The organism is Pseudonocardia sp. CA-107938, from assembly GCF_050936315.1.
Taxonomy (GTDB): domain Bacteria; phylum Actinomycetota; class Actinomycetes; order Mycobacteriales; family Pseudonocardiaceae; genus Pseudonocardia.
Map to the genome: position 1 here is coordinate 2,831,380 of NZ_JBNJNA010000001.1, position 55,391 is coordinate 2,886,770.

Here is a 55,391-nt window from a genome sequence, read left to right on the forward strand (position 1 = left end):
CAGTCGGTGATGACGTGCGTCCGTCGCGGGTGCAGCAGCGCGGTGACGGTGTCGAGGTGGGCGATCGGGGTGACCTGGTCGTCGTCGCCCCACACCAGCAGTGTCGGGATGCCCAAGGTGCCGGTCCGGTGGAAGAGTTCCTGCCGCCGGTGCAGCGGGAAGTCCTGCAGGGTCTGGAAGAACGCGTAGAGGGAGCCCTCGAAGCGGTAGGCGTCACGGACCATCGCGACCAGCTGCGCGGAGCGTCCGGGATCACGGACGTTGTGCCCGAGGTGCCCCTCCAGCAGGCCGCGACCGAAGCGTCGCGCGATGAACCCGCCCACCAGGTCGCTGCGCAACAGCTGCATCGGCAGCGGACGTTCGTCCAGGCCGGCGGGCCCGACGATCGCGAGGGTGGCCACGGACTCGGCGCACCGGCCGGCGTAGGCCATCGCGACCAGTGCCCCCATCGAGGTGCCGACCAGGTGCCGCGACGGAGGGAGGTCCAGCGCCGAGCTCAGGTCGGCCAGCTGCCGGACGAACAGCGCCTCGTCGTAGCTGCCCTGGATGCGGTCGGAGTAGCCGCGGCCGTAGGCGCTGTAGGCCAGCGTGCGCAGCCCGCGTCCGTGCAGCCGGGCGGCGAGGTCGTCCCAGTAGAACAGCGGGATCGTGAGGCCGCCGACCAGCACGGCCAGTTCGCCGTCGGCTGGGCCGGCCAGCTCGTAGTGCGTCACACCGTCGGAGAGGGTGATGAAACTGCCGCGCAGGGTGCCTCGCGTTTCCGCATCGAGCCTGCGGTCCTCGTCGGCCGCGACGAAGTACCTCATCGCCGGTCCTCCGTCCGCGTGGGCAGGAACTCCGCGATGGCCGCGGCCACCCACTCCGGGTCCTCCTCCGGGAGCAGGTGGCCGCCGTCGGGGTGCACGCGTTCCTGGGCGCCGCGGATGTCGCGGGCGAAGTGCTGCCCGTCCATGGCGGCGCTGCGCAGTACCAGCGTCGGGGCCGTGATCTGCGGGATCTCGGCGCTGCGGTCCGGCTGGTCGGTATTGGCGAAGTCGACGAACGCCGACCGGTTCCCCGGTCGGCTGGACAACGCGTGCACCCGGTCGACCATGGCGTCGTCCACGATCGTCGAGTTCGGGCCGACCGCGTCGCGCAGCCCGCGCTCGGTGGCGCGGCGGGGGAGCCGGCGCCGCAGCAGCGGGCGCAGCAGCGGGTGCCTCGCCAACCGCAAACCGGCGGGCAGCGCCTTGTCCGGGTAGCCGGTGGCGTTGACCAGTACCAGCGCGTCCACCCGGTCCGGGACGTCCAGGGCCAGGTTCCAGGCGATGTTGCCGCCCAGCGAGTTCCCGACCACCGCGGCGTGCGGCACCTGCAGCGCGGTCAGGAAGCGGGCGATCGTCGCCGCGTAGGTCGGGACGCGGTAGTCGCGGTCGGGCCGCGGTCCGGTGCGCCCGAAGCCTGGCAGGTCCGGGCAGATCACGTCGTAGGACGCCGCCAGCTGCGCCGCCACCTCCGCGAACCCCTCCAGCGACGAACCGCTGCCGTGCAGCAGCACGACCGACGGACCGTGACCCGCGCGGGTGTAGTGCACGCGCAGGCCGTCCACCGCGGCGGACCGTGCAGGCTGGGTGCTCATAATGGATACAGTGTTGCCGATATTGAAGGGGGTGTCAACGTGTGGTCATACTCGTGGCTGTGACCCGCTCCTCCTCGCCGTCCGTCCGGCGGTCCCGTGGCCGCCCGGCCCTCCCCCTGGACCGGATCCTCGACACGGCGCTGGAGCTCGTCCGAGAGGAGGGCGCCGAGGCGCTGTCGATGCGGAGCCTCGCGCAGCGGCTCGGGTCCGGTACGGCCACGCTCTACCGCCACTTCGCCAATCGAGCGACGTTGATCAGCCACGTGGTCGATCGCATCTTCGCCGAGGTCGAGCTCGACCCCCGCGCACTGGCGGAGACGGGCTGGGACCAGGCCTGCCGGACGGTCGCCCAGGCGATGTTCGCCACGCTGGGCAAGCACCGCGAGGTCGCACCCCTGCTGATCGAGCAGACGCCGACCGGACCGAACGCGATGGTGCTGCGCGAGCGCTGCCTGGCCGTCCTGCTCGACGGCGGATTCCCACCGGCCCTCGCGGCGCGCGCCTACGCGACCCTCGCGCGCTTCGTCCTGGGCTTCGCCATCCAGCTCTCCGGACCCGGCGACGACGCCGATCGCGAGCGGGTGTCGACCCACTTCCACGGTCTGTCGCCGGCCGAGTTCCCGGCGACGCTCGCGGTCGCGGACTCGTTGCCGATCCCGCTCGAGGACGAGTTCGCCTTCGGGCTGGAGCTGATCATCGACGGGCTGCGCGGACTGCGGGTCGACTGAGGCTCGACGAGGAGCTGCTCAGGGTCGCTGCGCGGCCTGCGCGGAGAGCTGCCGATCCACCACCCGTCGCACCACGCGGCGACGCACCTTGTCCAGCGTTCCGGGCAGGCGGAGTCGCCGGGCGAACTCGTTGCCGGATCGCCGGAGCTCGTCCTTGATCGTCGGGAGGTCCACTCCGACCAGCTCGTGGTCGCGCTTGCGCCACTGCCCGGCCACCATGACGGCCTCGATGTTGGCGGTGTTCGCGTTCAGTGCGCTGGCGACGGCGTCGTGCGGGGGCCACAGGTTGAGCATCCGGGCATCGACGACGACCAGGTCGGCCTCCATGCCGGCCTCGATGCGTCCCACCCGATCGGCGAGCCCCAGCGCTCGCGCCCCTTCGACCGTGGCCCAGGACAGGGCGTCCTCGGCGGTCAGCGCCACCTCGCCGGCGCCCAGCCCGGTGCGGGTCAGCGCGTCGTCGTGCTGGATGCCGCGCTGCACCGCCAGCAGCAGGCGCGCGGCGATCAGCACCTCTCCTGAGGTGACCATCTCGGTGTCGGTGCCCAACGACGGCGCCGAGCCGGCCGCGATCACCCGCTCGGCGAGCCGGGTGGTGTGCCCCTGGCCCAGCTCGTTCTCCGGGGTGCAGGTGAAGGTGGCGCCGGCGGCGACCAGCGTGTCGACCAGGTCTTGCGGCAGGCCCGTGCCGTGCACGATGTTGGTCGACGGGCTCCACAGGCCCGCATCGGTCACCGCGCGCCAGCCCGGTCCCGGCGGTCCGGCGCTCTGGTGCATCGACGCCAGCAGTCCACGGTCGGCGGCAGCGCGCAGGTCGGCGACCACGACCTCGGGCCTGGACTGCTGCGGCCCCTTGATCGCCATGCCCAGCGACAGCAGCGGGTCGGTGGCGATCAGGCCCGCACTGAGGCGATCGATCTCGGCGACGTCGTGGGAACGGTCGCGCAGGCCGTGCGGGGTGCCGTGCAGGAACACCGCGCGGATGCCGGCCCGGGTCAACGCGTCGACGCCGGCGTCCGCGTGCTCGCTGGTGACGCAGTTGTGCGACCAGTCCGCGATCGTCGTCACCCCGGCGGCGAGCTGGGTGACCGCGCCCGCCAACGTGGCGATGTGGATGTCTCCTGGCCGGAAGTGGCGGGCGATCTCGCCGTGCGCCATCGCGAGGTACTGGGGCAGCGTCCAGTCCGCGCCGAGGTACCGCATCGACGTCTGCCAGGTGTGCAGGTGCGCGTTGATCAGACCCGGGATGACCACGCGCCCGGTGAGGTCGACGACCTCCGCGCCGTGGGGTTCCAGATCCTCGCCGACCGCCACGATCCGGGTGCCGTCGACGAGGACGTCGGCGCGCTCGCTGTCCGGGCGCTGCGGTGACATCGACACGACCTGCCCACCCTGCAGCAATGTGCGACTCATCGATCCTCGCTCTTCGACGTCCGGCGAGAGGGTGGACCACGACCGTGAGGGTGCACCCGCGATTAACGGTCACAATGTAGCCGAAATATGAGAGTGGGCCAACAGCGGGCCAGGTCGGGGCCGCCACGTCGACGACCCCGACCTGGCCGCGGCCCTCAGGCCGTCAGGACGAAGTCCGTCCAGGTCCGCCCGTCCACCGGCTCCGTGTCGACCCACAGCGCGGTGACGCAGTGCGGGCAGACGTAGGCGACGGTGGCGAGGGCCGGATCGACGGTCACGCGGTCGCCGAGATCGGCGTGGTCGAGCACGACGCGGCCGGCGATCGACTCCCACCCGCGCTCGAGCGTGCCGAGCCCCTCCCCGCAGTGCCGGCAGGACGCGTGCGTGCCCTCGGGCGAGCGCCGGGTGACCAGCGCCGAGCCCCAGATGCCCGTGGGTTCGCCGCCGGGTCCGGCGTCGGCCGGCCCGGTCGGTGCCGTCATCCGGGCGCGTCGCGCTTCGCGGACGGCGGCCCGGCGGGTGGTGGTCGCCGCCTCGTCGACCTCGACGCCGGTGGCGCCGTGCCGGACGACGACGCCGTAGAGCCGGTGCGCCGCTTCCTCGGTGACCGCGCCGGTCTCGACGTCGGTGGCGACGCGGGCCGGCTCGCGCAGCAGGGGATCGCCGTAGCCGCCGCCGTTCTGGACGGTGCACTCGAACACGTCGCCGTGCCCGATCCGGGCCGCGGGGGAGACACCGGGCAGCACCTGGTGCTGCCCGGCGAGCTCGGTGAGCGCGCCCACGGGGCGTCCCGCGCCGAGGTGCTCGAGCACGGCGGAGTCGCTGACCCGCTCGAACCGCGCGCACGAGCCGGGCAGCCCGCCGAACAGGCCGGTCCGGTTGGGCAGCGCGACGCCGTGCGTGCCCAGGACGCCGACGACCTCGGCGGTGTCGATGGGGGTGAGCGCGAACTGGATGCCGTTGCCGCCGCGGAACGTGCCGGCGCCGCCGGAGTCGGGCACCTGACGCCGCCACAGGTACAGCAGCGGGTGGCGCATCTCCTGCTGCTCGACGTCGGAGACGCCCCCGGCGAGGATCACCATCGATCCACCGGTGTCGACGCCGTCGCGGAAGGAGAACGCGGGCCCGCCCCACAGCAGCGAGTCCATGTACATCGACGCGAACGGCTCGCCGTGCTGGTCGATGCCGCCGAACTGGTTGAGCTGCCACGACCCGTCCGACGGGCCGAACGCGTGGTCCTGGTACTTCTCGCTGAACGACAGCATCTTGGCGATCGCGCCGCCTGCCGAGCAGGTGGCGGTCCAGTTGGCGCCGGCGGCGCCGCCGGAGACCGGCATCGGTTCCACGGCGGTGACGCACAGCCCGTCCGGTGCGACGACCTCCACCGGGCGCATGAGCCCGTGGTTCCAGGCGATGTCGGAGCCGAACGTGCAGAGCATGAGCGTGGCGACCGCGCCGAGCAGCCCGCCGCGGGTGGTCATGCCGTAGGCGGGGGACTGCGGGCTCGACTCGGAGAAGTCGAAGACGATGCGGTCGTCGGTCTTCGTCATCCGGCAGGGGACCTGCAGGAGCTCGACCCCGCCGTCGCCGTTCCCGGCCGGCCGGTCCAGGTAGGAGGTGTGCTCGTAGACGCCGTCGGGCAGCTCGCGCAGCATCGCGCGGAGCTCGGCCTCGGAGTTGTCGAGCGTGCGCTCCATGGTGGCGCGCACCTGCGCGGCGCCGTAGCGGTCGCACAGCTCGTGGAAGCGCGCCTCGGCCACCCGCAGCCCGGCCAGGAACGCGCGGAAGTCGTTGGCGACCGTGTCGTGCACGCGCGAGTTGAGGACGATGGTGTCCCACAGCTCCTGGTTGAGCACGTCCTTGCGGACGATGCGGCCCGGCGGGATGCGGATGCCCTCCTGGAACACGTCGGTGGCCGTGGTGCACCAGCTGCCGGGGTCCATGCCGCCGAGGTCCACCTGGTGGGCCATGCAGCCCAGCCACGCGACGATCTCGCCGTCGCGGAACACCGGCTTGCAGAACTGCACGTCGTTCTGGTGCATGGCCGCGAGGTAGGGGTCGTTGATGATGAAGACGTCGCCGGGCTCGATGTCGGTGTAGCGGTCGAGGAAGACCTCGATCGCCATGGCACCGGTGTAGATGGGGGTCAGCAGGTAGGTGCCGATGATCGCCATCTCGCCCGCGGCGGTGTAGATGCCGAAGTTGTAGTCGGTGGCGTGCACGACGGGCGAGCCGGACACGTGCTCGACGGTGGTGGCGCCCTCGGTGTTGATCGACCAGAGCTTGTGCCGGATGACCTCGAAGGTCACCGGGTCGACGGCGGTGGGTGCAGGGGTGGATGCAGCGCTCATCGTCGCCTCCTCAGCGGTTCCGGATGATGACGTCGCCGAAGGCGTCGACCTCGGCGTCCTGCTCGGGTCCGATCACGACCGTGGTGTCGCGCAGCTCGACGATCGCGAGCCCCTCCAGGCGCAGGCCGTCGTGCAGGTGTTCGGCGCGGTAGACCTGGGCGTCGCGCCACTGCCCTCCGGAGAACACCCGCCGCGTGCCGGGCTCGCCACCGCCCTCCCCGAGAGCGCCGGTGTCGAAGTCGGCCCGCGGGACGGGACTGGACGCGACCACCCGGAACGTCGTGATCTCGACGCCGCCCTCCAGGAAGGCCGCGCCCTTGCCGAAGCGGCCCTCGTAGATCTCGACGAACCGCTCGACCATGGCGTTCACGCCGGCGGCGGTGATCTCGCCGGTGGTCTCGTCCACGTCCAGCGCGACCGTCAGGACGTGGATCTGCGCGCGGAAGCGGATCTCCACCGACCGTGCGACGCTGATCGAGTCCTCGGCGGCGCCGGCCCGGACGAGGTCGCGGCGGGCCTTGGCGGCGAGCGCGTCGAACGTGGCGGTCAGCTCCGCCGGGGGGAGCGCGACGGCGTGGTCGGTGGTGCCGGGCGGGGTCTGCATCGGCTTGGACAGCTCCTCGACCATCGTCAGGTCGGAGCAGCCGATGCCGAACGCCGAGTGCACCGACGCCGTGATGGGCACGACGATCTGCGGGCAGCCCAGCTCGGCGCCGTAGGAGAACGCGTGCAGCGGGCCGGCGCCCCCGTAGGCGAACAGCGTGAAGTCGGCAGGGTCGTAGCCCTGCTCGACCGTGACCTGGCGGACCAGGTCGGCCATCCGCGCGTCGACGATCGTCTTGATGCCCTCCGCGGCCTGCTCGACCGTCAGACCGGTGGGGTGGGCGACGTGCTCGTCGATGGCCGCGCGCGCCTTGTCGACATCGAGGACGAGCCGGCCGCCGAGGAAGTTGTCGGGGTTCAGGTAGCCGAGCACGAGGTCGGCGTCGGCGACCGTGGGCAGGGTGCCGCCCCGGCCGTAGCAGGCCGGACCCGGACGGGCGCCCGCGGACTCCGGGCCGACCTGCAGCACCCCGTTGCGGACCGCGGCGATCGAGCCCGCGCCGGCGCCGATCGCGCGCACCGCGACCGACGGCAGGGCCAGCTCGTCGCGGCCGATGAGGGTGGTGTTGGACATGACCGGCCGGCCGTCGAGCACCAGGCCGACGTCGAAGCTGGTGCCGCCCATGTCGGTCGTGACGACGTTGCGGTAGCCGCTGCGGGCGCCGAGGAACTGGGAGGCCACCACCCCGCCGACCGGGCCGGACATGACCGTCGCCGCGGCACGCCGCTCGACCTCGGCGAACGTCGCGAGGCCGCCGTTGGACTGCATGAGCAGCGGGTCCGTGCGCAGGCCGGCCGCGGTGAGCGTGGACTCGAACGAGTCGAGCGAGGTCTGCAGCACCGGGCGCAGGCTGGCGTTGACGGCTGTGGTCAGGGTGCGCTCGTACTCCCCGATGCGCGGCAGGAACGCGCTCGACAGCGTCACCGACGCGCCCGGCACCAGCTCCTCGATGATCTCCGCGACCCGCCGTTCATGGGTGTCGTTGGCGAACGACCACAGCAGCGAGACGGCGTAGACCTCCGCGCCGGCGGCCTGCAGGGCGGCCACCGCCCGGCGCACGTCGTCCTCGTCGAGCGGGCAGACCACGCGGCCGGCGTAGTCGATGCGCTCGGTGATCTCGGCGGTGAGCCGGCGCGGCACCGCGGTGGGCTGCTTGACCAGCGTGCGGAACCGCTTGACGTCCTCCTCGTCCAGGCCGGTGCTCTTGAACCCGCGCATCACGCCGAGGGTGTCGCCGAACCCGCGCGTCTGGATCAGCCCGACCCGCCGGTTGCGTCCTTCCAGCATCGCGTTGGTCGCGACGGTGGTGCCGTGCGCGAAGACCTCGACGTCGGCGAGCAGCTGCGCCAGTTCGACGTCGCGTTCGTCGGCGGCCAGCACCAGCGTGTCGAGCACGCCCTGCGCCGGGTTGTCCGGCACCGTCGAGGACTTGTAGCGGCCGACCCGGCCGCTGTCGTCGATCACCACGGTGTCGGTGAAGGTGCCGCCGATGTCGGAGGCGACGTAGTAGGTGGGCATCCGGCTGTCACTCCTCTGTGGCGCTGGCTGCTGTCTGGTGGAGGGCGGACGTCAGGAGACGTCCTCGGCCTCTCCTTGCGTCCCGGCCTTCGCGGTGCGGAGCTCGGCGATCGTGGCCTCGATGTGGGCACGGGCGAGCCGCTCCGCCGCCGGGCCGTCACCCGCCTCGATGGCGTCGGCGATCGCGACGTGCTCGCCGATGGCGCGCGACGCGGTCTCCGGCCGGACGAGCGCGACCGGCGCGAACACCTGCGCCGTCATGCGGATGATGGTGTTCTGCCCGATCACGAAGTCGTTGCCCGACAGGTGCGCGATGTGCTCGTGGAAGTCCACGTTCGACTGGGTGTAGTCCCGCGCTTCCCAGGGCTCGATGGTGGTCTGCTGGACCCGGATGGTCTGGCGCAGGTGCCGCATCCCCGACGCGTCGATCCGCTCCGCGGCGAGCCTCGCGGCGAGCCCGTCGACCACGGCCCGCAGCTCGTACGCGGCGAGCAGGGTGGGCAGGTCGCCGGTGACGACCCGGGCACCCTGCCCGGCCTCCACCCGCAGCAGCCCCTCCTGTTCGAGGATGCGCAGCGCCTCGCGCAACGGTGTGCGGCTCACCCCCAGCTCGGCGGACAGGTGCTCCTGGCGCAGCCATGACCCGGTCGGGTAGCGGTGGGTGTAGATGCGTTCGCGGACGACCGAGGCGATCTCCTCGACGAGCGGGATCGAAGCGGACGGGGTCGTCCGCTCACGTCGGCTGGGCATCGGTGCCGTCCTTCCCCGAGGCGGAACGCGACGGGTGAGATTGGATACAACGCGGTAGAGCGTGGCCGAAGGTGGGACTCCCGTCAATCCCCCGATGCAATGTCCATCTTGGCGATTGTGTTTCTGCAGGTCATCGGTCGTTCCAGACGTCCGTCTTGACCAGGTCCATCGGCGAGGCCCATCCTCTGGCACCCCGTACTGGTCCGACCAACGCGCTCGGCAGCGGTGTTTCGGGCGCCGCCGACCGGGGTCTGCGTGAGCCTCGGGGCTCGTGCTGCGCCGTTAGCGGGCACGGGACTGCCTGGTCGGACCAGATCCCCCGATCCGGGACCTCTGATGATCTGGTTGATCCATGCCCCGCTGGTCTGTCCAACGATAGATGCTGGTCGCGCCGCATTGTCGCAGGACATCCACGCCACTCTTGACGACGGCGAGGCGATGCGCGACGATCCTCCGCGTTGTATCCAACGGCTGCGATCGTGCCACGGATGGCTGAGGTCGCAGCTCGGTGCTCGCGTCGGGATCCATCCATCAGTCCTGGATCCAGATGCACGAGGCTCGTCTCGGCGACCGTGCTCGTTTCGTCGGCGATCACCCCGATCGTGGGGCCGCGACGGTCGCAGAGCCCGCGGGTGGCGCTTGGGGGAGCTGCCCGTGGCACATCGGTCCGACCGATCCACCCCGCGGAGCGCACCGCGCGCTTCCTCAGTGCGACCAACGGAGGTTCGCATGCCGTCGAAGACAAGACTGCTGGGCATCCTGGCCGTTGCGGCCGCCATCGTCGCCGGCTGCTCCAGCTCCCCGTCACAGCCGGCGAGCAGCGGCAGCGGTCAGGCCGGCAAGAAGTACTCGGTCGTCCTGTCCAACAACTACATGGGCAACGAGTGGCGCCCGCAGATGGAGAACGCCGCCAAGGCGGTCGCGGAGTCGCCCGAGTACTCCGGCGTCGTCGACCTGCAGATCCGCAACGTCGACATCCAGCCGAGCCTGCAGATCGCCTCCTTGCAGGCGATCATCCGGCAGAAGCCGGACGCGATCCTGGTGGACGCGGCCTCTCCCACGGCGCTCAACCCCACGCTCGAGCAGGCCTGCGCCGCCGGCATCAAGGTCATCGCGTTCGACCAGGTCGCCGACACGCCGTGCGCCTACAAGCTGCCCCAGGACTACGCGGCGGAGGCGGCCGACATGGTCAACTGGCTCGGCACGGTCCTGCACGGCAAGGGCAACATCCTGATGGACACCGGCCTGCCCGGCATCCCGATCTCGACGACGTTCGTCGACGTCTGGAAGAAGACGCTCGCCGAGAAGTACCCCGACATCAAGGTCGTCGGCACCTACTCCAGCCAGTACGCGCCCGGCCCGGAGCTGCAGGGCGTCTCGCAGCAGCTGGCCGCCAACACCCGGATCGACGGCATCCTGTCCGGCGGCTACATCTCCAGCCAGATCGCCGCGTTCCAGAAGGCCGGACGCACGCCGGTGCCGGCAACGGGTCTCGACGTCAACGGCAACATGCAGGAGTGCGAGCGGCTCCAGCTGCCGTGCTTCTACATCGGGGCGCCCTCGTTCGTCGGCGGCATGGCCGTCGAGCACGCGGTGAAGGTCCTCACGGGCCAGGACGTGCCGAAGAGCCAGGTGTACTGGAGCACCAACTACGTCTCGACCGCGGGCAACGTCGAGTTCGCGCACCAGCAGCAGGTCGAGGTGATCAAGGAGGGCACCTCGTACTTCGCGAACGGGGACGCCTCGCTGGTCACGCCACTCACCTACGGGCCGGCGGCCCTGACGGCCGCGGCCGTGCTCGGGCGGTGATCCACGGCGGCCGGGGGAGTGCGGGGGTCGAGAGGGGTCCCGCACTCCCGGCCGATCCTGCACCCTCGGCCGGTGAGCTCGTCGTCAGCGGGTTGACCAAGGCGTACGGCAACAACCCCGTCCTGAACGGGGTCGACCTGACGGTGCGACCGGGCAGCGTGCACGCACTCCTCGGCGAGAACGGCGCCGGGAAGTCGACGCTTATCAAGATCCTGGGCGGGGTGACGGCCGCCGACGCGGGCGACGTCGTCCTGGCGGGACGGCGCATGCCCCTCGGCTCCGTGACGGCCGCGCAGCGCTGCGGGGTGCGCGTGGTCTTCCAGGAGCTGAGCACGATCGCCCACCTCACCGTCGCCGAGAACCTCCTCTACCGGGCCGAGCCGCATCGGTTCGGGCTGGTCGACGCGCGCCGGCTGCGTCGACGTGCCCAGGAGCTGCTCGAGCAGTTCGGGATGACCCGCCTCGACCCGGCGCGGCGGGTGACGGATCTCGACCTCGCCGAGCGGCAGCTCCTCGAGGTCGTGAAGGCGCTCGCCGCGCATCCCCGCGTCCTGATCCTGGACGAGGCCACGTCGGCGCTGTCGAGCACCGACAGCGACTGGGTCCTCGACCAAGGACGGCGGGCCGCGGCGCGCGGGGCCGCCGTCCTGCTGATCACCCACCGGCTCGGCGAGGTCCGCGACACCGCTGACCGGCTCACCGTCCTGCGGTCCGGGCGGAACGTGCTCGAGGGCAGCCCCGGCGAGCTCGACGACGACACCGTCATCACCGAGATGCTCGGCCGCCGCGTCGAGCGGTTGTTCCCGGCCCGGCAGGCCCCGACGGCCGACATCGTCGTGGAGGTCCGCGGCGGATCATCCGGTGACCGGCTCGGACCGCTGGACTTCACCGTGCGAGCCGGTGAGGTGCTCGGGCTGGGCGGCCTGCAGGGGCAGGGCCAGGGCGAGGTGCTGCGGGCACTGGCCGGCGCGGCCCGCTGGACCGCGGGCGAGGTGACGGTGCGTGGACGCCCGCACCATCCGCGGACGCCCGCGGAGGCGATCGCGGCGGGCATCACCTACGTGCCGGAGGACCGGCAGCGCGAGGGTCTGCTGCTGTCGCGGACCGTGCTGGTGAACTCCAGCCTCGGCAGCCTGTGGGCGCTGGTGCGGCACGGTTTGCTCGACCGCAGACGGGAACGCTCACGGGCGGCGCAGGTCAGCGCGCAGACCGGGGTCCCGCCGGACAAGCTGACGGCACCGGTGTCGGCGTTGAGCGGCGGCAACCAGCAGAAGGTCGTGCTGGCCAGGGCGCTGTACCGGGAGCCGGCGGTGCTGTTGCTGCACGACTGCACCCGGGGCGTGGACGTGGGCACGAAGGCCGAGATCTTCCGGCTCGTGTCCGAGCTCGCAGCGCAGGGGACGAGCGTCGTCTTCTTCTCCAGCGACCTCGGCGAGCTCGCGCACTTCTGCGACCGCGTCGTCGTGATGGCCGAGGGGCGGGTGCGCGGCTGCCTCGACGCGCAGCGGGGCGAGCTCTCCGAGGAAGCGATCCTGCGCCTCGCGCTGACCCGCGACACGCGGGAGGAGGTGCGGACGCCATGACGCAGGTGCACGTCGCGCCGGCGGCCGAGCACGTCCCGGCGAGTCGCTCACGCACCCTGCCGTGGGACTCCCTCGCCGCGGCCGCGATCTTCGTGGTGCTGGCGGCGGTCGATGTCGTGCTCCAACCCGGCCTGCTCGACGTCGTCCAGGTCGGGCTGCTCCTGCAGACAGGGCTGCCGCTGATCCTGGTCGCGGCCGCGCAGACGATCGTCGTGCTCATCCGCGGGCTCGACCTGTCCGTCGGCGGCGTCCTCGCCGTGGCGTCGGTGGTCACCGCCTCCGCCGCGGGCGGCGGCGCAGGCTGGGCCGGGCTGGCGCTCCTCGCCGGAGCGGTGCTCGGCCTGCTCAACGGCGTGCTGGTCGGGGTGGTCGGCATGCAGCCGTTCATCGTCACGCTCGCCACCTGGGCCATCTTCGACGGGATCGCGTTGAAGATCATGTCCACCGACGGTGGCGCGCCCCCGGATGCCGTGGTGGCGCTCGCGACCGGCCAGACCGTCGGCCTCCCGCACTCGATCCTGATCGTCGCGGGGCTCGTCGCCGGCTGGGTGCTGCTGCGCCGCTCCCGCTTCGGCCATCGGATGATCGCCGTCGGCACCGACGCCGAACGTGCGCGGCTCAACGGGACACCGGTCCGCGCCGTGGTGATCACCGCGTTCGTGATCTCCGGCCTGCTCGCCGCCCTCGCCGGCCTGCTCTCGGCAGGCGTCACCGCCAGCGGCAGCCCGACGATCGGCGACCGCTACATCCTCACGTCGGTCGCCGCCGTCGTGATCGGCGGAACCAGCCTGCTCGGCGGCCGCGGCGGCATCGGCCTGACCGTCCTCGCGGCCCTGTCCCTCACGGTGATCAACGACATCGTCGCCGCCGTCAACGCCGACGTCTGGGTCTCCACGGCGGCCTCGTCGGGACTGTTGCTGCTCCTCGTGGTGACGCGGGGCCTGATCCTCCGGCTGACCGAAGGGCGACGGACATGAGCGGTCTCCGCACGGCTGTCCGCGGTGGACAGAACACCCTAGCCGCGGCGGCGTTCGCCCTGGTCCTCTTCGTCGTCGGCACCATCCACACGTCCGGGTTCGCTGCGCCGGACAACATCCGCCAGCTCCTCGTGTTCGCGAGCTTCATCGGCTTCGCCGCGCTCGGCCAGACCCTCGTCGTGCTGGGCGGTGGGCTGGACCTGTCCGTGCCGTGGGTCATCTCGTTCGGCGGTGTCCAGCTCGCCGCCTGGTGCGCCGACGGGATGGACCAGGGTCTCGCCATGGCGCTCTGCGTGGGTGCCGGCCTGCTCATCGGCCTGGTCAACGGGGTCGGCGTCACGGTCCTCGGGGTCGCGCCCATCGTGATGACCCTGGGCGTCGGTGGACTGGTCCAGGCCTACCTGCTGGCGATCGGGCTGCTCAAGGCGACCGGCAACGCCGTCCCGTCGGTCGCCTCCGCGGTCGCGAACGGGGCGGTGGGACCCGTCCCGGTCGTGGCGCTGGTGTGGCTGGCGGTCGCGGCGGTCGCGGGGCTCGTGCTGTCCCGCACCCGGTTCGGTCGCAGCCTGTACGCCACCGGCGAGAACGACGTCGTCGCCTTCCTCGCCGGGATCAACACCGGCCGGGTGCGCCTGACCACCTACGCCGTCTCCGGCGCGGCATCGGCCTTCGCCGGCGTCATCATCTCCGGCTACATCGGCAAGGCGTACCTCGAGATCGGGCAGCCGTACCTGTTCGCGTCGATCGCCGCGCTGGTGGTGGGCGGCGCGTCGATCCTCGGGGGCCGCGGCACCTACCTCGGGACGATGGTCGGGGCGATCGCGCTGACCCTGCTCAACGCGCTGCTGCCCCTGTTCAACCTCGATCCGGCCACGCTGTCGATCGCCTACGGCGTCGTGATCCTGGTCGGGGTGTGGCTCTCGACGGCGACCTCGTCCGTCGCCACCCGTCATGCACCGACGTGACGACCCGCGAGCTCCGACCGGGCGATCCCCGGTCGGTGGGAAGGAGTGATCATCCATGAGCACGATCGCCGTCGTCGGGACCGGCGCGATGGGTTCGGTCTACGCCGGGCTGCTCGCCGCCGCCGGCAACGAGGTGTGGGCCGTCGACACCTGGACCGAGCACATCGACGCCATCCGCCGGAAGGGTCTGCGCGTCGAGGGCGCGAGCGGTGACCGCGTCACGCACCCGCACGCGACCACCGACCCGACCGAGGCCGGCGTGTGCGACCTCGTCGTCATCGCGACCAAGGCCCGCGACGTCGTCGCGGCAGCCACGTCGGCGAAACCGCTGGTCGGGGACGACACCGTCGTGCTGACCATCCAGAACGGGTTGGGCAGCGCCGAGCGCATCGCCGGCGTCCTCGGCACCCGCGGGGTGGCCGTCGGCATCGTCGGCGGGTTCGGCGCGTCGATCCCCGAACCCGGCCACGTGCGCCACGAGGGCTGGGAGATGCTGCACATGGGCGAGCTGCGCGGGCCGGTCACGCCGCGCCTGGAGGCCGTCGCCGCGACCTGGACCGAAGCCGGGTTCACCGTCTCCACGTACGACGACATCGAGCTCATGGTGTGGGAGAAGTTCATCTGCAACGTGTGCTTCTCGGGGACCTGCGCCGTGACCGGGCTGACGATCGGCGAGGTCATGGACGAGCCGGAGGCCTGGTCGATCGCGGCAGGCTGCGCGACGGAGGCGTGGGAGGTCGGGCGGGCCGTCGGGGTGCCGCTGACCATCGAGGACCCGGTGGCCTACGTCCGCGCGTTCGGCTCCCGGATCCCCGACGCCCGCCCGTCGATGCTGCTGGACGTCCTGGCGGGCCGACCGACCGAGATCGACGTCATCAACGGTGCGGTGCCGGTGCAGGCCGCCCGCGCACGCCTGCGAGCCCCGATGAACGAGGTCGTGTCCGCCCTCGTCCGCCGGCTCGACGCGCGTGCGCTCGCACAGGTCTGACACGAAGGGAGAGACGGATGGACATCCCGACCACCACGCACTCGCTCGCCGGCGTCCGGGTCGTCGACGCGGCGTCGCTCGCCGCAGGACCGCTGGTCGCCACCTGGCTGGGCGAGCTCGGGGCCGAGGTCGTCAAGATCGAGCAGCCCGACGGCGGTGACGCGCTGCGGCAGTGGGGCGCCCAGAAGGACGGCGTCGGGCTCATGTGGAAGAGCCTGGGCCGCAACAAGAAGTCGGTCACCCTCAACCTGCGGACCGAGCGGGGGCGGGAGATCCTGCGCGACCTCGCCCGCGGCGCCGACGTCCTGATCATGAACATGCGCCCGTCGACGATGACGCGGTGGGGGATCGACTACGCGTCCATGTCGGCCGTCAACAGCGGGCTGGTGATGCTGCACGTCACCGGGTTCGGCGCCGGTGGACCGAAGTCGGACCACCCCGGGTTCGGCACCCTCGGTGAGGCCATGAGCGGGTTCGCGCACATGACCGGCGAACCGGACGGTCCGCCGACGCTGCCGTCGTTCATGCTCGGCGACGGCGTCGCCGCGCTCAACGCCACCTACGCGGTGCTCGCGGCGCTCTACCACCGCGACGTGCACGGCGCGCCCGGGCAGCTGATCGACATCAACCTGATCGAGCCGCTCGCGCGGCTGCTGGAGCAGCCCGTCCTCACCTACGACCAGTTCGGGACGATCCCCACGCGGTCGGGGAACCGCTGGGACATCTCGGCGCCGCGCAACACCTACCGCACCAAGGACGACCGGTGGCTGGCCATGTCGGGCAGTGCCCCGTCCATCGCGATGCGGGCGCTGCGCGCCGTCGGACGCGCCGATCTCACCACCGATCCGCGCTTCGCCGAGGCGCAGCAGCGGCTGCGCCACGCCGCCGAGATCGACGCGGTGATCGCGGAGTGGATCGCCGACCACACCCTCGACGAGGCGATGAGCGTCTTCGAGGAGGCGCAGGTCGCCGCCGCGCCGGTCTACGACGCCGAGCAACTGCTCGCCGACCCGCAGCTGCGGGCGCGCAACGTCTACCGCACGATCCCGGACCCGCAGCTGGGCGAGCTGACGGTGCAGGGGCCGGTGCCGGTCCTGACCGCCACCCCCGGGCGGATCGATCACCTCGGCCCCGAGCTGGGCGCCCACACCGCCGAGGTGCTGGGGGAGCACCTCGGCCTCACCGACGCCGATCTGCAGGCACTGCGTGCCGAGGGAGTGATCTGACGTGGCCGACACCGCCCGTCCCCGTCGCTCGGAGCTGGCCACGCCCGCCAGCAACGAGTGGATGTTCGCCAAAGCAGCGGCCTCGGACGCCGACCTGGTGTTCCTCGACCTCGAGGACGCCTGCGCACCTGCCGAGCGGGAGGCCGCCCGGGGGAAGGCGGCCGCCGCGCTGCGCGACCTCGACTGGGGTCGCACCACCCGGGCCGTGCGCATGAACGGGATCGACACCCGCTGGGCCTACGGCGACGTCATCGAGGTCGTCACCGGAGCCCGGGAGGCACTCGACGTGATCATCGTGCCGAAGGTGCGGCACGCGCGCGACGTGTGGTGGGTCGACGTCCTGCTGACCCAGCTCGAGGAGACGTTGCAGCTCCGCAAGCGCATCGCGCTCGAGGTGCTCATCGAGGAGGTGGAGGGACTGCAGAACGTCGCCGAGATCGCCAAGGCCAGCGACCGCCTCGAGGCCGTCATCTTCGGCGCGGGCGACTTCTCCGCCTCGCAGGGCGCCCGCGTGGACACCAACTTCGACCCGGTCGCCGACTACCCGGGCGACATGTGGCACTACGCGCGGGCCCGCGTCGTGGTCGCGGCGCGCGCCGCCGGGATCGACGCCATCGACGCCCCGTTCCCGAACTTCCAGGACCCGCAGGCCTACCGCACCGCCTGCGACCGGGCCGCGGCGATGGGCTTCGTCGGCAAGTGGGCGATCCACCCCAGCCAGATCGAGATCGCCAACACCGCCTTCGCCCCGACCGTCGAGGAGCTCGCGCACGCTCGGCGGGTGGTCGCCGCCTACCGCGAGGCGGAGGCGAGCGGCCGCGGCGCCACCAGCGTCGACGGGATGCTGGTCGACGCCGCGCACCTGCGGCACGCGGAGACGGTGTCACGCATCGCCGCGCTCTGCGGCATGTCCGCGGCCGGCTGAGCGCACGGCGTCGAGGACCCAGGACGCGAGCGGCTCGCCGGCCTCCGGTTCAGGACGCGGTCGCGGTCTCCCGCGCGCGCCACCGCCCCGGGGCGACGCCGTGGTAGCGCTTGAAGGCGGCGGCGAAGGAGAACTCCGAGGCGTAGCCGAGCGAGTGCGCGACGGCGGCCAGCCCGGTGTCGCCGCCGCGGAGCGCCTCGCGGGCCAGCGCCATGCGCCAGTTCGTCACGTAGGTGAGCGGCGCGACGTCGAGCAGGCGGGTGAAGTGCCGCGCGAAGCTCGCCCGCGACAGCGCGGCCTCCGCGGCCAGCCCCGCGACCGTCCACGGCCGCTGCGGTTCGGCGTGGATCGCCCGCAGGGCCGCTCCGATGTGCGGGTCGTTCATCGCGCGGAACCACCCGGGCGCGGACTCGACGTCGGTGGCGAGCTGCTCGCGCAGCGCCTGGACGAGGATGACGTCCAGCAGGCTGTCGAGCAGCGCCTGCTGCCCCGGTGCCTGCTGCAGCAGCTCGCCCGCGAAGACGTCGAGCGTGGCGCGCAAGGTGGATCCGGGCCGCGCACGGACCACCGTCAGGTCCGGCAGGCGGGCGAGCAGACCGGCGCACAGGTCGCCGTCGAACGTGTAGGCGCCGCAGAAGAACGTCGTCGTGTCGCCGGAACCCGAGCCGAAGTCCATCCGGGCCGCGACCCCGGCCGGGGCCGCCGCCGCGAGACGGCCGAACGGGACCAGATCGGCACCCGGCGCGTGGGCCATGTGCTGCAGCGACGGGCCGCGGACGAGCACCAGGTCACCGGCGATGACCCGGCGCGCCTGGTCGGGACGGTCGGACCAGGCGAAGGCCTCACCCCCGAGGATGCCGTGGATGGCGAGCTTCGCCCCGCGCGGGAACGCCACGCCCCACTCGCCCCGCGCCGTGGAGTGCGAGAAGGCGGCGCCACGGGCGTGCGAGCGCTGGAGCAGATCCGTCAGGACGTCCATGCGTTGAGACGATCTCATATTTCATGGAGCCGATCCAGCATGGATCAGCGCACCGCAGCCGGGTTGTATTGCCGTCATCGCAGTTCATACATGAGGAGCGACAGCATGGCACGCGCAGTGCAGTTCGACGAGTACGGAGAGATCGAGGTGCTCCAGGTGCGGGAGGTGCCGCGGCCGGTGCCCGGTCCGGGCCAGGTGCTGGTCCGCGTGCGAGCGGCCGGCATCAACCCCGGGGAGGACATGATCCGCAGCGGTGCGCTGCACGCGATGTGGCCGGCGACCTTCCCGTCGGGGCAGGGGAGCGACCTCGCGGGCGTCGTCGAGGAGGTGGGGCCGGGCGTGTCCACGTGGTCGGTGGGCGACGAGGTCATCGGGTGGGTCGAGACCCGGAGCAGTCACGCGGAGCTCGTCGTCGTCCCCGTCGAGCACCTGGTGCTGCGCGACCAGAACGTGCCGTGGGAGGCGGCCGGCGGGCTGTTCGTGGCGGGGGTGACCGCGTACGCCTCGGTGCGGGCCGTCGGAGCGGGCCCGGGCGACACGGTCGTCGTCGCGGGAGCGGCCGGTGGCGTGGGCTCGTTGACCGTGCAGCTCGCGCGGCTGGCCGGCGCCACGGTGATCGGACTCGCGAGCACGGGCAACCATCCCTGGCTCGCCGATCACGGCGTCGTGCCCGTGGCCTACGGCGACGGCGTCGCCGAGCGCATCCGGGCGGCCGCCCCCGGCGGGGTCGACGCGTTCATCGACACCTTCGGCGCCGGCTACGTCGATCTCGCCGTCGAGCTCGGCGTCGCGACCGACCGGACCAACACCATCATCGACCGCGCCGGCGCGGCCCGCACCGGCGCCCGGACCGAGGGATCGCTCACCGCGTCCTCGGCCGAGGTGCTGGGTGAGCTGGCGAAGCACATCGCAGCGGGCGACCTGGAGGTCCCGATCGCGGCGACCTACCCGCTCGTCGAGGTGCGGGCCGCCTACGAGCACCTGATGCGCCGGCACACCCGCGGCAAGATCGTCCTCGTGCCGTGACGACGGAGGAACCGAACATGATCTGGACAGCCGGCTTCCGCAGCGCCGTGATCAGCCCGTACGAGCAGATCCGGCTCACCGAACCGCGGGCCTTCGCCGACCAGACCCTGCACCAGGTGCTCCACATGGCCGGCGGTGGCGACCGCCTCCGCGTCCGCCTCACCAACCGCCACGGCCGCACCCCGTTGACCGTCGCCGCGGCCGTCGTCACGACCGCCGCGTCGGCCCCGGAGCACGTCCTCACGGTCGACGACGCCGAGAAGTTCGTCGTGCCGGCGGGGGAGGAGGTCGTCACCGATCCGGTCGACCTGACCGTGCGCCCGGGCGAGGACCTGCACCTGCGGCTCTACCTGCCCGAGGAGACCGGCCTGGCCACCTACTCCCACATGCCCATGGAGACCGCCCGCGTCGTCGACGGGAACCAGGTCACCGCGCCTGCTCCCGCCGACGCGGACCGGGTCGACGCGCGGTTCTACGTCTCCGGCGTCGACGTCCTCGTCCCGGACGACACCGCGATCGCCGTCGCGTTCGGCGACTCGTGGTTCGAAGGGGTCGGCTCCACGATCGGCGCGAACAACCGCTCCGTCGACGTCCTGAACCGGCGGCTGACCCGCGGCTGGGTGGTCAACCAGGGCATCTCCGGCAACCGGCTGCTGCGGGACGAGGTCGGCGAGCACGCGCTCGCCCGCTTCGACCGGGACGTGCTGGCGATCCCGGCCGTCACGCACGTCCTGGTCCACTTCGGCATCAACGACCTGGGCCTCCCCGGCATGGTCGGCGAGCCCCCGGCCCGCGCCGACGCGCTCGTCGCCGGTTTCACGGAGCTGGCCCGGCGTGCCCACGCAGCCGACCTGACGATCCTCGCCGCCACCATCGGCCCGTTCGGCAGAGCCGCCTACGCCGGGGTCAGCACCCCAGAAGGCCTCGCGGCCCGCCGCGAGGTGAACGACTGGATCCGCACCACCGACGTCTTCGACGCCGTCTTCGATGTGGCGCGCGCCGTCGAGGACCCCGACGCGCCCGACCACATCCGCCCCGACCTCGACGCCGGGGACGGCATGCACCTCAACGACGACGGGGCCCGGGCGATGGCGGAGGCGGTCGACCTCGACGCGCTCGCGCTGTAGCCGCGGACGGGGTCATCGGCGCGGGGCGGGAGGAACCTCCTCGACGAGCAAGTCGCGCACGATCTCGCCCAGCGCCACCCGATGATCGGACAGCGCGTGGTCGGTCGGCAGCACGTGGTGGTGCAGCGGTCCGGTGCGGTTCAGCGACAGCGCATCCACGAGCGGCGCGTGATGCACGTCGACGGGGGCGTCGGTGTCGTGCCCGGCGCCCACCAGCAGGACCGGCCGGTCGGCCAGTGCAGGACCGAGCGCGGTCAGCTCCCACGCCGCGCCGGCGTCCGACAGCTCCGCGACGAGCGCGTCGCCGCTCGTCCCCGACAGCGGCAGGGTGAACGCGTCGAACGCCGCCGCGAGCTCCTGCGCGACGTCAGGACGGTCCCGGCAGATCCTCGCGGCAGCTCCCAGATCGAACCCGGCGATCGACGCGACGGCCCGGACCCCGCCGTCCGCTGCGGCCGTCTGCAGGGCGGCGAACCCGCCGAGGCTGTGGCCGACGAGCGCGACAGCGGTCGGGTCGAGCCGATGGGCGTCGGCGACGGACCGCACCCACTCGACCGCTGCCGTGCAGTCCTGCAGGACGTGCGCCCACGACCACGTGCCGGCCGATCCCCACGATCCGCGGTAGTGGAACACCAAGGTGGCGTACCCGCTCCGACGCAGGTAGTGCGCAAGATCGAAGTTGCGCTCGAAACCCGGGAAGCCGTGCAGCACCAGGACGACCGGGTGCGGGCCCGGACCGGCCGGGAGATGGAGCACGCCGGGCAGGTCGAGACCGGCGCTGCGCACCCGCACGGCCGCCGTGTCGGCGCGGGGTGTGAGTTCGGTCGGGAAGTCGGGCAACACGTCGAGAGCCTCCGGTCACGGCGGACGCCGGTGGCCCGCCACCGGGACCGTAGGTCGGGCGCTCACGGCTCACCAAACGGGTTCGCGACGGCTGCGGTGACGACGCGGCGCGGCGGGCGCCCGACCTAATGGGCCGCCTGACCCGTCGCGCCGCCACGTGCCACGCGTCGGGCGAGGTGTGCGGTGGCGGCGCCGGCGACGGCGAAGAGCAAGGCGAGCGCCACCCATCCGGCCGTCCCGTGTTCGAGCGCGGTGGCGGTGACGGCGAGCGGGGCGAGCATGCGGCCGACGGCGATGCCGGCTTGGCTCAGGCCCTGGTACGCGCCGGGGGCGGCGGGGTCGGCCAGTTCGAATGCCAGGCCCCAGCTGCCGGCTTCGTTCCAGAGCTCGCCGAACGTGTGGACGACGGTCGCGAGCAGGAGCACGGTGGTGGCCACGAGCGGGCCGGCCGGGCCGGCGGACGCGAACAGGCCGCATCCGAGGGCGATCGCGACACCTGCGCGGCGCACGAGCCGTCCGGCCACGAGGACGTCGTCGGTGCCGCGCGCGGCACGCACCTGGAGCAGTACGACCAGGACGGTGTTGAGGGCGAGCAGTCCCGCGACGACGACCGGCGGCGCGGCGGTGGCGGTGGTGACCCACAGCGGCACGCCGACCGCGAACAGGCCCATGTGCATGGCCATGACGGCGTTGAGCGCGGTAACGGTGAGGTAGGTGCGGTCACGCAGCGGGGAGCGGGCGACGTCCTCGGCGGGTGGTGCTCCGCGGCGCGGTAGGCGGCGTGCGGGCAGGACCGCGACGAGGGTGGTCAGCCCGGCCAGCACGACCGCGACCCGGTAGGCCGCGACCGTGTCGACGGTCAGCGCGATCGCCGCGGCGCCGGTGCCGAGCCCGACCGCCACGTTGGTCACGACCCGCAGCCGGGCACGCACCTGCACCCGCGACGGGCCCGTGAACGCGCCGGCGATCACGGCCTGGCGGGTGCTGAAACCCGCGAACTGGGCACCGACGACCGCGCAGGCGATCGCCACGAACCCGACGATCTCCGTGGCGAGGGCGTAGCAGCACAGCATGATCCCCTGCACCAGCAGCGCGGCGACCATCGTGCGCCGGGTCCCGACCCGGTCGGCGAGCCTGCCGCCGTAGAAGGACGCCGCGACCCCGACCACGCCCGCAACGGTGAGCCCGTAGCCGACCGTGGACGGATCGAGCCCGATCCCGCGCACGAACAGCAGCGCGCTGACCGCCGTGAACAAGCCGGTGCCGAACGCGGTCGCCCCGGTGATCCACGTCAGCACCCGCGCGGTCGGGTCGGTGGGGTGCAGCGTCGCCCGCAGGCCGTTCGCGAGCCGGCGTGCCGGCGTTCTGATCGTGTCGTGCACGAGGTGGTTGTGTCACGGCAGCGCACCTCGCCTCGATCGATGAAGCATTACGCTTCATCGTGGCCGTGACCGAGTACGTGCTCGACGAGCGGGACATGACGGAGGTCCGGTTCGCCGTCTCACCGCTCAACGAGCTGGCGCTGTCCGTGCGCACCTGGCGCGACCCCGGCCGCTTCCCGCAGCACCTGCCGTGGCTGCAGCGCACGAGCGCCCAGCGCGCCGAGCTCGACGGCGAGCTGCTCCTGGCGCTGTCCAACGACCACTTCTGGCTGCCGGACTTCCTGACGCCCCGGCCGGCCACCCCGCTGCCGCGCATCGAGGACGAGCTGCGGCGCGTCGCCGCGGTCGAGCCGGAGGTCGTCCAGGCGCAGCTGCACGCGGTGCATCCGCAGCTGCCACCCGTGCTGAACGGGCCGGCGGAGCAGGTCCGTGACCGCATCGTCGCGGCCGTGTCGGCGTACTGGCGCAGCTGCTTCGCGCCGTGGTGGCCCCGGATGCAGGCGATCCTGCAGGCCGACATCGCCTTCCGCGCCCACCGCATCGCCGCAGGCGGGATGGCCGACATGTTCGCCGGGCTCTCCGACCGCTGTGCGTTGGTCGGCAACGTCGTCACCATCGAGAACCGTCCCCCGTTCCCGGGCTTCCGCCGCGCGACCGCCCGCGACGGGCTCACGCTGCTCCCGTCGTTGTTCACCCGGGTGCTGACCGCGCCCATCGACGCCGGCCTGCCGCCGATGGTCGTCTACCCGGCGCGCGGCACCGGGCTGCTGTGGACCACCGAGTCCCCGCCCGCCGCGGCGGCGGTGATCGGGGTGCTCGGTCGCACCCGGGCCGGGCTCATGGCCCTGTTGGCCCAGCCGGCGTCGTCGACCGAGCTCGCGGTCCGGTTGGGCGTGACCACGACGGCGGTCAACCAGCACCTCCGAGCCCTGCGCGCAGCAGGTCTCCTGACCTCCGCCCGCACCGGCCGGCACGTGCTCTACGCCCGATCCGAGCTCGGCGACCGACTCGTCGGGGACGCCTGAGCCGGTCAGCCCAGCCGCATCCCGTCGTGGGCCGTCTCCCAGCCGCTGCGATCGGCGGCGAGCGCGGTCGGGGAGAGGTGGGTGAGGACCAGCCGCCGGCAGCCGAACCGGTCCCGGTTGCGCTCGAGCGACTCCAGGTCGAGGTGCCAGCGGATGGGCAGGGGCGCGTAGCCCTCGCAGAGGAACAGGTCGGCGCCGTCGGCGACGTCGAGCAGGGCGTCGGTCCACTCGGTGTCGCCGGAGTAGGCCAGCTCGAAGCCGGTCTCCTCGTCCCGGACGCGCACGGCGTACGCCGGTGCCCCGGAGGCGTGGCGGACCTCGTAGGGGACGACGGTCAGCCGCTCGTCGCGGTGCGGCTCCCGCTCCCGGTGCTCCACGACGCGCACCGTGAACCGCCTGGTCACGGCCGTCGAGCCGGGGAAGCACGTCTCCATCAGGCGCTCCAGGCGGTCCCGGGTGCCCGGTGGGCCGACGATCGTCAGGTCCGCGGTGCGGCGCCGGAACTGCCCGTCGAGGATCAGGAAGGGCAGCCCGCCGAAGTGGTCGGCGTGCAGGTGGCTGATCACCACGGTCCGCACGTCCAGCGGGTCGAGACCCTGGCTGCGCAGCGCCACGAGGCTGGTGGCGCCGCAGTCGACGAGTGTGTGCGTGCCGAGCGCGATGCAGGTCTGGAACCGCCCGCCGGAGCCGAACGCGTCCCCGCTGCCGGCCACGACGACGCTCATGGCCGCGACGCTACCGGGCGGCGGACCATGTCCCTAATCATACGAACCACGTCATCACGGCCACTGGGACGCGCGCCGGCCGCGTCGCAGCATGGGCGCCATGACGATCGTGGAGCCGCTCCCGCCGTGGGCCGGGCGCGGCGCCGGCTACCTCAACACCGCCTCGTACGGCCTGCCGCCGGACGCCGCCGTCGACGCGGCCGCTGCCTGGATCGAGCAGTGGCGCGCCGGATCGGCACCGCTCGCCGACTGGCTCGCCCCGACCGACCAGGCCAGGGCCGCCTTCGCGGCGCTCACCGGCGTCGCTGCCGCCGACGTCGCGACGGGTACGTCGGTCTCGCAGCTGGTCGGGCTCGTCGCAGCGTCGGTGCCGGACGGCAGCCTGGTGCTCGCGGAGGAGGGCGAGTTCACCTCGCTGCTGTTCCCCTTCCTCGTCCAGGCCGGCCGCGGCGTGCAGGTCGAGACGGTGCCGCGGGACCGGCTCCCCGACGTGGCTGCCGAGCGCGGTGACGTGGTCGCGTTCAGCCTGGTCAGGTCGTCCGACGGCACGCCGGTCGACCATGCAGCCATCAGCGCGGCGGCAGCGGCGCGGGGTGCGCTCACGCTGGCCGACGCCTCGCAGGCCTGCGGCTGGATGGCGTTGGCGGAGCAGCGGTTCGACCTGCTGGTGGCGCCGGCGTTCAAGTGGCTCGGCGCACCCCGCGGCACGGCGTTCCTCGCGCTGCGGCCGGAGCACGTCGAGTGGCTCGTGCCCGTCGACGCGGGGTGGTGGGCGAGCCCGGGCGCGGCGCAGCAGTTCGGAGGTCCGCTCGCCCTCGCGCCGGACGCCCGGCGACTCGACACCAGCCCCGTGTGGAACTCATGGGGTGCCACCACCGCGGCCATGACCACCGTCGCCGACCTGGGTGTCGACCCGCTCCGCCACCACGTGCTGGGCCTCGCCGACCGGTTCTGCCGCGGGCGCGGCCTGCCCGCTGCTGCGACGCCCATCGTCGAGGTGCGTGGCGCCGCCGTCGCCGACCGGCTCGCCCGGGCCGGTGTCGTCGTCACCCGCCGACCGCACGGCGCCCGCCTGTCCTTCGGGCCTGCCACCAGCAGCGCCGATGTCGACCGCGCACTGGAGGCCCTCGATGGCCGATGACCGCCACCACGAGTTCGCCGCCCGGCTGGCGTCGATCTGCGCTGTGCCCGTCACGCCGATGGACGCCCATCGCGAGATCGACCTCGCTTCGACGCGCCGACTCGCCGAGCACGTCGCGGGGTCGCGGGCGGGCACCATCACGGTGGGCGGCAGCGTCGCGGAGTTCCTCGCGCTGACCGCTCGCGAACGGCTCGACGTGCTGGCCGCGACCGTCGACGCCGTGGCCGGGCGGACCCCCGTGCTCGCCTCCGTCGGCGGCGACCTCGGCTCGGCGCGCCAGGAGGCGCGCGCTGCGGGCGCGGCCGGAGCGGCCGCCGTCATGGTGCACCAGCCGCTCAACCCGTTCCGCTCCCCGGCGGGCTGGGTGATCTACCACGCGGAGCTCGCCGCCGCGATCGCGCCGCTCCCGGTGGTCCTCTACCTGCGGGATCCGGCGATCGAACCCGCGCACCTCGCCGAGCTGTCGGCGCGCAGCCCGAACCTGGTCGGCGTCAAGTACGCGCTGCCGGACGGGCTGGCCGCGTTCACCGCAGCTGTGGGTGAGCGGGTCGTCTGGCTGTGCGGGTTGGCCGAGCGCGCGACCCCGGACGCGTGGGCGGCCGGCGCGACCGGGTTCACGTCCGGCCTCGTCACCGTCGACGACGCGGCCCCGGCCGCCCTGCTCGACGCGCTGCGGGCCGGCGACGCGGCCGGCGTGCAGGCGGCGTGGGCGGCGGCGAGCCCGTTCGAGGAGCTGCGGGCCCGCCGCGGCGGCGCGGCGAGCGTCGGGGTCGTGAAGACGGCGCTGGTGCAGCGCGGTGTCATCGCCGACGCCACCGTGCGGCCACCGCTGACGCCGCTCGACGCCGACGAGGTCGCGCTGGTGCAGGCGCTGGCGACGAGCTGAGGCCGCGCACGGCTCACGGGCGATCGGAGGTGGTGAGCGGTTCCGACCATCCGAAGGTGCGCCGGTACTGGGTGGGTGTGGTGGCGAGTCGTCGCCTGAAGTGGCTGCGCAGCGCGGTCGCGTCGCCGAAGCCGCAGCGGCGCGCGATGTCCTCGACGGTGGCGTCGGTGCCTTCGAGCAGCTCGCGGGCTGCGGTGAGGCGTTGGTCGAGCAGCCACTGGTAGGGGCTGGTGCCGGTCGCGGTGCGGAAGCGGCGGACGTACTGCCGGGGGCTGAGGTGGCTGCGGCGCGCCAGTTCGGCGATCGACACCGTGGTGTCGAGGTGGGTCCGCATCCAGTCCATCGTCTCCTGCAGGGGGCCGGGTTCGCCGGGGGCTGTGACCGGGCTGGGCAGGTATTGGGCCTGCCCGCCCTCGCGGTGCGCCGGCAGTACCAGGTGGCGGGCGACGGCGTTGGCCAGCCGGGTGCCGTGCCGGGTCCGGACGATGTGCAGGCTCAGGTCGAGTCCAGCGGCGGTGCCGGCGGAGGTGAGGACGTCGCCGCCGTCGACGTAGAGCACGTGCGGATCGATCCTCAGTCGCGGGTACCGCTCGGCGAGCAGGTCCGCCCATGCCCAGTGCGTGGTGACGGTGCGCCCGTCGAGCAGTCCGGCGGCGGCGAGGACGAACGCCCCGGTGCACAGCGACGCGATCGTGGCGCCGGCCGCGGCGGCCTCTTGCACGCGGTCCACGAGCTGGTGCGGCGGGTGTTCGTGGCCGTCGCGCCACCCGGCCACCACCATCAGGTCGCCGGTGCCCAGCGGGGGCATCGACGGCTCGGCGGCGAGGGTGAGCCCGTGCTCGGTGCGCAGGAGGCCGGGTTCGCCTGCCACCGTGACGACGCGGCAGTGCTGCGCGAGCGCCGCCGCTCCGAAGACCGCGTAGGGGATCGCGATCTCGAACGTCGGGGCCTGGTCGTAGGCGAGGACCGCCACCGTCTGCACGTCTCGAATACTACGAACCGTGCCGTTCGTGCCATGGTCGGCGCGTCTCCGCAGCGCAGCCCCACCCGGCGTCAGTGCGCTCAGAGGTACTCGGGATCGGTGTGGCGGCCGGGCTCGGGATGGGCGAAGGGGACGAAGCGGAACCGCAGCTGGTCCTGATGCGTCTGCTCGACGTGCGCCCCACCTGCTTCGGCGCTGCCCGGCTCGGCGCTGACGGTGATCACGCCGGCGGCGGAGACCAGGTCGAGCTGGGCCAGCAGGCGGGCGAGGTCCAGCGGGGCGTTGCGCGGCTCCCGCCCGATCTGGATCAGTGTGCGATGCAGGACGGTGACGTCCCACCGGTCCGCGGTGCCCGACCCGATCGGGCTGGCCAGCACCGCATCGACCAGCCAGCGCGAGGGCTTGCCCGCCACCGCAGGGGTGGGGTGGGCGTCGATGCCCACGATCTGGTCGGCGCGGATCAGGCCGTCCGCCCAGGTCTGCACCCACACGTTCGTCAAGCTCACGGCGCCACCCCCTGCCCGCGGGATCTTCCGCCGTCGATCCTACATTGCAAACTCACTCAACATGAGATGTTGCGAACCAGAAAATGTGTAGTTACCATCCCAGCTATCGGAGTGGTCGGGGTCACCCCTCCGACGCTTCGAGACGCATCACATGTGGCACTCGCTGTGGTCGATCTGGAAGGAGTGAGCAGCGATGTTGATGCGCACCGACCCGTTCCGGGAGCTGGACCGCCTGACCCAGCAGGTGTACGGCGCGACCGGGACGCGGTCCCGCCCCACGGCGATGCCGATGGACGCCTACCGCGACGGTGATCAGTTCGTGGTCGCGTTCGACCTGCCAGGCGTCGATCCCGACGGGATCGAGCTCGATGTCGAGCGCAACGTGCTCACCGTGAAGGCCGAGCGTCACCTGGTCGGTGCGGAGGAGCACGTCGAGATGCAGGTCGCGGAACGGCCGCGGGGTGTGTTCTCCCGCCAGCTGTTCCTGGGCGACACCCTCGACACCGAGCGCATCGCCGCGAGCTACGAGGGTGGCGTGCTCACCCTGCACATCCCGATCGCGGAGCGCGCCAAGCCCCGCAGGATCACCGTCAGTGCCGGCAGCGAGCGCTCGGAGATCGACGCCTGAGCCCGGAGCCCGACCATGATCGCCACCATCCCGTGCGTCGCGACCGGCGGCACCGCAGTGGTACCGCGCGTGGAGTGCGGTGACAGCTCCTGCGACGGCGCGCAGGTGCGCGAGGAGTTCGAGGCGATCGTCGCCGCGAACTTCCGCCGCCACCCGACCACCGTCGGCAGGCTGCGCCGCATCCCGCCGCACCGGCCCGCCCGGCTGGTCACGGCGGTGCTGCCGAGGCGGCCGACCGGCACCGACCGGCGCGCGACGCCGCGTCGGGCCGGCATCGCCGCCCGGCGCAGCCGACCCCGGCAGCGCAGCCCGCCTCGCGGCCGGCCGGCACCCGGCACCTGATCCGAACGTCGGCATCCTCAGAACGGAGGTGATGCATCACAGGAACCGGATCACGACCCTGTCCGACGTGGAGTCGGGCGGCGTCCGTCCCCGCGGGCCGTGCACGTCATCGCTTCCGGTGCTCTCGCGACGCTCCCCGCGTCGATGCACCCGGCGCCTGCACGGCGCACCCGATCGGCCCCCGGCCGGACGTCGCCCGGTGACCACCCCACGGCCCGCCGGCCTGCCCAGAGGTAGGCCCGGCGGGCCCTGTCCATGTCTCGGGGCCGCGCCTACCCGTGGATCCGGTTCAGCAGGCTCGCCAGCGCCGCCGGGGCGCTGATCATCGCCATGTGGCCGGTGTCCATCCACTCGACCGCCGCCTTCGTCAGCAGCGCTGATCGTTCCTGCAGGTCCGGTGTGTAGCACTGGTCGGCCGTGAGGCGGATGTAGGTCCGGGGGACGTCCAGGTCGTAGCCGCGCAGGTCGACCCGCTCGGACAGGAGTGCGGCGGCGTCGTCGACGAGGCGGTCGAGCGTCGAGCCGGCGGTCGCCTCGTCCATGTCGTTGCACAGCATCGCGCGGGCACCGTCCCGGCTCTGGTGGTAGATGCCGCCGGCGAGCGACTGCTCGACGAGCGTCCGAACGTCGGGATCGATCTGGTCGAGCACGCGTGAACCGTCCGGTGGCACGACGGCGGAGAGCAGCACCACGTGCCGGATCCGGTCGGGGATCGCCGCGACCACCCGCGGCACGGTCACCCCGGCGAACGAGTGCCCGACGAGCACGACGTCGCGCAGGTCGGCGGCCAGCACGTCGGCGACCACTGCTTCGGCGCAGGTCTGCAGGGTCACGCTGCGCAGATCCACGTCGGCGCGCGTGCCGCGGCCGGGCAGGTCGACGGCGAGGCTCTCCCCGTCGAGCAGCGGCAGCAGCTCGTTCCAGCACGAAGCGCCGTAGCCGGCGCCGTGGATCAGGACGAAGGACATGGGGCCTCCCTGCTCGTGGGAGGCGCAAAGCTAACTGAACTCAGGTTGGTTGGCTAGAGTGCGTCGGTGCGCGCGTATCGGATGACGGGCCCCGGAGCCACGGCGTTTGTCGACGTCGACCTGCCGGAACCCGGCCCGGGGGAGGTCCGCCTCGACGTGCTCGCGGCCGGGCTCTGCCACTCCGACCTGAACGTCGTCGACCACGGCGCGGGCGCTGCCTGGGCGCTGCCGTTCACCCTCGGCCACGAGATCTGCGGGCGGGTGGCGGCGCTGGGTGCCGGCGTGACCGGTGTGGCGCTCGGATCGCAGGTCCTGGTGCACGCGCCGATCGGCTGCGGGAAGTGCGCGCGATGTCACCGGGGCAGCGCCAACTACTGCGACGATCGCCGCACCCTGCCCGCCGCCGGCGTCGGGCTCGGCGTCGACGGGGGGATGGCCGACGCCGTGGTCGTCGCGCAGGACCGGCTGGTGGCCGCGGACGGGCTCGACCCCGTCCAGGCCGCGACGCTCACCGACGCGGGCCTGACGTCGTACCACGCGGTCGCCGGCTCCCGGGACGCTCTCGCCGGCGCCGGGTCGGTGGCCGTCGTCGTCGGGGTGGGCGGGCTGGGGCACCTCGCGATCGGGATCCTCCGCGCGGCCGGCGCGGCGCGGATCGTCGCGGTCGACACCCGCGAGGACGCCCGCGAGCTGGCCCGCTGGAGCGGTGCGGACCTCGCGGTCGAGCCGGCCGGTGCCCGCGCCGCGGTCGGGCGGATCGCGAACGGTCGCGGGGCGGACGTCGTGCTGGACTTCGTCGCGGTCCGCGCCACCCTGGACCTGGCCGTGACGCTGCTGCGCACCGCGGGCGACCTGGTCGTCGTCGGCAGCGGGGGCGGCGTGCTGGAGATCGCCAAGCCGGGCCCGCTGCCGGCCGGCGCCACGATCCGGCTGCCGTTCTGGGGCTCCCGTGGCGAGCTCGCCGAGGTCGTCGACCTCGCGCGGTCGGGCGCGATCCGGGCCCGGACGCGCGCGTTCGACCTCCGGGATGCGGACCGCGCGTTCGACGAGCTGCGCGGCGGCGGCATCGTCGGACGGGCGGTGCTGACTCCCTAGTGTCCCGCGCCGGAAATTCACCGCACAATTCAGCGGTCCAGATCGCCCCTCGCTGCGTTGCCGCCCTTGCAAGGACCCTGGTCCGAGCTGCGGGCGGCGCCTTCCGAGGAACGACCTGGATCCACCGACTTACGCCCCGAATTTCCGGCGCGGGACACTAGCGGGCGGACCAGCCGCCGTCCACGAAGATCTCCGACCCCGTGGTGTAGGCCGCGTCGTCGCAGGCCAGAAAGGCGACTGCCGCGGCGACCTCGGCCGGGCGACCGAGCCGGCGCATCGGGGTGTTCGCGAGCATCGCCGCGTGGCGCTCGGTGTCGCCGTAGCGCTCCAGCAGCTGCGGCGTGCCGATGAAGGCGGGGACGACGGCGTTGACCCGCACGCCGCGGGTGGCCCAGTGGAGGGCCGCGTTCATCGTCATCGAGCGGACGGCGCCCTTGGCGGCGGCGTAGGAGAAGCTGTTCGCGAGGCCGCCGGTGGCGCCGAGGATCGACGAGACGTTGACGATCGCGCCGCCGCCGCTGCGCTCGATCGCCGGGCCGACGTGCCGCATCCCGAGCCAGGTCCCCAGCTGGTCGACGTCCACGACGCGGTCCCAGCGCTCACGGGTCTCGTCCTCGACCGTCCCGAGGCTCCCGATCCCGGCGTTGTTGACCAGCACGTGGACCGCGCCCCAGCGCCCGATCACGGCCCCCGTTGCCTGCTCCCAACCGGTCTCGTCGGCGACGTCCAACGCGAGCGCGAGCGTGTCCCCGCCGATGCGTCCGGCCAGCGCCACGCACGCATCCCGGTCGAGGTCGGTGAGCGCGAGGGAGGCGCCCTCGGCCACGAGCCGCTCCGCGATCGCCGTGCCCAGGCCGCCCGTCGCGCCGGTCAGCAGCACGCGTCGCCCGTCGAGTCGTCGCACAGGTCCTCCCTTGTGGTCATGGATGCGGGCGTCTACTCTACGCCGAACTTGAACTGAACTCACCTCAGTTAACGTCTCGACAAGGGAGTGGAGATGCAGCGTCGACCGCACGGCGTGCTGGCGATCCTGGCCGCAGCACTCACATTCGTGCTCGCCGCCTGCGGTGGGGCACCGCAGTCCGGCGGGGGTGGTGACACCGGGCCGATCACGATCGGCGCCTGGATCCCGCTCACGGGAGCGCAGGCCGCGTCGGGCGTGCCGCAGATGGAGGGGGCGAAGGCCTACTTCAGCTGGCTCAACGACAACGGCGGCATCAACGGGCGCCCGGTCAACTGGGTCGTCAAGGACAACGCCTACGACCCGCAGCAGACCGTCCAGGCAGCCAGGGCCCTGATCGGCCAGGACAAGGTCGTCGCGATCGTCAACGCGAACGGCGTCGCCCCGTCGGAGGCGGCCTTCCCGTTCGTCCTCCAGCAGTCCCAGGTCCCGATCGTGGACCACTACGGCGGCATCGCTGCCTGGTACAACCCGCCGCGGCCGCTGCTGTTCGGCACCCAGACGCTGTACGAGGACCAGGCCGCGGCCATGGCCCAGTGGGCCGTGCAGTCCGGCGCGCGCAAGCTGGTCGTCGTCCACGACGACCCGAAGGCGTTCGCCGACATCGCGGCGCAGATCGGCCCGGCGGCGAAGCGGGCGGACGGGAGCACGACGACGACGGCCGTCCCGGTCAAGCTGGGCACGACGGACTTCGCGCCGGCCGTCAGCCAGGTCAAGGCGCTCGCCGGCGACGCGGTGCTGCTCATCGTGCCGGCCCCGGAGGCCGCCGCGTACCTCAAGGCGGCTCGGCTGCAGGGCGTCGCGCTGCCCACCTACGGCTACTCGCCCACGGCGTCGAGCACGACCACGACGCTGGCCGGCGACGCGGCCGAGGGGTTCCACGCGGTGTCGCTGGTGCGGGCACCGTCGGACCAGAGCCCGGAGATGCAGCGCTTCCGGGAGATCATGGCGAAGTACGCGCCCGGCCAGCCGGCGGACTTCTCGACGCTGCTCGGCTACGCCAACGCGGCGGTCTTCGCCGAGGTCGCCAAGACCATCAAGGGCCCGGTCACGTCGGAGTCGATCGCACAGGCCTACCGCTCCGCGTCGAACGTCGTGACCGGTGTCGCGCCGCCGATGTCCTTCTCCGCCGACCGGCACGTCGGCACCCGCGACGTCCAGCGGGTCACGGTGAAGGGCGGCACGTGGCTGCCCGAGGCCGGCTTCGTCAGCGCGCCCGATCGCGGCTGAGCACGTGCACGTCGACGAGGTGCTCGCCACCACCCGGGCCGTCCGCCGGCGGCTCGACGCGACGCGCGCGGTCCCGGCCGGCCTGATCCGCGAGTGCGTGGAGCTCGCGCTGCAGGCCCCGGCCGGGTCGAACGTGGCCAGGGCGCGGTTCGTGGTGGTCCGCGACCCCGCACTGCGGGCGGCCGTGGCCGACGTGTACTCGGACGTCTACCGGAACTCCTACGCGGACTCGGCCGGCTACATCGGTCGGGTGCCGACGCCGGACGCCGCGGCCGCGGAGGTCCAGCAGCGGACCAGTCGGTCCGCCGACGCGCTGGAGCGGGCGCTGCACGAGGTCGACACGATCGTCATCGCCTGCCTCGACGGCGCCCGGCTCGACGGAGTGCCGGCGTTCGCGAGCGCCTCCCTGCTGGGCGGGGTGCTGCCGGCGGTGTGGAGCTTCATGCTGGCGGCGCGGGCCCGTGGCCTCGGCACCTGCTGGACCACCATGCACCTGGCCCGGGAGCGGGAGGTCGCCGACCTGCTCGGCATCCCCTTCGACAGCGTGCAGCAGGTCTGCCTGACGCCGGTCGCGCACACCCGCGGGACGGGCTTCCGCGCGGCCTCCCGCCCGGCCGTCGACGAGGTCGTGCACTGGAACGGGTGGGACGCGGACCGGCCGCGCCCGCCCGCGGTGACCGGTCTGATCACGCGAGGAGGCGTGCACTGATGGACCACCTGTTCCTCGTCGTGGTGAGCGGCATCGCCAGCGGCGCCGTGTACGGCCTGCTCGGGCTGGGGTTGGTGATCATCTACCGGGCGACGGACGTCGTGAACTTCGCGCTGGCGAGCGTGGCCACGCTCGCGGTCTACGTCGCGCTGATGGTCGTCCAGCGCGGTCTCGGCGTCGGCGCGGGCGTACTGGCCGCGGTGCTCGTCGCCGTCGTCGTCGGGCTGATCGTGCGCGAGGTGCTGATCCGGCCGTTGGGCTCGGGGCGGCTCTTCGCCGCGCTGGTGATGACGATGGGCGTGTCCCTGGTCATGGAGGCCGTCGTCAGCGACGTGTGGGGCACCGAGCCGCACGCGTTCCCGCCCCTCGTGGAGGGCAGCGTGACGATCGGCTCCGCGGCGCTCGCGACCCAGGACCTCGTGATGATCGGGGTGTCCGCCGCCGCGATGCTGGCCGTCGGCTACCTCTTCACCCGCACAACGCTCGGCTCGGCGATGCGGGCTGCTGCCGAGTCGGCCACGACGGCGCAGATCATCGGCGTCCCCGCGCAGAAGGTGGCGCGGATCGCGTGGGCGCTCGGCCTCGCGCTGGCCGCGCTCGCCGCGGTGCTCTACGTGCCGCGGGTCGGGCTCGGGCCGACGGTGCTCGCGGCACCGCTGTTCCGGGCGTTCGCCGGGATCTTCCTGGGCGGCCTGACGAGCATGCACGGCGCGGTCGTCGGCGGCGTGACGATCGGGGTGCTGGAGAACCTGGCCGCGTCCTACGTCTCGGCGAACTTCCGCGACACGTTCGTCTTCGCGCTCACCGTGCTGATCCTGCTGCTGCGGCCGCAGGGGATCTTCGGCACCCGCAGCTTCGAGAGGGTGTGAGGGCGGTGCTGCTGTCGTGGCGGTTGGCGGCGCGGGCGCTGGTGGCGCCAGTCGTCGCGGTCGTGCTCGTGCTGGCGATCGAGGGCGGCGCGCTGCCGTCGTTCCAGGCGTACTCGGTGGCGCTGGCCGCGACGTACACGATCCTGGTGCTGAGCGTCGGGCTGCTGGCCGGCTGGGCGGGGATCTGGTCGGTCGGGCACCCGGCGCTGTTCGCGATCGGGGCCTACACCGTGGCCTACGGCTCGGCGCACGGCTGGCCACTGGAGCCGACGGTGCTGGTGGCGATGCTGCTCGCCGGCGGCTGCGGCGCCTTCCTCGGCTTCGCGGGCGCGCGCTTCTCGGTCCTCTACATCGCGCTGCTGACGCTCGCGTTCAGCCTGGTGGCGCTGGAGGTCGTCAACCGCTGGGTCGACGTGACCGGCGGGGACCAGGGCGTGCCCGTCGGCGAGCTGGCGAGCCTGACGGGGCTGGGCGCGCTCGCCGGTGGCGGGTCGGGCGCCGTCGTGGCGGCGGTGCTGAGCGCCGGAGTCGTGGTCGCGGTGGCGGTGCTCGCCCGGGCCACCAGCCTGCGGATGCGGATGGTCGCGGCGAAGTCGCACCCCGTCGTGGCGCGGTCGGTCGGCATCGCCCCCGAGGCGCAGAGCGCGCTCGCGTTCGGCGTCAGCGGTGCCGTGACGGGCCTGGCCGGCGTGCTGCTCGGGTTGATCACCGGGTTCGTCAGCCCCGAGACGTTCTCGCTGACGCTGGGCATCAACACCGTCGCGGCCGCGGTGCTGGGCGGGGTCGGGGCCGTCGCGGGCGGCGTGTTCGGCGGGGTGTTCCTGGCCTTCGCGCCGACCCTCGCCGACCTGCTCGGCATCGACCAGCTGATCCTGCAGGGCGCCCTGCTGATCGTCGTCCTGCTCGCGCTGCCGAACGGCATCGTCCCGGCGCTCGCGGGGCTGCTCGGACGGCCCCGCCGAGAACGGGCGGAGGAGGCGGCACCGCCGCCCGAGGCGGTCGAGGCCCCGCGCCACGCCGCCGAGCTGGACGTGCGGGAGCTGGGCGTCGCGTTCGGCGGGCTGCAGGCGCTCGACGGCGTGACGCTGACCGTGCAGCCGGGGGAGGTCGTCGCCGTCATCGGGCCCAACGGGGCGGGCAAGACCACGCTGGTCAACGCGCTGTGCGGGCTGCTGTCCGGCGGCCGGACGACGGGCTCGGCCACCTTCGCCGGCGTCGACCTGCTCCGGGCGCGTGCCACCCGCCGTCGCCGGCTGGGTATCGGGCGCACCTTCCAGCACGCGGAGGTGTTCGCCGAGCTGACGGTGGCCGAGAACCTCCTGTGCACCACCCGGTGGGCCGGCCCGACGCGCCGCCGGGCCGTCGCGGGTCTGCTGGCCCAGGTCGGTCTCGCCGGGCTGGGGGAGCGGCATCCGGACCAGCTGCCGTTCGGGCCGCAGAAGCGCCTCGACCTCGCCCGCGCCGTCGCCGAGCGGGCGGACCTGCTGGTCCTGGACGAGCCGTTCGGCGGCCTGGACGCTGCCGAGCGCGCGCTGCTCGCCGCCCAGATCCGCCGGCTGCGCGCCGCGGGCACCTCGCTGATCGTCATCGACCACGTGCTGGAGGACCTGTTCGCGGTCGCCGACCGCGTCGTCGCCTTCGACTTCGGCCGTCCGATCGGCGGCGGGACCCCGGCCGAGATCATGGCCGACGAGCGCGTGCGCAGCTCCTACCTCGGAGTGACCGCCACGGACCGGCCGCGGGCCGCTGCGCCGTCCACCGCGGGCCCGGTGGTGCGCCTGTCCGGGGTGACGCACCGCTACGGCGGGGTCACCGCGCTCGACGCCGTCGACCTCGTGGTGCGCGGCGGCACGGTCCTCGCCGTCGTCGGCGCGAACGGCGCCGGGAAGAGCACCCTCGGCCAGGTCCTGCACGGCTCCCTCACGCCGACCGCCGGCTCCCGGGTCCTGCCAGCGCCGGTGCGCAGCAGCCTGGTCCCCGAGGGGAGGGCGCTGTTCCGCACGCTGTCGGTGCGGGAGAACCTCGAGGTCGCCGGGTACGCCGCCGGGGTCACGGGCCGCGATCTGCGAGCGCGCATCGACCGGACGGTCCAGTGGCTGCCTGAACGGGTGCGGTCGCGGCTGTCCATCCCGGCCGCGGCCCTGTCCGGCGGCGAGCAGCAGCTGCTCGCGGTGGCCCGGGCGCTCGTCGCCGACCCCGGACTCGTCGTCGTCGACGAACCCGCGCTCGGGCTCGCGCCCGCACTGGTGGACGAGGTCTACGCGCGGATCGCCCACCTGGCGCAGGACGGGGTGGCCGTCGTCGTGCTGGAGCAGCTGCTCACGCGGGCGCTCGCGGTCGCGCACGAGGTCGTCGTGCTGCGCGAGGGCGTGGTCCGGGCCGCAGGAACCGCGGACGAGCCCGACTTCGCCGCGGTGGCCGAGCGCGCCTACTTCGGCTCCGCGGAGCCGGCCAGCCGCGCGGGCACGGCCTGAGCCTGCACTTGACAACGGCGGCGCCGGCTCGCACCATTCAACTTGAATTCAGTTCAGTTTAGGAGGACGCCATGGCAGTCGAGGACGACATCCAGTTCGAGCGGGACGGGCACGTCGCGCGCGTCTGGCTGAACCGACCGCACAAGCGCAACTGCATCACCGTGCCGATGCTGCACCGGCTCGACGAGATCATCACCGAGATCGAGGCGGACTCCGAGCTGCGCGTCGTCGTCGTGCGGGGCCGCGGCAACACGTTCTCGTCGGGCTTCGACCTCGACAGCCTGCAGGCGGACTTCATCGGCACGAGCACCGCGATGGACGTCGCGATCGTGTCCGCCAAGGTCTGCGACCGGCTCTACAACATGTCGAAGCCGTCCGTCGCCGTCCTGGAGGGCTACGTGACGGCGGGCGGCTTCGAGGTGATGATCTCGTGCGACTTCGCGATCGCCGAGGACTCCGCGCAGATCGGCGACTTCCACATCCGCCGCGCGCTGTTCGGCGGGGCCGGCCCGATCTACCGGCTGCCCCGGATGCTCGGCATCCGCAAGACCAAGGAGCTGATGCTCACCGGCAAGCTCCTGTCGGGCAAGGAGGCCGCCGACTTCGAGCTGGTCAACGCCAGTGCCCCGGCCGAGGAGCTGGACGCGACCGTCGCGGAGTTCATCAGCCACCTCACCGACAAGAGCCCGTTCCAGATGAAACTGACGAAGATGGCGATCGACCGCGGCCTGGACGCGGACATCGCCTCGCTGATGGTGCTCGAACACCTGGCCGTCGGCGTCACGCTCAACTCGCAGGACGCCGCCGAGGGCGTCTCGGCGTTCCTGGAGAAGCGCGACCCCAAGTGGACGGGTCGCTGAGCCTCATGCCGACGCAGATCGCGGTGGACGCCGATCCGGTGCTGGCCGGCCGGGTCCGGGACGCGCTGGGTCTCCCGGCAACGGCCACGTTGGCCGTGCTGGAGGGCGGGCGCTCCGGGCTGACCTACGTGATCGGCGAGTCGACGGACCGCTGCGTCGTGAAGGCCGTCCCGCAGGGGCGGCGCGCGGTGGGCCGCAACGACGTCCTGCACCAGGCCACGATCCTCGCGGCACTGGCTGGCACGGGGGTCCCGGTGCCGCGGGTGCGCGCCCGGGACGACGAACAGCCGGCGTGGTTCGCCATGGACTTCGCCCGTGGCGAGGCCGCGGAACCGATCCTCCTGGTGGACCCGGAGGTCGAGCCGGCGCTGGCGCGGTCGCGCATGCTCGACGCGGCGCGCGTCCTCGGTGCGCTGCACGCCGTACCCCTGAGTGTGGTGGCGGGGATGCCTGCCGTCGATGCCGCGGCCGAGGTCGAGCGCTGGTCGGCGACCATGAGCGCCGTTCCGGACGAGCTGCGCCCCGGCGGCGCGGCACTCGTCGAGGCACTGCTCGCGGCCGTCCCGGCACCGGTCCCGCCCGTGATCGTGCACGGCGACTTCCGCCTGGGGAACCTGCTGTTCGACGGCGCCGAGCCGGTCGCGCTCGTCGACTGGGAGATCTGGGGCGTCGGGGACCCGCGGGTGGACCTCGGCTGGTTCGGCGTGTTCACCGACGGCCGGCTCTTCTCCGGCTCCGGCCGCGTCGTCGCCGGGCTCCCGACCAGGGCGGAGCTGCTGCACGCCTACCAGGAAGCTCGCGGCGATGACGGCGGCACGTCCGCCGACATCGCGTGGTTCGACGCCCTGGGCCGCATGAAGATGGCGGCGATCATGGGGCACAACCTCGTCCGGCACCGGACCGGGGCGCGCCACGACCCCGTCCAGGAGCAGCTCCCGCCCGCCATCGCCGCGCTCATCGCGGACGGCCGCCGGCTGCTGGCGGAGGCCGCTCGATGACCGTCCCGACCCCCGCCGAGCTGTTCGACCTGACCGGGCGCACGGCGCTCGTCACCGGGGCGTCGTCCGGGCTCGGCGACCGGTTCGCGCGGGTGCTCGCCGCCGCGGGCGCCACCGTGTGGGCGACGGCCCGCCGCAAGGAGCGGCTGGAGCAGCTGGCGGCCGAGGTTCCGGGCTTACGACCGGTGCCGTGCGACGTCTCGTCGGAGGCGGACCGGGTGGCGCTCATGGAACGGACGGGCCCGCTGGACGTGCTCGTCAACAACGCCGGCACCGGCAGCGTCGCGAAGCCGCACGCCGAGACGCCCGCCGAGTTCGTCGACGTGCTGCAGACGAACCTCGTCGCGCCGTTCCACCTCGCCCAGCTCGCGGCCACGGCGGGCGGGCCGCTGTCGATCGTGAACGTCAGCTCGATCGTCGGGCTCGTCTCCACCGCGCCCCGGGGCGGGGCGAGCTACGCGGCGAGCAAGGCCGGGCTGATCGGGCTGACCCGGCAGCTCGCCGGCCACTGGGGGCGGGCCGGGGTGCGGGTCAACGCGCTGGCACCCGGCTGGTTCCGCACCGAGATCAACGACGCGATGTTCACCGACGACGCGTCGGTGCGCTGGATCGAGCGCAACACCGTGCTGCGCCGCGCCGGTGATGCCGCCGAGCTGGACGGGGCGCTGCTCTTCCTGGCGTCCGCGGCGTCGACCTACTGCACGGGACAGGTGCTCGCGATCGACGGAGGGTGGACGGCCCGATGAGCACGACCGTCACCGACGACCTCACCGGGTTCGTCGACACCGCCCGGACCTGGCTCGCCGCACGCCTGCCGCCGCGCGGGGACGCGGCCCGCCGATCCGTGGCCGTCTTCCACGACCTGCCCCCGGACGAGGAACGGGCGCTGATCGCGCGCATCCAGGACTGGCTGCGGATCAAGTACGACGCGGGCTACGGCGAGCTGACCGGACGGTACGAGGAGGCGTTCGCCGAGGTCGAGCGGGAGTTCGACACGCCGGGCCAGCACGAGCTGACGTCGGTGTCGACGGCGCTCGTCGCGCCGACGGTGCAGCTGTTCGGCACGCCCGAGCAGCGCGAGCTCCTCGTGCGACCGCTGCTGCGCGGCGACGAGCTGGCCTGCCAGCTGTTCTCGGAGCCGTCGGCCGGTTCGGACCTGGCCGGGCTGGGCACGCGCGCCGTGCGCGACGGCGACTCCTGGGTGGTCAACGGGCAGAAGGTGTGGAGCTCGGGCGCCCAGTTCGCGGGCTGGGGCGAGCTGATCTGCCGCACCGACCCGGACGTCGCCAAGCACCGCGGACTCACCGCGTTCCTGCTGCCGATGGACACCCCCGGCGTGGACGTGCGGCCGCTGCGGCAGATGTCGGGCGGCGCGTCGTTCTGCGAGGTGTTCCTCGACGACGTGCGGATCCCGGACACCCTGCGGCTCGGCGAGGTCGGCGGCGGGTGGGCGGTCACGCTGGCGACGCTCGGGTTCGAGCGCGGGCACTCCGGCGCGAACGCCGACCTCGGCGGCGGCTTCGCCCAGCTCGTCGACGAGGCCCGGCGGCTCGGCCGCACCGGCGATCCCGACGTGCGCCGCGTGCTGGCCGACGTGTGGGTGGCCGAGAAGGTCGCCGAGATCTCCGCCCAGCGTGACCGGGAGGCGGGCGCGACCGGCGCGATCGGGTCGCTGCGCAAGCTGGCCTGGACGCAGCGGCTGAGCCTGGTTTCCGAGGCGGCCGCGGTGGTGCTGGGCCCGCGGCTCGTGGCCGACGCCGGGGACGGGAGCTTCCGCTGGACCGAGCACTACCTCGGAGCGCCGGGCTACCGGATCGCGGGCGGCTCGGACGAGGTCCAGCGCACGATCATCGCGGAACGCCTGCTGGGGCTCCCGCCGGAACCGCGCGCCGATCGCGGCGTGGCATGGAAGGACATCCCCCGATGACCAGCTTGGAGGAGGCCGTGGCGGCCGCACGGGCGACCGACCGGCCACTGCTGGGGCGGACCGCCCTCGTCACCGGCGGCTCGCGCGGGCTGGGCCGGGAGATCGCCATCGCGTTCGCGGCCGCGGGCGCGGACGTCGCCGTCGCGTCGCGGAAGAAGGACGCGTGCGAGGCGCTGGCCGAGGAGCTGGCCGCGGCGACGGGGCAGCGGGTCACCGCGCACGCCGCGCACGTCGGCGACTGGGGCCGCCTCGAGCCCCTGCTCGACGAGGTGGAGGACGCGCTCGGCCCGCTCGACGTGCTCGTCAACAACGCCGGTATCGCGCCGACGTACCCGAGCCTCGCCGAGGTGAGCGAGGAGCTGTTCGACAAGGTCTTCGCGGTCAACGTGAAGGGCCCGTTCCGGCTGATGGCCGCCGCGGGCCGGCGGATGGCGGCTCGCGGCGGCGGTGTGGTCCTCAACATCTCGTCGATGGGGTCGCTGCGGCCGACGGCGGGTGACCTGCCGTACACGGCGGCGAAGTCGGCGCTGAACACGCTGACGGCGGGGTTCGCGCAGGAGTACGGCCCGTCGGTGCGGGTCAACACGATCCTCGCCGGCCCGTTCGCGACCGACATCAGCAAGGCCTGGGACCCCGCCGTCGTCGAGCGGATGGCGCGGGACTGGCCGTCCCGGCGGGTGGGCGAGCCCGGCGAGATCGTCGGTGCCGCGCTCTACCTGTGCGGACCGCACGCCACGTACACGACGGGTGCCCTGCTCGCCGTCGACGGGGGAAGGCTGGCGGCACCGTGATCGACGGCAGGCGCACGGTCGACGACGCGCTGTTCACCGAGACGCCGGACGGGCCGGCGCTGCGGGGCAGCCGCTGCGCCGACTGCGGCGCGCACACGTTCCCGGCGCAGAGCGGCTGCCCGCGCTGCCCCGGGACGTCCATGGTGGAGGTGCCGCTGTCTCGCACCGGGACCCTCTGGACCTGGACCGTGCAGGGCTTCACGCCCAAGCCGCCCTACACCGGCGAAGCGGCCTACGAGCCGTACGGCGTCGGGTACGTCGAGCTACCGGGGCAGCTGCTCGTGGAGGCGCGGCTGGTCGAGACCGATCCCGCGCGGCTGGAGATCGGGATGCCGGTGGAGCTGGTGCTCACCCCGTTCCGCGACGACGAGTTCGGCTGGCCCGTGCACACGTTCGCGTTCGTGGGGGTGGAAGCATGACCGGGGTCGCGATCGTCGGGATCGGGATGCACCGCTTCGGCCGCACGCCGGGCGTCTCGGGCCGGGCGCAGGCCGTCCACGCCGCCCGGGCGGCACTGGCCGACGCCGGCCTGCGGTTCTCCGACATGCAGTTCGGCTTCGGTGGCTCGCACTCGGCGGGCGACGCCGACACCCTGGTCTCCGAGCTGGGGCTGACCGGCCTGCCGTTCATCAACGTGGCCAACGGCTGCGCCACCGGCGGATCGGCGCTGATCGCGGCCGACGCGGCCATCCGGTCCGGGCAGCACGACGTCGGGATCGTGATCGGCTTCGACAAGCACCCGCGCGGCGCGTTCGACACGGACCCGGCCGAGCACGGCATCGGCGCCTGGTACGGCGCGACCGGTCTGATGGTGACCACGCAGTTCTTCGGCATGAAGATCCAGCGCTACCTGCACGACCACGACCTGAAGCCGGACGTTCTGGCCACCATCGCGGAGAAGTCCTTCCGCAACGGGGCCCGCAACCCGATGGCGTGGCGGCGCACGCCGCTCCGCGCCGACGAGATCGCGGCGGCCCCGATGATCTCGCACCCGTTGACGCAGTACATGTACTGCTCGCCGGGGGAGGGCGCGGTCGCGCTCGTCCTGTGCCGGGCGGACCGGGCACGGGAGTTCACAGACCGCCCGGTGTTCCTGCAGGGTGCGGCCTTCCGGTCGCGCCGGTACGGGTCGTTCGAGGTGTTCTCGCCGTGGCTCGCGACCGACCGGGCCGACGCACCCACGGTGGACGCCGCCGCGGCCGCGTTCGCCGCGGCGGGGATCGCGCCGTCGGACGTCGACGTGGCGCAGATCCAGGACACCGAGGCCGGTGCCGAGCTGATGCACATGGCCGAGACGGGCCTGTGCGGGCACGGCGAGCAGAGCGAGCTGATCGCCTCCGGGGCGACGGCGATCGAGGGCCGGCTGCCCGTCAACACCGACGGTGGCTGCATCGCCAACGGCGAGCCGATCGGCGCGTCGGGGCTGCGGCAGGTCCACGAGAACGTGCTCCAGCTCCGCGGCGACGCGGGGGAGCACCAGGTCCCGGGGAACCCGCGGGTCGGGTTCACCCACGTCTACGGGGCGCCGGGCATCTCCGCCTGCACCGTCCTGACCCGCTGAGGGGGAGCGATGTCTTGGGGCTTCGAGAACGATCCCGCGGTGCAGGCCGAGCTGGACTGGGTCGAGGAGTTCGTCCGCGAGGAGGTCGAGCCCGTCGACCAGGTGATCGAGCACGCCTGGAACCCGCGCGACCCGGTGCGCAACGCGCTGATCAAGCCGCTGCAGCAGCGGGTGCGGGAGAAGCGGCTCTGGGCGTGCCACCTCGGCCCGGAGCTCGGCGGGCCGGGCTACGGGCAGCTGCGGCTGGCGCTGCTCAACGAGAAGCTCGGGCACACGCACTCCGGGCCGGTCGTGTTCGGCTGCCAGGCCCCGGACTCCGGTAACGCGGAGATCCTCGCCCACTACGGCACCGAGCACCTCAAGAAGACCTACCTGGAGCCGCTCGTCGACGGCGAGATCGTGTCGTGCTTCTCGATGACCGAGCCGCACGGCGGCTCCGACCCGACCGGCTTCCGCACCACCGCCGTCCTGGACGGTGACGAGTGGGTGATCAACGGCGAGAAGTGGTTCTCCAGCCATGCGCTCTTCGCCGAGTTCCTGATCGTCATGGCCGTCACCGAACCGGAGGCGCCGCCGCACCGGAGCATGTCGATGTTCGTCGTGCCGGCCGACACCCCCGGGATCGACCGCGTCCGCGACGTCAGCGTGTGGGGGCACGACGAGCCCGTCGGCACGCACCAGTACCTGCGCTACACCGACGTCCGGGTGCCCGCGGAGAACATCCTGGGCGGTCGGGGCGAGGCGTTCGCGGTGGCGCAGACCCGGCTGGGTGGCGGGCGGATCCACCACGCGATGCGCACGGTCGGGCTGGTGCAGTCGGCGTTCGCGATGATGCAGCGGCGCGCGGTGTCGCGCAGCACCAAGGGTGCGCGGCTCGCCGACCAGCAGCTCGTGCAGGAGATGATCGCCGACTCGTGGATCCAGATCGAGCAGTTCCGCCTGCTCGTACTGCGGACGGCGTGGCGGATCGACCGCTACAACGACTACCGCAAGGTCCGCGCGGACATCTCCGCGGTCAAGGCCGCCATGCCGAAGGTGCTGGCGGACGTCGCCGGGCGCGCGATCCAGATCCACGGCTCGCTCGGGATCTCGAAGGAGCTGCCGTTCGGGAAGTGGGTGCTGGAGTCGTTCCACATGGGGCTCGCGGACGGCGCCACCGAGGTGCACAAGGTCAACCTCGCGCAGGCGCTGCTGCGCGGCACCGAGCCGGACGACGGGCTGTTCCCGCCCTACATCCTGCCGACCCGCCGGGCCGCGGCCCGCGCGCGCTACGCCGAGGTGCTGGCCGCGGCCGCGGACGACGGAGAACTCCGATGACCCGCATCACCCCGGACGCGGACGCCGAGGAGCTGCGCACCGTCGTCCGGGACTTCCTGGCGCACCACACCGCGCCCTCGCCCGAGCCGGACCAGGCCTGGGACCCCGCGGTGTGGGCCCGGTTCGCCGGCGAGCTCGGGGTCGTCGGCCTCGACGTCCCGGAGGAGCGCGGCGGCGCGGGCGCGAGCTTCCGCGAGGTCGGCGTGGTCGCCGAGGAGCTGGGCCGCTCGCTCGCGCGGCTGCCCTGGTTCTCCACCGCGGTGCTCGGCGTCGGCGTGCTGCTGCACGTCGACGGCGAGGACGGGCTGCTCGCCGAGCTGGTGTCGGGGCGGACCACGGCCACGCTCGCCCACCAGGACCAGGCCGTGACCCGCGCGGAGCCGGCCGCGTCCGGCTGGCGGCTGACGGGCGCGAAGTCGCTGGTCGTCGAGGGCGCGACGGCGGACGTGCTGTTCGTGGTCGCGGCGGTGGACGGGGAGCCCGCGCTGTTCGTCGTCGACGGGGACGCCGACGGGCTCGTCCGCACCCCGGTCCGCGCGCTCGATCCGGGCCGCCAGCTCGCCGACGTGGTCCTCGACCGCTGCCCGGCGCGGCTGCTCGCCGGTGACGCGCGAGCGGTGCTCGATCGCGTGCTCAACCGGGCGCGGGCGGCGCTCGCCTGCGAGCAGACCGGCGGGGCAGCGGCCGCGCTCGAGCTGTCCGTGGCCTACGCCGGGCAGCGCGTGCAGTTCGGCCGCCCGATCGGGACCTTCCAGGCGGTCAAGCACCGGTGCGCGGACATGGCCGTGCGCGTCGAGGCGGCCCGGTCGGCGTCGCTGTGGGCCGCCGCGACAGCGGCGCACGACCCGGCCGGGCTGCCGACCGCGGTAGCCTGCGCCGCGCTCGTCTGCGAGGAGGCCTACCGCTGGGTCGCCGCCGAGACCGTCCAGGTGCACGGCGGCATCGGGTTCACCTGGGAGCACGTCGCCCACCTGCACGTCCGGCGGGCGGCGACCTCCGCGGTGCTCCTCGGCGATCGCGCCGCGCACCGCGATGCGCTGCTCGCCGGCCTCGGCGTATGAGCTGCGCGACCGACCTCCTCGTGATCGGGGGCGGGATGGCGGGACTCACCGCCGCCGCCCGCGCCGCCCGCAGCGGACTGCACGTCACCGTCGTCGAGCGGGCGCCGGCGCTGGGCGGCTCGACGCTGTACGCCGGGTTCCTCTGGACCGCACCGAGCGCAGCGGCCATGGCCGAGCTGAACCCGGACGGCGACCCGGAGCTCGCCGCCGCGGTCGTGGCGGGCTTCGCCGACGCGGTGGCCTTCGTCCGCGAGCTCGGTGTGCCCTGCGGGGACGCCGTCCCGATCCTGCGGCACGGGCAGGGCCACGCGCTCGACACCGCGCGCTACGTCGAGGCCTGCCGGCGGATCGTCCTCGACAACGGGACGGTCCTGACCGGCGCCGACACCACGACGCTCACCGTCAGCCCCGGCGGGGCGGTGACGGGCGCCGAGATCGTGCTCCCCGACGGGACGCCGCTCACCGTGCGGGCCGGCGCGACCCTGCTGGCCACGGGCGGGTTCCAGGCCGACCCCGAGCTGCGCGCGCGGCTGGTCCACCCGCGGGCCCGGGACATCGCGCTGCGCTCCAACCCGTGGAGCAGCGGTGCCGGCCTCCGCATGGCCACGGGCGTGGGCGCGGTGGTGAGCGCGCTGCGCGCCGGCTTCTACGGCCACCTCGTCCCGGCGGGCGTCCGGCTCGACCCGGACCGGTTCGTCGACCTCGCGCTCTACTACAGCGAGCACGCGCTGCTCTTCGACCTGGCCGGCGCGCGGTTCGTCGACGAGACGGTCGGCGACCACCTGACGACGATGGCGCTGCTCGACCGGCCGGAGGCGCGCGGCCTGCTGGTCACGGACGCCCGCGGTCACCGCGAGTGGATCACGACGTCGTACGTGGAGGGCGGGCCGGCCACCGACAAGTTCGCGCTGGCCCGGCGCGCGGGCGCCCGGTGCGTCGTCGCGGACGACCCGGACGACTTCCGCGCCATCCCGCCCGAGTGGGGCTACGACGGCGACCGGATCGCCGCGGAGCTCACCGGCCAGGCCCGGGGAGCGCGGCCGTCGCCAACCCGGCGGTACGACCCGCGCCCGCTCGACGAACCGCCGTACTACGTCGTCGAGGTCGCCCCGGCCATCACGTTCCCCTTCACCGGGATCCGCGTCGACACCCGGGGCCGGGTGCTCGGATCCGGCGATGCCCCGATCCCGCGGCTCTACGCCGCGGGGTCCGACATCGGTGGCCTCTACGCCGGCGGCTACGCGGGCGGCCTCGCCGCGGCCGCCGTGCTCGCCCTCGCCGCCGCGGACGACGTCGTCGCGACGCAGACATGAATCCGGTTCGGGTGGCGGATAGGGTGTCGCGACAGCCGACCGGGGGAGTGGTGACGTGAGCATCGAGGCGCTGACCGAGGCGGACGACGGGCCGAGGTCCAAGCGGCCCGCGATCCTGGCATCGGCGGTGGAGTGCTTCGGCGAGGTCGGGTATGAGGCGACCAAGTGGTCCGAGGTGGCCGACCGCGTCGGGATCGGGCAGACGGCGCTCTATCACTACTTCGAGTCCAAGGCGCACTGCCTGCTGACGATCATGCGGCTCGGCCTGCGCAACTCCGACCGGGCGTTCCACGAGGCCACGGACGGTGCGCCGACCTCCGTGGCCGCCCTGCGTGCCGCGGTCGGGGCGGCCTACGCCCTCTCCCCGCAGGAGGTCCAGCAGAACCGGATCCTGCAGGCCAACATCGCGCTGCTCGCCAACGAGCGGGCCTCGCAGCGGGAGGAGGCGGAGCGGCGCGCGTGCCGCGAGCTCGTCGCGCGGATCGAGCAGAACTGGGCGGACCTGCTGGAGCACGGGATGGCGCGCGGCGAGTTCCCGCAGCGCGACGCCCAGCTCATGGCGCGCAGCCTGCTCGGCATGATCGTCGGCGTGTGGCGCTGGTACCGGCCGGGCGGCGAGCGCCGGCTGGACGCGGTCTCGGACTTCATCACGGGGTGCTGCGTGCGGATGGTGGCCGGGGAGGACGCCGCACCCTCCGCCTGAGGACCCTTGCCTCCCGACAGCGACGTGCCTAAGCTAACCGAATCGAACTGAACTCAGCTCAGTTTCGAACCCGTCGAGGAGGACGGCTGATGATCGTCGACGAGTACCTGGCCCGGCTCGACGGCCCTGAGCCGTTGAGCGGCCTCGAGCTGGTGGAGCCCGACATCGAGTTCCTGATCGCCCTGCCGGGCCGGGAGGTCGCGGGATCCGGACGGGCCGAGCTCGGCGCGTACATCGCGGGTCGACCGGCCGTGGGTCGCCGGCACCACCTGGTGCGGCGCGGCAACGACGGCGACCTGGAGATGGTCTACGGCTACATCAGCGAAGGTGACGGTCACGGCACGGGCTCGTTCGTCTCCGTCGGGCTGGTCTCGCCGGAGCGGCGGCTGGCCCGCTACCAGTCCTTCTTCCACCCGACGTTCGGCATGTACCCGCTGCCCGGCGGTGCGGCGTGAGCGCCGCCACGATCGCCACGGTCCTCACGCGCTGGTTCGCCGTCATGGACTCGGAGCGCCCTGAGGACATCCTGGACATGATCGCGCCGGGGTTCCGGTTCTCCATCGTGTTCTCCACCGGCGACGGGAAGGCCACCGACTTCGCCGGCGGCCGGGAGGCGATGGAGGGCTACCTCGCCCAGCGGGAGAAGGGCGTCCTGACCCACCACGTCCTGTCCTCGGCCCGGACCGGCACCGACGAGCTGGTGCTCGGCCAGGCCCGGCGGGCCGGCGCGTTCGAGTCCACGTTCGTCGCCGCGGCCCGGCTCGACGACGGCGGCAAGGTCGCCTCGCTGATGATCGGGCGCTCGCCCGCGCTCGACGTCGAGCTTCGCTGACCAGCCTCGGAGGAGGATCGATGTTCAACCTGGCCCTGCTCGCCGCCCGCCCCCCGGAGTGGACCCACGAGCAGTTCATCACCTGGTGGCGCGGCGAGCACGCCGAGGTCACCTACCCGCTGCCGGGCCTGCGCGCCTGGCGGCACACGGCGGTCTCCAGCGCGCTGGAACCGCGGTCCGAGGGGTGGGACGGGCTCTCCGTGCTGAGCTTCGACGACGAGGCGGCGGCGCGGCGCGCGCTGGCCAGCGAGGAGTGGCAGGCCGCGATCCGGCACGTCGGGGACATGCGCGGCAAGCGGATCGCCCTGCTGGGCGACGAGCGCGAGATGTACCGGGGATGAGGGAGCTCGTCGCCGACGTGGACCGGCGCGCGGCCGCGTCGCCGGGCGATGTCCTCGCGATCGACGCGGACGGCGCGCACACCGTCGGTGAGCTCCGCGCGGCCGCCGACGACCTCGCCGCGATCCTCGCCCGGCACACCGGGGAGCGCCCCACGCTGCTGGTGCAGGCCGACAACTCGTGGCGCACGATCGTCGCCGCGCTGGCCGTCGGTCGCCTCGACGGCACGCTCGCCCTGCTGAGCAGGCACGCCACCCGCCAGGAGTTCGCTGCCGCGTGCACGGACCTCGACCCGGACGCGGTCCTCGCCGCCCCCGCCGTGTCGGACGGCTGGTCGACCGCGCTCGACATCCCGGTGCTGGACGGCTGGGCGCTGGCCGCCCGCCCTGCTCGGCCCGCCGAGCGCTGGGCCGGCGGCGTGGTCATCGGACTCACCTCCGGCTCGACCGGCCGCGCCAAGGGCGTCGTCCAGACGGAGGCGGCGCTGCGCTACGCCGGACGCGCGACGATCGACGCGGTCGGTCTGCGCGCGGGCGACGCGGTGGCGGCGCTGGTGCCGCTGTCGTCGGCGGCTGCGATCTGCTTCGGCCTGTACCTGCCCCTGATGCTGGGCGGCCGGATGCTGCTGGCCGACCGCTGGGACCCGGCCGCGGCCGTCGACATGATGGCCGAGCACGACGCGCGCTGGACGATGTGCGTGCCCACCATGGCCCTGCAGATGGGGTCCGCGGCCCGCGCCGAGGGGCTCCTGTCGGCGATGACGGCCATGACCGTGGGTGGCGGGCCGATGGACGCCGGCGCGCTCGGCCGCGCCGAGCGCCGGCTCGGCACCCGGTTCCTGCGCGTCTTCGGGATGTCGGAGTGCCTCGGGCACACCACCTCGCTGCCCACCGATCCCGAGTCGGTCCGGCTCGGCACCGACGGCACGCCGTTCCCCGGCACCGAGCTGCGGGCCGTCGACGAGACGGGCCGCCCGGTGCCGGCCGGGGTGGTCGGGCGCGCCCAGGTGCGCGGGCCCTCCCTCTTCGCCGGGTACGCCCGGGCGGGCGCGGTGGAACCCCCCGAGCTCACTGCGGACGGCTTCCTCCCGACCGGCGACCTGGCCGCGCTGGACGCGACCGGCGCCGTCACGATCCGCGGCCGCGAGAAGGACGTCATCATCCGCGGCGGGCGCAACATCGACATCACCGAGGTCGAGACCGCGGTGGCGCGCCACCCGCGCATCGAGCAGGTGTGCGTCGTCCCCGTGCCGGACGACGTGCTGGGCGAGCGGATCGCGCTGCTGGCCGTCACCGACCAGCCCGATCTCGATCTGGCGGAGGTCCAGCGGCACCTGGCCGCCGAGGGGCTGACGAAGGGCAAGTGGCCGGAGTTCCTGTTCCGGGTCGAGGCGCTGCCGCAGAACCGGGTCGGCAAGCTCGCGCGCGCCGAGGCCGCCCGCCTCGCCCGCCGGCTGCGGGACGCGGCGCACGCCTAGCTGCGACGACGGGAGGCGAGGATGGACGGCTTGCACGACCGCGTCGTGGTGGTCACCGGCGCCGGATCCGGCCTCGGCCGGGCGGCAGCGCATCGGCTCGCAGCCGAAGGAGCAGCGGTGGCGCTGCTCGACCGCGCCGCCGACGCGGTCCACGAGGTCGCCGCAGAGCTGCCCGGGGCCGCGGCGTACGCCGTCGACGTCACGGACTCCGCGGCCGTCGACGCCGTGTTCGCCCGCGTCGTCGAGCAGTTCGGCCGGGTGGACGGGGTCTTCAACAACGCCGGTGTGGTGGGGGAGCAGGTCCCGCTCCACCTGACGTCGGACGAGACCTGGTCGACCGTCATGCGGGTCAACGCCGACGGAGCCTTCCACGTCCTGCGGGCCGGCCTGCGCGCGATGGTGGCCGCCGGCGGCGGGTCCGTGGTCAACATGTCGTCGTCCTCGGGCCTGTCCGGCAAGCCGAACATGGCGCCGTACGCGTTCTCCAAGGCGGGCATCGTCGGGCTGACCCGGTCCGCGGCCGTCGAGTACGCCGACCGCGGCATCCGCGTGAACGCGGTGGCCCCCACCGCAGTGCGTACGCCGCTGGTCGAGCGGCACATCCGCGACGCCCCCGACCCGCAGGCCATGGAACGGCTCATGACGACGCAGTCGCCGATCCCCGGCATGCCCGGCCCGTCCGACGTCGCCGGGGTGGTGGCCTTCCTGCTGTCCGCCGACGCCGCGTGGATCACCGGCCTGACCGTCCCCGTCGACGGCGGCTACCACGCCACCTGACCCCCGAAGGAGTGCGGTTGATGTCCCAGCCAACGGACGAAGCGACCCGGATCGGGCGGCGGGCGAGCACCGCCGCCGCCGTCGGGACCGCCATCGAGTACTACGACTTCGCCATCTACGGCTACCTCGCCGTCGTGCTGGCGCCGCTGTTCTTCCCCGGCGGCCAGGGCCTGCTCGGGCTGCTCGCGACGCTCGTCGTCGTGGCCAGCGGGTTCGCGGCCCGCCCCATCGGCGGGCTGATCTTCGGCCGGCTCGGCGACCGCCGCGGCCGGCGCGCGGTCCTCCTGGCGACGGTGAGCCTGATGGGCGTGTCCACCGTGATCACCGGGCTGCTCCCGACCTACGCCTCGATCGGGATCGCCGCGCCGATCCTGCTCGCGGTGCTGCGCATCGCCCAGGGCCTCTCCGCAGGTGGCGAGATCGGCGGCGCCGCGTCACTGGCCACCGAGTCCGCCCCCTCCGGTCGGCGGGGTCTGTTCGGGTCGGCGACGTCCATCGGGGTCACGTTCGGCCTGGCCGGCGCGGCCGCCGCCGTGGGCACGGTCACCGCGCTCACCACCCCGGAGCAGCTCGCGTCCTGGGGGTGGCGCATCCCGTTCCTGATCGCGGGCCCGCTGCTCGCCGGTGCCGTGCTGTACCGGATGCGGGTCGAGGACTCGCCGCTGTTCCAGGAGCTGGTCGAGGAGTCGGAGCCCGAGAAGGCCCCGGTGACCGAGGTCTTCCGCCGCCACCTCGGCTCGGTGCTGCGCACGGTCGGGATCGTCTACGCGACGCTCACCACCGGCAGCCTGGCGTCGGTCTACATCCTCGTGCACCTCTCGGCCGTTCTGCACTACCCGCTCACCGGCTCGCTGTGGCTGATCGTGCTGATCGTGCTCCTGCCGATCGGACTCGTGCCGTGGTCGGGCGCCCTCAGCGACCGCTTCGGACGGCGGGCGGTCCTGTCCGCCGCCATGGTCGGGTTCCTCGTCCTCGCCGTCCCGTGCTTCTGGGTGATGCAGCAGGGCTCGATCGTCTGGGCGATGGTCGCGGCCGTCGTCCTCAACATCCCGTTCGCGGTGCAGCAGGGCGTGCTCTACACGCTGCTCCCGGAGCTGTTCCCGACCAAGGTCAGGTACACCGGTGTCTCGATCGGGTTCAACATCGGCGGCGTCCTGGGCTCCGGCCTGGTCTCGGTGGTCGCGACCGGGCTCGTCTCGCTGACGGGCAACACCCTCGCCCCGTCGTTCTACCTCGTCTTCGCCGCCGTGGTCGGGCTGCTCGTCGTCGCCGTCACGCGCGAGACCGCACGGGACGACATGCAGGCCGGTGCGACACCGCCGGTGCTGGCCCGCTAGCGACCGGGGACGGCAGCTCCGGTGCGGGCGGAGGACTCCCGGTACACCGCAGCCGCCGCGTCCTTGATCGCGTCGAGCATCGCGGTGCAGGCGGGCGTCCGGTGCCCGGTCGGGCGCGTCGCGACGGTGACGACGCGGGTGAGGTACTCCTCGGCGAGCGGCCTCAGCACGATCCCGGGGTGTACGGCCACCGCGGCGACGAGCCGGGGGAGCAGCGCGACGCCGACGCCGCACGCCACGAGGCCCTGCATGGCGAGGTAGTCCGAGGTCTCCGACGTGACGTCGGGTGTGAACCCGGCGGCGCGGCAGGTGGCCGCGATGGCGCGCCGGCACGGGCACTCGTGGGGCAGGATCCACTGCTCGTCGCGCAGGTCGGCGACGTGCACGGCGCTGCGCGTCGCGAGCGGGTGGTCGAGGGGAAGGGCGAGCGCCATCTCGTCGCGGAACAGCTCCTCGGTGCGCATCCGACCGTCCCCGGGCTCGCCGACCGCGGGGTAGGTGTACCCGACGGCGATGTCGACCTCGCCCCTGGCCAGATGCGGGATCGCCGCCTGCGGTTCGGCCTCGGACAGCTGGATCCGCACGTCGGGATGCTGCTGGCGGAAGGCTGCGACGGCGCGCGGCACGAGTGTCGCGGCAGCGGTGGGGAACGCGACCATGCGGACGCTGCCTGCCGCGGCGCACACCTCCCGGCGCAGTCCCGCCATGTCGGCGCTGACCTGGTTCGCGTACCGCAGCGCGACCTGACCGGCCGCGGTGAGCTGCAGCCGGCCGCGCCGGCCGCGGTCGATGAGAGCCGTCCCGCCGAGCTCCTTCTCCAGGCGCGCGATCCGGTAGGAGATCGCGGGCTGGGTGTAGCCCAGCGCGGCGGCGGCCCTGGAGAACGACCCGTGCTCGGCGACGCTCTCGAGGATGCGGAGGTCCAGGAACTCGATCATCAATGCTCTCTATCGAATGGAGCCCGAAGTCTTATTTGAGTTTATCCTCGCTCCGTGTTGTCGTTCTGATGTGGATCAGACGATCGAGCACCACCGCGCCGCGGTGAACGGTGTGCTGCTGCACTACCTGCTGGCCAGGCGCAGCGTGCCGCGCGACGAGGCCGTCGTGCTCCTGCACGGCTGGCCCGAGACCTCCTACGCCTGGCGGCTGGTCGTGCCCGCGCTGAGTGCGCGGTTCGATGTGCTGGCGCCCGACCTGCGTGGCCTCGGCGACTCGCAGCGCCGCGGGCCGTTCGACAAGACGACGATCGCGCAGGACGTCCGCGCGTTGTGCGACCTGCTCGGCTACGAGCGGCTGCACGTGGTGGGACACGACATGGGTGCGGCGGTGGCGTACCCGCTGGCGCACGACGCCCCGGACCTGGTCGCGTCGCTCGTCGTGCTCGAGATGCTCCTGCCCGGGATGGGCCTGGAGGAGGCCACCGCCATCCGCGACGGCGGGACCAGCTTCTGGCACATCCCCTTCCACCTCGCCGAGGGCGGGCACGCCGAAGCGCTCACCCACGGTCGGGAGGAGCAGTACCTCCACCGCTACTACCACGACAGCCTGTACGACCCGACGACCTTCAGCGCCGCGGACCGCGCCCACTACGTGCAGGCGTACCGGGCGCCGGGTGCGATGCACGCGGGTTTCGAGTGGTACCGCACGCTCTTCGAGGACGCCCGCGCGAACCGGCGCAGGGCGCAGGAGCGCGCCCTGGACATCCCGGTCCTCGCGATCGGCGGCGCGCACCGGATGGGCGAGCAGGTGGAGCGGTCGCTGCGCCGGGTCGCGACGGCGGTGACCGGCGAGACCTGGCAGCGGTGCGGGCACTACCCGCACGAGGAGCAGCCCGACCGGCTGGTGGATCGGCTGCTGGAGTTCCTCCCCGCCGCCTGATCACGCCGCGGCGGTGCAGGTGAGGACGTTGACGCCGGGTTGACCGCCGACGTCCAGGCTCGTGGCGCGCCCGTCCGGGCCGACGGTGAACGTCACCTGCGTGCGGATGTCGGGCAGTTCGGGCGACTCGACCATGGTGAAGCTGTCGCCGCTCCAGTGCGTCAGCGGATAGGTGTGCCCGGCCGGGCCTTCGATGAGGGCGAGCCCTTCCGCGTCGGCCCGGACGGTGAACGCGCCGTAGTAGGGGTTGGTGCACGTCCCGGTGTAGGCGGTGGCGGGCCGCGCCGGCACGGCGTTCGGCGGCGGCGCGGCGAGCTTGGGGTCCGCGACGAACAGGCCGCCGAACCGCTCGGACCACACCTTGTTCCAGTCGCGGGTGGGCGCACCCTTCACCACGTCGTCGACGACGATGTCGGCGATCGTCTCCGCGGCGCCGATCGGGCTGCCGTTGGTGAGCACGACCACGCCGAACCCGGCTTTCGGCAGCAGGACGGCGGTGGTGGCAGCCCCGGTGGAGAACGCGCCCGAGTGCGCCCACCGGACGAAGCCGAAGTGGTCGACCTCGACGTTCCACCCGAGCCCGTAGAAGCCGCCGATGGAGTCGGTGCCGGACGCCGGCATGCGCAGGATGTGCGGGGTGTGGGTCTCGGCGAGCGCGTCCGCGTCGACGATCGGGTGGCCGTCGAGCGTCCCGTCCCGGAGGTTCAGCCGCATCCAGCGGGCGAGATCCTCCACCGTGGACGAGATGCCACCCGCCGGCGCCTGCGCGTCCGGGTCGCGGCCGGGCCCGACCTGCCACGCACCGTTGACGCGGATGTGCTGGGTGGCGCGGTCGGGGCGGGCGCGGAAGTCGGCGCTGCGCGCGCT

General features: G+C 73.3%; 54 protein-coding genes and 2 pseudogenes (2 of these 56 only partly in view). 40 read left to right on the forward strand and 16 right to left on the reverse strand.

Annotated elements, in window-relative coordinates; all coding sequences use genetic code 11:
- Positions 1–806, reverse strand: the 5' portion of a protein-coding gene (locus ACQEVB_RS14290; protein WP_432970338.1) for an alpha/beta fold hydrolase. It extends 91 nt beyond the left edge of the window; only the first 806 of its 897 coding nucleotides appear in the window; the start codon lies at positions 804–806; its stop codon lies off the left edge, out of view.
- Positions 803–1,618, reverse strand: coding sequence for an alpha/beta fold hydrolase (locus tag ACQEVB_RS14295; protein ID WP_432970341.1), 816 nt, complete (start codon positions 1,616–1,618; stop codon positions 803–805). Before ACQEVB_RS14295 ends, ACQEVB_RS14290 begins: the two co-directional genes overlap by 4 nt.
- Before the next feature lie 59 nt (positions 1,619–1,677).
- Between ACQEVB_RS14295 and ACQEVB_RS14300 the strand changes: the two genes are divergently transcribed.
- Positions 1,678–2,346: a TetR/AcrR family transcriptional regulator gene (locus tag ACQEVB_RS14300; protein ID WP_432970344.1), complete on the forward strand. Its 669-nt coding sequence runs from the start codon at positions 1,678–1,680 to the stop codon at positions 2,344–2,346.
- 18 nt (positions 2,347–2,364) lie between these two features.
- Here the strand turns inward: ACQEVB_RS14300 and ACQEVB_RS14305 are convergent, their stop codons facing one another.
- The 4 genes from ACQEVB_RS14305 to ACQEVB_RS14320 form a co-directional block, all read right to left on the reverse strand.
- Positions 2,365–3,759 carry an amidohydrolase family protein gene (locus ACQEVB_RS14305; RefSeq protein ID WP_432970347.1) on the reverse strand — a complete coding sequence of 465 codons (1,395 nt, stop codon included), beginning with the start codon at positions 3,757–3,759 and terminating at the stop codon, positions 2,365–2,367.
- Between the two features lie 155 nt (positions 3,760–3,914).
- Entirely contained in the window at positions 3,915–6,110 is a 2,196-nt protein-coding gene (locus ACQEVB_RS14310; RefSeq protein WP_432970350.1) for a hydantoinase B/oxoprolinase family protein, read from the reverse strand.
- Between the two features lie 10 nt (positions 6,111–6,120).
- Positions 6,121–8,232, reverse strand: coding sequence for a hydantoinase/oxoprolinase family protein (locus ACQEVB_RS14315; RefSeq protein WP_432970353.1), 2,112 nt, complete (start codon positions 8,230–8,232; stop codon positions 6,121–6,123).
- Positions 8,233–8,283: 51 nt separating this feature from the next.
- A complete protein-coding gene (locus ACQEVB_RS14320) occupies positions 8,284–8,982 on the reverse strand; it encodes a GntR family transcriptional regulator (protein WP_432970356.1) in 699 nt (232 codons plus the stop codon).
- A gap of 729 nt (positions 8,983–9,711) precedes the next feature.
- On the opposite strand from ACQEVB_RS14320, the gene ACQEVB_RS14325 reads away from it, so the two are divergent.
- The 7 genes from ACQEVB_RS14325 (at position 9,712) to ACQEVB_RS14355 (ending at position 17,455) form a co-directional block, all read left to right on the forward strand.
- Positions 9,712–10,791, forward strand: coding sequence for a substrate-binding domain-containing protein (locus ACQEVB_RS14325; protein ID WP_432970359.1), 1,080 nt, complete (start codon positions 9,712–9,714; stop codon positions 10,789–10,791).
- A gap of 92 nt (positions 10,792–10,883) precedes the next feature.
- The gene (locus tag ACQEVB_RS14330) at positions 10,884–12,374 is read left to right on the forward strand and encodes a sugar ABC transporter ATP-binding protein (RefSeq protein ID WP_432970362.1); all 1,491 of its coding nucleotides are present in this window, start codon (positions 10,884–10,886) and stop codon (positions 12,372–12,374) included.
- Complete coding sequence (locus tag ACQEVB_RS14335; protein ID WP_432970365.1) at positions 12,371–13,351, forward strand: ABC transporter permease; 981 nt, start codon at positions 12,371–12,373, stop codon at positions 13,349–13,351. Before ACQEVB_RS14330 ends, ACQEVB_RS14335 begins: the two co-directional genes overlap by 4 nt.
- Positions 13,348–14,316 (forward strand): ABC transporter permease, encoded by a 969-nt coding sequence (locus ACQEVB_RS14340; protein ID WP_432970368.1) that lies wholly within the window; start codon positions 13,348–13,350, stop codon positions 14,314–14,316. The genes ACQEVB_RS14335 and ACQEVB_RS14340 overlap by 4 nt, the downstream gene beginning before the upstream one ends.
- Positions 14,317–14,371: 55 nt before the next feature.
- Complete coding sequence (locus ACQEVB_RS14345; protein WP_432970371.1) at positions 14,372–15,304, forward strand: ketopantoate reductase family protein; 933 nt, start codon at positions 14,372–14,374, stop codon at positions 15,302–15,304.
- Between the two features lie 17 nt (positions 15,305–15,321).
- Positions 15,322–16,530 carry a CaiB/BaiF CoA transferase family protein gene (locus tag ACQEVB_RS14350; RefSeq protein ID WP_432970374.1) on the forward strand — a complete coding sequence of 403 codons (1,209 nt, stop codon included), beginning with the start codon at positions 15,322–15,324 and terminating at the stop codon, positions 16,528–16,530.
- 1 nt (position 16,531) lies between these two features.
- Positions 16,532–17,455 (forward strand): HpcH/HpaI aldolase/citrate lyase family protein, encoded by a 924-nt coding sequence (locus tag ACQEVB_RS14355; RefSeq protein WP_432970376.1) that lies wholly within the window; start codon positions 16,532–16,534, stop codon positions 17,453–17,455.
- Positions 17,456–17,504: 49 nt separating this feature from the next.
- Here the strand turns inward: ACQEVB_RS14355 and ACQEVB_RS14360 are convergent, their stop codons facing one another.
- Positions 17,505–18,434, reverse strand: coding sequence for an AraC family transcriptional regulator (locus tag ACQEVB_RS14360; protein ID WP_432970379.1), 930 nt, complete (start codon positions 18,432–18,434; stop codon positions 17,505–17,507).
- Positions 18,435–18,539: 105 nt separating this feature from the next.
- Here ACQEVB_RS14360 and ACQEVB_RS14365 point away from each other — a divergent pair, with 105 nt between their 5' ends.
- Together ACQEVB_RS14365 and ACQEVB_RS14370 are read left to right on the forward strand one after the other, a co-directional pair.
- Positions 18,540–19,460 (forward strand): NADP-dependent oxidoreductase, encoded by a 921-nt coding sequence (locus ACQEVB_RS14365; protein WP_432970382.1) that lies wholly within the window; start codon positions 18,540–18,542, stop codon positions 19,458–19,460.
- Between the two features lie 17 nt (positions 19,461–19,477).
- Positions 19,478–20,587, forward strand: a complete 1,110-nt coding sequence (locus ACQEVB_RS14370) for a GDSL-type esterase/lipase family protein (RefSeq protein ID WP_432970385.1) — start codon at positions 19,478–19,480, stop codon at positions 20,585–20,587.
- A 12-nt stretch (positions 20,588–20,599) separates the two neighbouring features.
- Here the strand turns inward: ACQEVB_RS14370 and ACQEVB_RS14375 are convergent, their stop codons facing one another.
- Together ACQEVB_RS14375 and ACQEVB_RS14380 are read right to left on the reverse strand one after the other, a co-directional pair.
- Positions 20,600–21,430: an alpha/beta hydrolase family protein gene (locus ACQEVB_RS14375; RefSeq protein WP_432970388.1), complete on the reverse strand. Its 831-nt coding sequence runs from the start codon at positions 21,428–21,430 to the stop codon at positions 20,600–20,602.
- A 125-nt stretch (positions 21,431–21,555) separates the two neighbouring features.
- Positions 21,556–22,812 carry an MFS transporter gene (locus tag ACQEVB_RS14380; protein ID WP_432970391.1) on the reverse strand — a complete coding sequence of 419 codons (1,257 nt, stop codon included), beginning with the start codon at positions 22,810–22,812 and terminating at the stop codon, positions 21,556–21,558.
- Between the two features lie 59 nt (positions 22,813–22,871).
- Here ACQEVB_RS14380 and ACQEVB_RS14385 point away from each other — a divergent pair, with 59 nt between their 5' ends.
- Positions 22,872–23,837, forward strand: coding sequence for a helix-turn-helix domain-containing protein (locus ACQEVB_RS14385; RefSeq protein ID WP_432970394.1), 966 nt, complete (start codon positions 22,872–22,874; stop codon positions 23,835–23,837).
- A 5-nt stretch (positions 23,838–23,842) separates the two neighbouring features.
- Here ACQEVB_RS14385 and ACQEVB_RS14390 read toward each other — a convergent pair whose 3' ends face one another.
- Entirely contained in the window at positions 23,843–24,562 is a 720-nt protein-coding gene (locus ACQEVB_RS14390; RefSeq protein ID WP_432970397.1) for an MBL fold metallo-hydrolase, read from the reverse strand.
- Positions 24,563–24,662: 100 nt separating this feature from the next.
- Between ACQEVB_RS14390 and ACQEVB_RS14395 the strand changes: the two genes are divergently transcribed.
- Positions 24,663–25,703 (forward strand): aminotransferase class V-fold PLP-dependent enzyme, encoded by a 1,041-nt coding sequence (locus ACQEVB_RS14395; RefSeq protein WP_432970400.1) that lies wholly within the window; start codon positions 24,663–24,665, stop codon positions 25,701–25,703.
- The gene (locus tag ACQEVB_RS14400; protein WP_432970403.1) at positions 25,693–26,589 is read left to right on the forward strand and encodes a dihydrodipicolinate synthase family protein; all 897 of its coding nucleotides are present in this window, start codon (positions 25,693–25,695) and stop codon (positions 26,587–26,589) included. The genes ACQEVB_RS14395 and ACQEVB_RS14400 overlap by 11 nt, the downstream gene beginning before the upstream one ends.
- A gap of 13 nt (positions 26,590–26,602) precedes the next feature.
- Here the strand turns inward: ACQEVB_RS14400 and ACQEVB_RS14405 are convergent, their stop codons facing one another.
- Together ACQEVB_RS14405 and ACQEVB_RS14410 are read right to left on the reverse strand one after the other, a co-directional pair.
- Complete coding sequence (locus ACQEVB_RS14405; RefSeq protein ID WP_432970406.1) at positions 26,603–27,571, reverse strand: GlxA family transcriptional regulator; 969 nt, start codon at positions 27,569–27,571, stop codon at positions 26,603–26,605.
- A gap of 80 nt (positions 27,572–27,651) precedes the next feature.
- Positions 27,652–28,077: a hypothetical protein gene (locus ACQEVB_RS14410; protein ID WP_432970409.1), complete on the reverse strand. Its 426-nt coding sequence runs from the start codon at positions 28,075–28,077 to the stop codon at positions 27,652–27,654.
- Between the two features lie 193 nt (positions 28,078–28,270).
- On the opposite strand from ACQEVB_RS14410, the gene ACQEVB_RS14415 reads away from it, so the two are divergent.
- Together ACQEVB_RS14415 and ACQEVB_RS14420 are read left to right on the forward strand one after the other, a co-directional pair.
- Complete coding sequence (locus ACQEVB_RS14415) at positions 28,271–28,705, forward strand: Hsp20/alpha crystallin family protein (RefSeq protein WP_432970412.1); 435 nt, start codon at positions 28,271–28,273, stop codon at positions 28,703–28,705.
- 15 nt (positions 28,706–28,720) lie between these two features.
- Positions 28,721–29,047 carry a hypothetical protein gene (locus tag ACQEVB_RS14420; RefSeq protein WP_432970415.1) on the forward strand — a complete coding sequence of 109 codons (327 nt, stop codon included), beginning with the start codon at positions 28,721–28,723 and terminating at the stop codon, positions 29,045–29,047.
- A 272-nt stretch (positions 29,048–29,319) separates the two neighbouring features.
- On the opposite strand, the gene ACQEVB_RS14425 is transcribed toward ACQEVB_RS14420, so the two are convergent.
- The gene (locus ACQEVB_RS14425; protein ID WP_432970418.1) at positions 29,320–30,015 is read right to left on the reverse strand and encodes an alpha/beta fold hydrolase; all 696 of its coding nucleotides are present in this window, start codon (positions 30,013–30,015) and stop codon (positions 29,320–29,322) included.
- A 66-nt stretch (positions 30,016–30,081) separates the two neighbouring features.
- Between ACQEVB_RS14425 and ACQEVB_RS14430 the strand changes: the two genes are divergently transcribed.
- Complete coding sequence (locus ACQEVB_RS14430) at positions 30,082–31,110, forward strand: alcohol dehydrogenase catalytic domain-containing protein (RefSeq protein WP_432970421.1); 1,029 nt, start codon at positions 30,082–30,084, stop codon at positions 31,108–31,110.
- 157 nt (positions 31,111–31,267) lie between these two features.
- Here the strand turns inward: ACQEVB_RS14430 and ACQEVB_RS14435 are convergent, their stop codons facing one another.
- Positions 31,268–32,014: an SDR family NAD(P)-dependent oxidoreductase gene (locus ACQEVB_RS14435; RefSeq protein ID WP_432970424.1), complete on the reverse strand. Its 747-nt coding sequence runs from the start codon at positions 32,012–32,014 to the stop codon at positions 31,268–31,270.
- A 93-nt stretch (positions 32,015–32,107) separates the two neighbouring features.
- On the opposite strand from ACQEVB_RS14435, the gene ACQEVB_RS14440 reads away from it, so the two are divergent.
- The 23 genes and pseudogenes from ACQEVB_RS14440 to ACQEVB_RS14550 all read left to right on the forward strand — a co-directional run bounded on the left by ACQEVB_RS14440 (position 32,108) and on the right by ACQEVB_RS14550 (position 52,646).
- The gene (locus ACQEVB_RS14440) at positions 32,108–33,301 is read left to right on the forward strand and encodes an ABC transporter substrate-binding protein (RefSeq protein WP_432970427.1); all 1,194 of its coding nucleotides are present in this window, start codon (positions 32,108–32,110) and stop codon (positions 33,299–33,301) included.
- A gap of 4 nt (positions 33,302–33,305) precedes the next feature.
- Positions 33,306–34,010, forward strand: coding sequence for a nitroreductase family protein (locus ACQEVB_RS14445; RefSeq protein WP_432970430.1), 705 nt, complete (start codon positions 33,306–33,308; stop codon positions 34,008–34,010).
- Complete coding sequence (locus tag ACQEVB_RS14450; RefSeq protein WP_432970433.1) at positions 34,010–34,879, forward strand: branched-chain amino acid ABC transporter permease; 870 nt, start codon at positions 34,010–34,012, stop codon at positions 34,877–34,879. The genes ACQEVB_RS14445 and ACQEVB_RS14450 overlap by 1 nt, the downstream gene beginning before the upstream one ends.
- A 116-nt stretch (positions 34,880–34,995) precedes the next feature.
- Positions 34,996–35,769, forward strand: a pseudogene (locus tag ACQEVB_RS14455) (branched-chain amino acid ABC transporter permease); the annotation flags it as partial.
- A 99-nt stretch (positions 35,770–35,868) separates the two neighbouring features.
- Positions 35,869–36,372 (forward strand): annotated as a pseudogene (locus ACQEVB_RS14460) (ATP-binding cassette domain-containing protein); the annotation flags it as partial.
- Positions 36,373–36,474: 102 nt separating this feature from the next.
- On the forward strand, positions 36,475–37,353 hold the full coding sequence (locus tag ACQEVB_RS14465) for an ATP-binding cassette domain-containing protein (RefSeq protein ID WP_432980358.1): 879 nt from the start codon (positions 36,475–36,477) through the stop codon (positions 37,351–37,353).
- Between the two features lie 71 nt (positions 37,354–37,424).
- Positions 37,425–38,213 (forward strand): enoyl-CoA hydratase/isomerase family protein, encoded by a 789-nt coding sequence (locus ACQEVB_RS14470; RefSeq protein ID WP_432970436.1) that lies wholly within the window; start codon positions 37,425–37,427, stop codon positions 38,211–38,213.
- A 5-nt stretch (positions 38,214–38,218) separates the two neighbouring features.
- Positions 38,219–39,211: a phosphotransferase family protein gene (locus ACQEVB_RS14475; protein WP_432970439.1), complete on the forward strand. Its 993-nt coding sequence runs from the start codon at positions 38,219–38,221 to the stop codon at positions 39,209–39,211.
- Positions 39,208–39,957 carry an SDR family NAD(P)-dependent oxidoreductase gene (locus ACQEVB_RS14480; protein ID WP_432970442.1) on the forward strand — a complete coding sequence of 250 codons (750 nt, stop codon included), beginning with the start codon at positions 39,208–39,210 and terminating at the stop codon, positions 39,955–39,957. Before ACQEVB_RS14475 ends, ACQEVB_RS14480 begins: the two co-directional genes overlap by 4 nt.
- A complete protein-coding gene (locus ACQEVB_RS14485; protein WP_432970445.1) occupies positions 39,954–41,138 on the forward strand; it encodes an acyl-CoA dehydrogenase family protein in 1,185 nt (394 codons plus the stop codon). The genes ACQEVB_RS14480 and ACQEVB_RS14485 overlap by 4 nt, the downstream gene beginning before the upstream one ends.
- Complete coding sequence (locus ACQEVB_RS14490; RefSeq protein ID WP_432970448.1) at positions 41,135–41,929, forward strand: SDR family NAD(P)-dependent oxidoreductase; 795 nt, start codon at positions 41,135–41,137, stop codon at positions 41,927–41,929. Before ACQEVB_RS14485 ends, ACQEVB_RS14490 begins: the two co-directional genes overlap by 4 nt.
- Entirely contained in the window at positions 41,926–42,348 is a 423-nt protein-coding gene (locus ACQEVB_RS14495) for a Zn-ribbon domain-containing OB-fold protein (RefSeq protein ID WP_432970451.1), read from the forward strand. The genes ACQEVB_RS14490 and ACQEVB_RS14495 overlap by 4 nt, the downstream gene beginning before the upstream one ends.
- Positions 42,345–43,490 carry a thiolase family protein gene (locus ACQEVB_RS14500; RefSeq protein WP_432970453.1) on the forward strand — a complete coding sequence of 382 codons (1,146 nt, stop codon included), beginning with the start codon at positions 42,345–42,347 and terminating at the stop codon, positions 43,488–43,490. The genes ACQEVB_RS14495 and ACQEVB_RS14500 overlap by 4 nt, the downstream gene beginning before the upstream one ends.
- A 9-nt stretch (positions 43,491–43,499) precedes the next feature.
- A complete protein-coding gene (locus ACQEVB_RS14505; protein ID WP_432970456.1) occupies positions 43,500–44,807 on the forward strand; it encodes an acyl-CoA dehydrogenase family protein in 1,308 nt (435 codons plus the stop codon).
- Entirely contained in the window at positions 44,804–45,868 is a 1,065-nt protein-coding gene (locus ACQEVB_RS14510) for an acyl-CoA dehydrogenase family protein (protein ID WP_432970459.1), read from the forward strand. Before ACQEVB_RS14505 ends, ACQEVB_RS14510 begins: the two co-directional genes overlap by 4 nt.
- Entirely contained in the window at positions 45,865–47,181 is a 1,317-nt protein-coding gene (locus ACQEVB_RS14515; protein WP_432970462.1) for an FAD-dependent oxidoreductase, read from the forward strand. Before ACQEVB_RS14510 ends, ACQEVB_RS14515 begins: the two co-directional genes overlap by 4 nt.
- A gap of 55 nt (positions 47,182–47,236) precedes the next feature.
- Positions 47,237–47,884 (forward strand): TetR family transcriptional regulator, encoded by a 648-nt coding sequence (locus tag ACQEVB_RS14520; protein WP_432970465.1) that lies wholly within the window; start codon positions 47,237–47,239, stop codon positions 47,882–47,884.
- A gap of 89 nt (positions 47,885–47,973) precedes the next feature.
- Positions 47,974–48,339 (forward strand): nuclear transport factor 2 family protein, encoded by a 366-nt coding sequence (locus ACQEVB_RS14525; protein WP_432970468.1) that lies wholly within the window; start codon positions 47,974–47,976, stop codon positions 48,337–48,339.
- Entirely contained in the window at positions 48,336–48,716 is a 381-nt protein-coding gene (locus tag ACQEVB_RS14530) for a hypothetical protein (RefSeq protein ID WP_432970471.1), read from the forward strand. The genes ACQEVB_RS14525 and ACQEVB_RS14530 overlap by 4 nt, the downstream gene beginning before the upstream one ends.
- A 20-nt stretch (positions 48,717–48,736) precedes the next feature.
- Entirely contained in the window at positions 48,737–49,057 is a 321-nt protein-coding gene (locus tag ACQEVB_RS14535) for an EthD domain-containing protein (protein ID WP_432970474.1), read from the forward strand.
- Positions 49,054–50,532, forward strand: a complete 1,479-nt coding sequence (locus ACQEVB_RS14540) for a class I adenylate-forming enzyme family protein (protein ID WP_432970477.1) — start codon at positions 49,054–49,056, stop codon at positions 50,530–50,532. Before ACQEVB_RS14535 ends, ACQEVB_RS14540 begins: the two co-directional genes overlap by 4 nt.
- Before the next feature lie 21 nt (positions 50,533–50,553).
- Complete coding sequence (locus tag ACQEVB_RS14545) at positions 50,554–51,309, forward strand: SDR family NAD(P)-dependent oxidoreductase (protein WP_432970480.1); 756 nt, start codon at positions 50,554–50,556, stop codon at positions 51,307–51,309.
- A gap of 20 nt (positions 51,310–51,329) precedes the next feature.
- Positions 51,330–52,646 carry an MFS transporter gene (locus ACQEVB_RS14550; protein ID WP_432970483.1) on the forward strand — a complete coding sequence of 439 codons (1,317 nt, stop codon included), beginning with the start codon at positions 51,330–51,332 and terminating at the stop codon, positions 52,644–52,646.
- Here ACQEVB_RS14550 and ACQEVB_RS14555 read toward each other — a convergent pair.
- On the reverse strand, positions 52,643–53,584 hold the full coding sequence (locus tag ACQEVB_RS14555; RefSeq protein ID WP_432970486.1) for a LysR family transcriptional regulator: 942 nt from the start codon (positions 53,582–53,584) through the stop codon (positions 52,643–52,645). The genes ACQEVB_RS14550 and ACQEVB_RS14555 overlap by 4 nt on opposite strands.
- A 70-nt stretch (positions 53,585–53,654) precedes the next feature.
- Between ACQEVB_RS14555 and ACQEVB_RS14560 the strand changes: the two genes are divergently transcribed.
- Positions 53,655–54,524: an alpha/beta fold hydrolase gene (locus ACQEVB_RS14560; protein ID WP_432970489.1), complete on the forward strand. Its 870-nt coding sequence runs from the start codon at positions 53,655–53,657 to the stop codon at positions 54,522–54,524.
- Here the strand turns inward: ACQEVB_RS14560 and ACQEVB_RS14565 are convergent, their stop codons facing one another.
- Positions 54,525–55,391, reverse strand: partial view of a serine hydrolase gene (locus ACQEVB_RS14565; RefSeq protein ID WP_432970492.1) — the 3' portion only. The gene runs 702 nt beyond the window's last position; only the last 867 of its 1,569 coding nucleotides appear in the window; its start codon lies off the right edge, out of view; its stop codon occupies positions 54,525–54,527.

What these genes read in the sequence shown, in the direction of transcription:
- ACQEVB_RS14295 (WP_432970341.1), bottom strand. Translation starts at nt 1,618, where the DNA reads ATGAGCACCCAGCCTGCACGGTCCGCCGCGGTGGACGGCCTGCGCGTG.
- ACQEVB_RS14305 (WP_432970347.1), bottom strand. Translation starts at nt 3,759, where the DNA reads ATGAGTCGCACATTGCTGCAGGGTGGGCAGGTCGTGTCGATGTCACCG.
- ACQEVB_RS14310 (WP_432970350.1), bottom strand. Translation starts at nt 6,110, where the DNA reads ATGAGCGCTGCATCCACCCCTGCACCCACCGCCGTCGACCCGGTGACC.
- ACQEVB_RS14315 (WP_432970353.1), bottom strand. Translation starts at nt 8,232, where the DNA reads ATGCCCACCTACTACGTCGCCTCCGACATCGGCGGCACCTTCACCGAC.
- ACQEVB_RS14320 (WP_432970356.1), bottom strand. Translation starts at nt 8,982, where the DNA reads ATGCCCAGCCGACGTGAGCGGACGACCCCGTCCGCTTCGATCCCGCTC.
- ACQEVB_RS14325 (WP_432970359.1), top strand. Translation starts at nt 9,712, where the DNA reads ATGCCGTCGAAGACAAGACTGCTGGGCATCCTGGCCGTTGCGGCCGCC.
- ACQEVB_RS14335 (WP_432970365.1), top strand. Translation starts at nt 12,371, where the DNA reads ATGACGCAGGTGCACGTCGCGCCGGCGGCCGAGCACGTCCCGGCGAGT.
- ACQEVB_RS14340 (WP_432970368.1), top strand. Translation starts at nt 13,348, where the DNA reads ATGAGCGGTCTCCGCACGGCTGTCCGCGGTGGACAGAACACCCTAGCC.
- ACQEVB_RS14345 (WP_432970371.1), top strand. Translation starts at nt 14,372, where the DNA reads ATGAGCACGATCGCCGTCGTCGGGACCGGCGCGATGGGTTCGGTCTAC.
- ACQEVB_RS14350 (WP_432970374.1), top strand. Translation starts at nt 15,322, where the DNA reads ATGGACATCCCGACCACCACGCACTCGCTCGCCGGCGTCCGGGTCGTC.
- ACQEVB_RS14360 (WP_432970379.1), bottom strand. Translation starts at nt 18,434, where the DNA reads ATGGACGTCCTGACGGATCTGCTCCAGCGCTCGCACGCCCGTGGCGCC.
- ACQEVB_RS14365 (WP_432970382.1), top strand. Translation starts at nt 18,540, where the DNA reads ATGGCACGCGCAGTGCAGTTCGACGAGTACGGAGAGATCGAGGTGCTC.
- ACQEVB_RS14370 (WP_432970385.1), top strand. Translation starts at nt 19,478, where the DNA reads ATGATCTGGACAGCCGGCTTCCGCAGCGCCGTGATCAGCCCGTACGAG.
- ACQEVB_RS14390 (WP_432970397.1), bottom strand. Translation starts at nt 24,562, where the DNA reads ATGAGCGTCGTCGTGGCCGGCAGCGGGGACGCGTTCGGCTCCGGCGGG.
- ACQEVB_RS14395 (WP_432970400.1), top strand. Translation starts at nt 24,663, where the DNA reads ATGACGATCGTGGAGCCGCTCCCGCCGTGGGCCGGGCGCGGCGCCGGC.
- ACQEVB_RS14400 (WP_432970403.1), top strand. Translation starts at nt 25,693, where the DNA reads ATGGCCGATGACCGCCACCACGAGTTCGCCGCCCGGCTGGCGTCGATC.
- ACQEVB_RS14415 (WP_432970412.1), top strand. Translation starts at nt 28,271, where the DNA reads ATGTTGATGCGCACCGACCCGTTCCGGGAGCTGGACCGCCTGACCCAG.
- ACQEVB_RS14420 (WP_432970415.1), top strand. Translation starts at nt 28,721, where the DNA reads ATGATCGCCACCATCCCGTGCGTCGCGACCGGCGGCACCGCAGTGGTA.
- ACQEVB_RS14425 (WP_432970418.1), bottom strand. Translation starts at nt 30,015, where the DNA reads ATGTCCTTCGTCCTGATCCACGGCGCCGGCTACGGCGCTTCGTGCTGG.
- ACQEVB_RS14440 (WP_432970427.1), top strand. Translation starts at nt 32,108, where the DNA reads ATGCAGCGTCGACCGCACGGCGTGCTGGCGATCCTGGCCGCAGCACTC.
- ACQEVB_RS14450 (WP_432970433.1), top strand. Translation starts at nt 34,010, where the DNA reads ATGGACCACCTGTTCCTCGTCGTGGTGAGCGGCATCGCCAGCGGCGCC.
- ACQEVB_RS14470 (WP_432970436.1), top strand. Translation starts at nt 37,425, where the DNA reads ATGGCAGTCGAGGACGACATCCAGTTCGAGCGGGACGGGCACGTCGCG.
- ACQEVB_RS14475 (WP_432970439.1), top strand. Translation starts at nt 38,219, where the DNA reads ATGCCGACGCAGATCGCGGTGGACGCCGATCCGGTGCTGGCCGGCCGG.
- ACQEVB_RS14480 (WP_432970442.1), top strand. Translation starts at nt 39,208, where the DNA reads ATGACCGTCCCGACCCCCGCCGAGCTGTTCGACCTGACCGGGCGCACG.
- ACQEVB_RS14485 (WP_432970445.1), top strand. Translation starts at nt 39,954, where the DNA reads ATGAGCACGACCGTCACCGACGACCTCACCGGGTTCGTCGACACCGCC.
- ACQEVB_RS14490 (WP_432970448.1), top strand. Translation starts at nt 41,135, where the DNA reads ATGACCAGCTTGGAGGAGGCCGTGGCGGCCGCACGGGCGACCGACCGG.
- ACQEVB_RS14500 (WP_432970453.1), top strand. Translation starts at nt 42,345, where the DNA reads ATGACCGGGGTCGCGATCGTCGGGATCGGGATGCACCGCTTCGGCCGC.
- ACQEVB_RS14505 (WP_432970456.1), top strand. Translation starts at nt 43,500, where the DNA reads ATGTCTTGGGGCTTCGAGAACGATCCCGCGGTGCAGGCCGAGCTGGAC.
- ACQEVB_RS14510 (WP_432970459.1), top strand. Translation starts at nt 44,804, where the DNA reads ATGACCCGCATCACCCCGGACGCGGACGCCGAGGAGCTGCGCACCGTC.
- ACQEVB_RS14515 (WP_432970462.1), top strand. Translation starts at nt 45,865, where the DNA reads ATGAGCTGCGCGACCGACCTCCTCGTGATCGGGGGCGGGATGGCGGGA.
- ACQEVB_RS14525 (WP_432970468.1), top strand. Translation starts at nt 47,974, where the DNA reads ATGATCGTCGACGAGTACCTGGCCCGGCTCGACGGCCCTGAGCCGTTG.
- ACQEVB_RS14535 (WP_432970474.1), top strand. Translation starts at nt 48,737, where the DNA reads ATGTTCAACCTGGCCCTGCTCGCCGCCCGCCCCCCGGAGTGGACCCAC.
- ACQEVB_RS14540 (WP_432970477.1), top strand. Translation starts at nt 49,054, where the DNA reads ATGAGGGAGCTCGTCGCCGACGTGGACCGGCGCGCGGCCGCGTCGCCG.
- ACQEVB_RS14545 (WP_432970480.1), top strand. Translation starts at nt 50,554, where the DNA reads ATGGACGGCTTGCACGACCGCGTCGTGGTGGTCACCGGCGCCGGATCC.
- ACQEVB_RS14550 (WP_432970483.1), top strand. Translation starts at nt 51,330, where the DNA reads ATGTCCCAGCCAACGGACGAAGCGACCCGGATCGGGCGGCGGGCGAGC.
- ACQEVB_RS14555 (WP_432970486.1), bottom strand. Translation starts at nt 53,584, where the DNA reads ATGATCGAGTTCCTGGACCTCCGCATCCTCGAGAGCGTCGCCGAGCAC.